This window comes from Paraburkholderia sp. JHI2823 (assembly GCF_038900695.1).
In the GTDB taxonomy this organism is placed as follows: Bacteria; Pseudomonadota; Gammaproteobacteria; order Burkholderiales; family Burkholderiaceae; genus Paraburkholderia; species Paraburkholderia mimosarum.
The window spans coordinates 57,672-113,046 of sequence record NZ_JAYMRY010000008.1 but is presented as its reverse complement, the minus strand read 5'-3'; the positions used below and the strand labels follow the sequence as shown (position 1 = coordinate 113,046).

The following is a 55,375-nucleotide window of genomic DNA, read 5'->3' as shown; positions in this document are numbered from 1 at the left end:
TTCCCGCCCCGGACCGCCGGGCGGTTAAACCCATATTGTGCCTGAAAACGGACCACTTCCCTAAATTGGGGGCGATCCGCGAAATAAACAGGCCTAACCCGCCGGCGGGTGGTCGAAGATCCGACCATTACCCCGGCCATTCACCTGCTGATGACCTGCGATCAACCCTTCAGCGTCTGCTCCAGCACGTGCAGCTCGTGGTTGAGCTGGGCGTCCTTGGTGCGCTCGTCCGCGATCTTGCGCACGGCGTGCAGCACCGTGGTGTGGTCGCGGCCGCCGAACAGCTCGCCGATTTCCGGCAGGCTCTTCTGCGTCAGCTCCTTGGCCAGATACATGGCGATCTGGCGCGGTCGCGCGATATTGGCCGGGCGCTTCTTCGAATACATGTCGGCGACCTTGATGCTGTAGAAGTCGGCCACCGTCTTCTGGATGTTCTCGACCGAAATCTGGCGGTTCTGCACCGTCAGCAGGTCCTTGAGCGCTTCCTTGGTGAGCTCGATCGAGATCTCGCGGCCATGGAACTTCGAATAAGCGAGGATCTTGCGCAGCGCGCCTTCGAGCTCGCGCACGTTCGAGCGCAGATGCTTGGCGACGAAGAACGCCACATCCTCGTTCAGGCTCACGCCTTCCGACTGCGCCTTGCGCATCAGGATGGCCACGCGCATTTCCAGTTCGGGCGGCTCGATCGCCACGGTCAGGCCCGAGTCGAAGCGCGAGATCAGGCGGTCGTCGATACCCGAGATTTCCTTCGGATAGGTATCGCTCGTGATGATCACCTGCGCCTTGTTGGCGACCAGCGCCTCGAACGCGTAGAAGAACTCTTCCTGCGTGCGCGACTTGCCCGAGAAGAACTGGATATCGTCGATCAGCAGCAGGTCGAGCGAGTGGTAGTAGCGCTTGAAGTCGTCGAACGCCTTGCGCTGGTACGCCTTCACCACGTCGGACACGTACTGCTCCGCGTGGATGTAGCGGATGCGCGCACCCGGCTTGTCGAGCAGGAGCTGGTTGCCGATCGCGTGAATCAGGTGGGTCTTGCCGAGGCCCACGCCGCCATACAGAAACAGCGGGTTGTACGAGATGCCCGGATTGTCCGCCACCTGGATGGCCGCCGCGCGCGCAAGCTGATTCGCCTTGCCGGTCACGAAGTTGTCGAACGTGAGCACCGGGTTGAGCTTCGAGCGCTCGTAGGTCGGATCGGCTTCGCTGCTCGATGCAGCGGCGGCCGCGCCCTGGCCCGGGCGCCAGGTGCGGCGGCCGGCGGCGGCTTCGTTGGCGTCGAGACTCGGCAGATCGAGATCGGCGGCATCGTCGGCGGTGGCGTGCGCCGCGACTGAGGCCGCCTGCACCATGCCGGCCAGACCCGTGCCGGCGGTCACGGCAGCCGGCTGGTGAGCGGCCGCGGCCACGGCCGGCGCGGCGGCCAGCGGCGCGCGCGGAGCGGCGGCGGGCGCCACATGAGGCGCGCGCATGCCCGCCTTCGGGTCGAGGACGAACTGCACGTCGACGGGGGTCTGCCAGAAGTCACGCGCCAGATCGGTGATCCGGCCCGAAAACTGGCTTTTGACCCAGTCGAGCTTGAAGCGGTTGGGAGCGGCTATCTGCAGCGTGTTCGCCGCAGCATCGAAGGCAACCGGGGCCAACGGTTTAATCCACGTCACGTACTGCTGGGGCGTTAGCTCACGCTCCAGCAGTGCGGAACAGTGTTGCCAGAAATCGTTCATCGAGTTGCTGTGGTCGTTTTGTTTGCATGCGTTGCCGCCGCTTCGCTCTTGCCGCACAAGCGCGACGAGGCCCTGACGAGGCGACAGCAATAGCTCCGGAAGCCCGTGCGGCAAAGGTCTTGCGGCAAGCAGGCTGGCCGGAGCGGCATGCAGGATTCTTAGGATAGGCGAGATTCTAACGCCGAAATCCCCTCGCCAGGAAGTTATCCACAGGGACGGATCAACGCACGGCCGTTCGGCTCGTGCAGCGGCCAGCCAGTGCCCAACCGGTGGTCAGCTCGTGGCCAATGGGTGCCTCAATCTGACTGTCGTACACGGTTCGATACCCTAACCTATTGACGGCCAACGAAAAACCGGCTTAAATAGCGGGTTCCGCGAAAACCAATCCCTAGTACCACCGGCCATTGCTTTTTTCCGCGATGCTCGCCGCGGTCAAAACTCAACAGTGAGAGCAACATGAAACGTACTTTCCAACCTTCCGTTACCCGTCGCAAGCGTACCCACGGTTTCCGCGTGCGCATGAAGACCGCCGGTGGCCGCAAAGTGATCAACGCACGCCGTGCGAAGGGTCGCAAGCGCCTCGCCGTCTAAGTCGGGCAGCATCGCTATCAGCGAAATCACGGGTAGCGGTCCGGTCGCGGACACAGTGAACAGGGCAAACCTGGCATTCGATCAAGGCATCATGCCGTCGCGAACGCAAGCCGCTTTTCCGAAAGCCGCAAGGCTACTGAAAACGGATGAGTTCTCATCCGTTTTTCGTTTGCGCCCCTGGCGCCGCACCGAGCACTTCGTCGTGTACGGGCGGCCCACGGGCAACGAGGCGCGGCTCGGGCTCGTAATCGGCAAGAAGTTCGCGCCGCGCGCGGTCACGCGCAATCTGGTGCGCCGTATCGCGCGCGAGGCGTTTCGCGTGCGTCGCGCGCAGTTCGAAGGCTTCGACCTGCTGTTGCGCCTGCATACGAAATTCGACCGCAAGGCACTGCCCTGCGCGTCTTCGCCGGGGCTCAAAGCGTTGTGCCGCGGCGAGATCGAGACCTTGCTGGAAAAGGCCGCGCGCGAAGTCACGCGGCGTGCGGCCGCGTTGCCTGCCACGCCTGCGACATCCGCGCGCACCCCTTGCACGACGCAGGTCGCGGCACCACTTGCAGAACCGGCAGAACCAGCAGAACCGGCCCGTGACCAGGCCGGTAACGATTTGCCGCCGGCCCACGGCAATTCCCGCTCGTCATGAGCGGGGCGCGCGAGTCCGGCATTTCCGAAGTAGACCCCGCGCAAGCGGCACGTGGTTCGTCATCGAGCGCGGCGCAGTCGGGCCGCAACGCCATGCAAACGGTACTGATCGCACTGCTGCGTTTCTACAAGCTTGCCGTGAGTCCCCTCCTCGGCAACCGCTGCCGTTTTTATCCTTCCTGTTCGGATTACGCGCGCGAGGCAATCCAGTATCATGGCGCCGCGCGCGGGACTTACCTCGCCGCACGGCGGCTGTGCCGCTGCCATCCGTTTTCGGCGGGCGGCGTCGATCTCGTCCCACCCGCCTCTCCGAAAAAGCGCTGACGCGCCATTGCATCGACACTGAGACAACGCATGGATATCAAACGCACCGTCCTATGGGTCATTTTCTTCATGTCAGCGGTCATGCTGTACGACAACTGGCAGCGCGACCACGGACGCCAGTCGATGTTCTTCCCGAACGCGACGCAAACGCAGACGCAAACCGCCACCAGCGGCCCCGCGCCCGCTAGCGCCGCCAACGGCGCGTCCGACCTGCCGGCGGCCACGCCCGCAGGCCAGGCGCCGACGAACACCGCCCAGCCCGCCGCCGCCGCGGCGCAACTCGTGCATTTCCGCACCGACGTCTACGACGGCGTGATCGACACGCGCGGCGGCACGCTCGTGAAGCTTTCGCTCGTGAAGGAAAGCGCCGACGGCAAGGGCCCCGACCAGTACATCACGCTGTTCGACCACACGAACGACCACACGTACCTCGCGCGTACGGGTCTGCTCGGCGGCGACTTCCCGAATCACAACGACGTGTTCACCGCGCTCGAAGGTCCGCGCGAGCTGACCGGCGACGCCAACTCCTTCCAGGTCGCGCTGCAGTCGCCCGAGAAAGGCGGCGTGAAGGTCACCAAGACCTACACGTTCACGCGCGGCAGCTACGTGATCGGCGTCGACTGGAAGGTGCAGAACGTCAGCGGCGCGCCGGTCTCGCCCACGCTCTACATGGAAATCGTGCGCGACAGCGAGCCGGTAGAAACGCCGCGCTTCTCGCACACCTTCATCGGCCCGGCCGTGTATTCGAACGAGCATCATTTCCAGAAGATCACGTTCGGTGACATCGACAAGAACAAGGCCGACTTCGTGACCCAGTCCGACAACGGCTGGATCGCGATGGTGCAGCACTACTTCGCCACCGCGTGGATCCCGCAGCAAGGCGCGAAACGCAGCATCTACGTCGAGAAGTTCGACAACTCACTGTACCGCGTGGGCATGAAGCAGCCGCTCGGCACGATCGCGCCGGGGGCGACGCAAACCGTGCAGGCGCGCCTCTTCGCCGGTCCGCAGGAAGAGCGCATGCTCGAAGGCATTGCGCCGGGTCTGGAGCTCGTGAAGGACTACGGCTGGGTGACGATCATCGCCAAGCCGCTCTTCTGGCTGCTCGAGAAGATCCACGGCTACGTGGGCAACTGGGGCTGGTCGATCGTGCTGCTCACGCTGCTCATCAAGGCCGTGTTCTTCCCGCTTTCCGCCGCCAGCTACAAGTCGATGGCGCGCATGAAGGAAATCACGCCGCGCATGCAGGCGCTGCGCGAGCGCTTCAAGAGCGACCCGCAAAAAATGAACGCGGCGCTCATGGAGCTCTACAAGACCGAGAAGGTGAATCCGTTCGGCGGCTGTCTGCCGGTGGTCATCCAGATTCCGGTGTTCATCTCGCTGTACTGGGTGCTGCTCTCGTCGGTGGAAATGCGCGGCGCGCCGTGGATTCTCTGGATCCACGACCTCTCGCAGCAGGACCCGTTCTTCATCCTGCCGGTGCTGATGGCCGTCTCGATGTTCGTGCAGACGAAGCTGAACCCGACGCCGCCGGACCCCGTTCAGGCGAAGATGATGATGTTCATGCCGATCGCGTTCTCGGTCATGTTCTTCTTCTTCCCGGCCGGTCTCGTGCTGTATTACGTCGTGAACAACGTGCTCTCGATCGCGCAGCAGTACTACATCACGCGCATGATGGGCAAAGGCAAGACGACGAAGGCAGCCTGATCGGGATGGCGGCGCGAAGCCGCTACCTGAACCTCGAAAAAAAAGCCGTCCGGTAAGAACCGGACGGCTTTTTGCCTTGCTGGAGCACCGTTTCCGTGATCGCGCAAAGCGCGGCGTTCGTGCGGGCGGGTCAGTCCTTGTCCGCGTCGCCGTAGAATTGGGCAACCAGCTCCTGCACGAGATAGCGGTGATGAGCGCTGAGCAACTCGATCTTCGAGGCCAGCTCGAGCGTTTCCTCGGAAAGCGGGTATTTGTCGTCGGGCTTGCGGGGTCGCGGCACTCCCGAGCCCGCGCTGCCCGGCGGACCGTAATGGAGCCAGTGAAGGTCGACGTCGAACCAATTCGCGAGCGTTTCCAGTTTGTCGTGCGTCGGAATCGTGCGGCCGCTCAGCCACTTGTGAGCGGTTTGCGGCGACACCGGATGCTCGCCGTGATGGCGCAGGTTGAACCGGTTGGCCAGATCGGTGCTGCCACGCAGTTTTTCGGGCGCGCGCTTCATCGCGAACTTCAGACGTTCGGAAAAAGCGGTTTTTTCTTCGGATGTCGGCATGGACCAGATTGTGCAGCCCGAAATCGACGAAGAAGACAACTGGTTAGGCTATATTTAGCGTAATTAAGAGAATAATCGCCTGCATCCGAGCGGACTATGACTTCGATCGGGTCCCCGGTTGACGCCTTTGTCCATAAGACGTTTGGCCACAGCGATTACTCTTTTTGTCGCAAATTGGAAGGATGAAACCAAGATCAATCTTAGCTAATTTGAGATAAATTGCGAATGTTCTTAGCGGGCTCCCCGGCCCTAGAACGTCAGGCCTGCTACGTTACAATGCCGCGTTCCGAGACCGCCTTCGCGGTCGCCGCGAACGCTTACTTCTGCCCTGCTCTACGGTCCACGCCCACCATGCTCGCCACCGATTCCGATCCCATCGTCGCCATCGCCACTGCGCCAGGTCGCGGCGGGATCGGCGTCGTGCGTGTCTCGGCAGGCCGTGCTGGCGCGGCGGCCATCGAAGCGCTGATGCAGGCCATCACCGGCCAGACGCTCGTCGCGCGCCATGCGAGCTATGTGCCCTTCCTCGACGGCGCCGGTACGGTGCTCGACCGCGGCATCGCGTTGTCCTTCCCGGCTCCGCACTCGTACACCGGCGAGCACGTGCTCGAGCTGCAAGGCCACGGCGGCCCGATCGTGCTGCAGCTCGTGCTGCAGCGTTGCATCGATGCGGGCCGAGCGTTCGGCCTGCGCCTCGCCGAACCGGGCGAGTTCACGCGGCGCGCGTTCCTCAACGACAAGCTCGACCTCGCCCAGGCCGAGGCCGTAGCCGACCTGATCGAGGCGAGCACCGAAGCGGCGGCGCGCTCGGCCGGCCGTTCGCTGGACGGCGCGTTTTCGCGCGACATCCACGCACTCGTCGACGACGTCGTCACGCTGCGCATGCTCGTGGAAGCCACGCTCGATTTCCCCGAGGAAGAGATCGACTTCCTCGAAGCCGCTGACGCACGAGGAAAGCTCGCGCGCATTCGCGAGCAGCTCGACCATGTGCTCTCCGAGGCGCGCCAGGGCGCGCTGCTGCGCGAAGGACTCTCGGTCGTCCTCGCGGGGCAGCCCAACGTGGGCAAGTCGTCGTTGCTCAATGCACTGGCAGGCGCGGAGCTCGCGATCGTGACGCCCGTGGCCGGCACGACGCGCGACAAGATCTCCCAGACCATCCAGATCGAAGGCATTCCGCTGCATGTGATCGACACGGCGGGTCTGCGCGATACCGAAGACGAAGTCGAGAAGATCGGCATCGAGCGCACGTGGAACGAGATCGGCCGCGCCGATGTAGTGCTGCATCTGCTCGATGCGCGCACGGGCATGAACGGCGAAGACGATGTGATCGCCGCGCGCTTTCCGGCCGGCGTGCCGGTCGTGCGCGTGCTCAACAAGACCGACCTGACCGGCGTGGCGCCCGAAGTGACGAAGCGTGTCGCCGCGGACGGCAGCGAGGTCTGCGAGCTGCGTCTGTCCGCGAAACAGGGCGACGGTGTGGGGCTGTTGCGCGCCGAGCTGCTGCGCATCGCGGGCTGGCAGGCGGACGCGCAGAGCGTCTATCTCGCACGCGAGCGGCATCTCATCGCGCTGCGCGCCGCGCGCGAGCATCTCGAGCAGGCGGCGGCGCACGCCGACCAGGATTCGCAATCGCTCGATCTGTTCGCCGAGGAGTTGCGCCTCGCCCAGGAGTCGCTGAATTCGATCACGGGCGAATTCACTTCCGACGACCTGCTGGGCGTGATTTTCAGCCGGTTTTGTATCGGGAAGTAACCCGCGGTCCGCACCGCGCAGCCATTCTTCTGCCGCCTGGAACAATGCTTTCGAGGGATGAGGGTTAACCCTTGGCCTCGATCCTCCTAGACTTTGGGTCATCGGATGCAGACACGTTGTCGCACCGAATCAAAAGCCCAAGGAGGTAGTGACCATGAAGACCCTGATCCAGACCGTAGCCGTTGCCGTTGCACTCGTCGTGCCCGTCGCATCGTTCGCGCAATCGAATGCGCCCGTCACCCGCGCCCAGGTGCGCGCCGAGCTCGTGCAGCTCGAAAAGGCAGGCTGGCGTCCGGGCGCAGGTTCCGATCCGCACTACCCCGACGATCTTCTCGCAGCAGAAGCCAAGGTGGCGGCCGCCAACGGCGCAACGAGCGGCTACGGTGGCGTAGCGGCGGGCAACTCGGATGCCGGCCGCCCGGCGGTGTCCAAGGCCGACTGGAACGCGATGTATAACCATCCGTAACACGGCGGCATCACAGAAATGCTTGCCGGAATCCCCGGCAGGCGCCTGGCATACCTAAGCGTATACCTCCGCCGTCGTTGACTCGACGGCTTCGCTCGGGCCTTTTGGCCCGAGCGCTTTTTCCGGTGGTCGTCAACGTAGGTGGCGACGCTCCACAGAGCAGCACCTGCCAGGCCGCACCTTCGCACACTACGGGCTATCTGCATCACCATTTAGTTCGTAGTGCGATTCATTTACCGGTCGTGCGGGATGACGATCGCTTCGGCCCAGTTCAGCCTTCTTTGCGAGTTCCCACGGCCGTTCCCCGATCAAGGGATGAGCAAAGGCCACACACACCGCTGTAATTTGCGGACACACATCGTAGCGTTTTCAAACCGTTGCCGCGTCGCCGCTCGCCGACAATCTCGGGCATAGGAGAACGACGATGAAAACACTCTTCTGCGCGATTGCGTTGGTTGCCATGTCGGCCGGCCTCACGGGCTGCATCGTGGCGCCTCCGTACGCCTACGCTCCGGCGCCTGCGTACGGCTACGCGCCGGGCTACTACGCCGCTCCGTCGGTGGCTATCGGGGTGGGCGTGGGCGGCGGTTACTACGGACACGGCTGGCGACATTAAGGGGACCATAACGAGCCCCTCGAGGGATTCGCGCTCGACCTATCCGATGTGATAGCTGCGCACGCGATGCGGCCACACTAAAGTGGCGGGACATGCTTCGCAAAGCCGTTGCACCAACGCACGGGGCGACCATGAAATTCATCGGCGACGAAATCCTGCACCTCACGCGCCATTCCGCCCTGATTATCCGTTGGCACGTGGTGCTGCACGCCGCCCATCTTCCCGATTTACCTCGCCATGTCACCCGAGCATGGATTAGCCCGCGCGAGCGGGCTTTTTTCTGGCGGCTTCAAGACGCGCGTCCTCTTGAAAACATCTCGCGTCCCCTGCATGTAAGGCCCACTTTTCTGGAGATTCGGATCGTGGGCAGACGACCTACCTTCATCGACGACCTGGCTCGCGGCGTCCCGTTCGACGGCGCGGGACAGCGTCCAGGCATCGGCGACGACGCGCTCCTCGACGCCTATTCCCGCACCGTGATCGGCGCACTGGAGCGTGTGCAGCCGGCCGTGGCACACATTGCCGTGGAGCGTCGCGCGTCGGGCCAGGCCGCGGCGCGTGGCGGCAGCGGCTCTGGCTTTCTGTTCACGCCCGACGGCTATCTCCTGACCAACAGCCACGTCGTGCACGGCGCGAGCATGCTGCGCGTGACGCTCGCGGACGGCTCGACCCAAATGGCCGATCTGGTCGGAGACGATCCGAGCACGGATCTCGCCGTGCTGCGCATCGGCGCCGCCGAGGCGCTGCCGCACGCGCAGCTGGGCGACTCGGCGGGCCTGCGCGTCGGTCAGATCGCGATTGCCGTAGGCAGTCCACTCGGCCTCGCGCAGACGGTGACGACCGGCGTGGTGTCGGCGCTCGGACGATCGCTGCGCTCGGAGTCCGGACGCATGATCTACGACGTCATCCAGACCGATGCCGCGCTCAATCCGGGCAACTCCGGCGGGCCGCTCATCAATTCGGCGGGCCAGGTGATCGGCGTGAACACGGCGATCATTCCCGGCGCGCAGGCCATCTGCTTCGCCACCGCCATCGACACCGCGAAGTGGGTCATCACGCAACTGTTCGCGCACGGCCGGGTGCGGCGGGCCTATATCGGCATAGCCGGAACCACGGTCCCGATCGCGCGCAAGGTGCAGCGCTATTTCGAGCTGGGCGCGGCAACCGGCGTGCGGGTGATGGAGATCGTGAAGGGCAGTCCTGCCGCGCGCGGCGGCCTGCGGGTGGACGATACGATCGTGACGGTCGACGGCTTGCCGGTGGATGGCATCGACGCGCTCCAGCGTCTCTTCGACGTTTCACGTATTGATCGCGCAGTGGAAATAGGGGTGATCCGGTTGACCCGGAGACTCGACCTGCAAGTGACGCCCGTCGAGCAGACGGGCTAGGCGGACAAGGCTGACGCGACCGACCTGGGCCTTGCTGCGCAGAATCGCATGCGATTCTGCACACCGCTGGTCAGCCCCGTGCGTCACGTCGTTGTGTCGATTACCAGCCGCTTCCCGGCTGCGCATAAACCGGCTGCGGACCGTAGCCGGGCTGCGCATACCCGTCGTCGTACTGCGGCGGCGCGGGGTGTACCGGCGCGCAGGCCACGTAGCGGCCGGAATATGGGTCGTAGCACGCCCCGCTGGCCGGCGCGGCGGCATACACAGGCGCGGGCTGCACATAGGCCGGCGGTGCCGGGTAAGCGACCGCCGGGCCGCTATTCAGTATGGCGCCCACCGCGGCGCCGATCAGCGCGCCTCCAACCAGCGCGCCCACCACGTCACCGCCATGATCGTGCGCGCTCGCGGGACCGGCCGCCACGGCACAGCCCGCCAGCACCAAAACGGCCGCCATCTTTCGCATGTCGTTCTCCCTGAGAACCTTCGAAAACATGCGAGCGATTCTCCGCCCGACTGCCGGAAACAGGTGCTGCAAGTGGTAACGACGAATTACGCTGGGATACGCGGCGCGGATCGGCGCGCTCAGTGAGCGCAAGGCCGTTAGCGTGCGTGTCTGCGCCCGGTGTGCGCGGCGTGCTGCCGCGCCGCCCGGCAGGCGGGTAGAGAAGAGTGAGCGCGATGGAGAACACCATCAGCACGAAAAACGACATCGAGGAGAACTCGAAAACCACGAGTTCATTCCTTGCCTCTCGACGCGGTCCTTCGCGCGATGTGCGGGCCGCTCAGTGATGCAGGAAGCTGCGCAGCGGATGACGCCAGTCCATATGGTGTCCGTCTCCCGCTTCTACGCGCTGTCTGTGCTCCTCGAGGATTTCGTCCGAGAACAGGAAGACGACAATAACGAGGGGGATGACCAGAAACGCGCCCAGTATTACGTGTTCGATCACGATAACCTCCTGGTTGTCAAGCGGTTTGCACTTGCATTGTAGCCGGGACGCGACAGTTTGTGCATTGTGCGTGCACGGAAGCTCGAAAGCAATGTTCGCCAACCATCACTGCGCGATGCGACGCCTCGTTCTGGACGCGCGCAATAGCAGTGCCCGGCATCCGGACATGGGATCTTCGACGCCGGCAAGGCGGATGTGAATAGCCGGTTAACAAGTCGGCAGTAGAGCAGGGATAAGTCCTGGAAAGCCGGGGGACAACAAGTGAAGCATGCGAGTGGTCACGCGGGCTCGTCAGCGGCCCGCCCGCGCGAAGCGTGCTGAGCGCAGGTTTATGTTGCCGACTTTCTCCACGCGGCGGCAAAGAGTCCTGCGGCAACGAGCAGCGTGCCGCCCGTGCGATTCACCGCGCGTTGCACACGCGGGCTACGTACGAACTTGCGTGCCGCCGCGGCCAGCATCGCATAGCCGAATGCGTTGAGTGTCGCGAGCACGAGAAAGGTGGCTTCGAATACGACGATCTGCGGCAGCACGGCCATGTGAGGATCGATGAACTGCGGTACGAACGCGACGAAGAAAATGATGCTCTTCGGGTTCAGCGCAGTGACCGCGTACGCGTGCGCGAAGATGCGGCCGGTCCGCGTCTCGGAGGTGTCCGGCGTGTCGGCTTCGCCAACGGGTGCGCGCCAGAGTTTGAAACCGAGATAGACCAGATACGCCGCACCCATCCATTTGAGCACCGAGAACAGCCCGGCGGAGGCCGCCAGGACCACGCCGAGGCCGAGCATCGACGCGGTCATCGCCGTGAAATCGCCGAGCGCGACCCCGGCCGTGGTCGCGAGCGCATAGCGGCGGCCGTGGCCAAGCGCATACGACACGACGAGCAGCACGGTCGGGCCAGGAATGGCAACGAGAATCGCAGATGCGATCGCAAATGGCAGCCAGTGAGCGAAAGTCATGGTTCCTCCTGTGGGAAGCCCGATTTATCCATGAACCTCAACGGTGCGCAAGCGAGTCGCGGTGGTGGATCTTGCGCTGATGCGACGGATCGGCTGGCATCGTTTTTATTCTGCGACCACTCCATGCATTCGACGCAGTTCCCGCGGGGCGCCTACGACTTTAGGTGCGCTGCGACATTCGCTGCCCGAGCCTCACTTGAACCGCTTGAATCGCCACAAGCCCCATTGCCCAATCCCGGCTATAACCGTCCCGGCCTTATTCATCAAGGCACCCGGCGATTTAATCAAGCTTCCCACTGGTCCGGAAACACGGCAGCACGAGTCGCGGCAGTACTACAAAGATGGGGTGCCGCACGGCGGGAGAAAATCGCTGTTGCGAGTGCACACAAGTCGGGCTTGCAGTCTTTCGCCGCTTTTCTATTTTTAAAATCGCGACTCCGCCATGAGCGTTAAACACATAGCTAAAGCGGGCAAATCCGCAGGAGACAATCATGAAGACGCTATCCGGTATGGTCGTCGTGGCGGCTAGCCTCGCTTGCGCCGTTGCGGTTCAAGCTCAGGAAGTCGTAGTCAAGCCGCAGCAGACGGTGCAGTTCAAGCCCGGATCCTACGGATGCCTCTCGAAGGACAAGCTCGACGCCGTCGCGCTTCACGAACAGGCCGGCGAGCGCCAGCAGATGCAGGAATACTTCAGCGGATTCCAGTGTCTGTCCACACCCGACAATCAGTCCTTCCGTGTGGTCCAGGTGGTGGGCCATGACGTCGAATTCGTCAACGCGGCGAACGCCGACGAGCAAGGTCTCTGGACCACGGACCGATCCATCAAGCAGTAGCGCGATCTCCACCACAACCGGACGTCGGCCCCCACGGGTGCGTCTCCGGCTCATTTCCGATCCGCCGCGCAACGGCCCCCGAGGCGCTGGGGCCGTTGCCGCCTTGCTGGGCGCAGGAGCAGCGCGCGCGCTGAGATGAGCGGCAAGGCCTTGCGCCGCTGTCAAACCAACGTCACTTTCCCGTCAGACCATCCGCATTGCGCCCCGCGCACGCCGTCATCACGGCGCGGCACGTCAGCGCGCCCGTCGAACGGGCACGTTGCTTGCTCAAAACTTCGCTATCATGTGCGGCTTTCGCGCGCCCGGAATCCGGTATGGCACTCAAATCGACCATCTACAAGGCAGAACTGCAGATCGCGGACATGGACCGGCACTATTACGCCGACCATGGGCTCACGATCGCGCGCCATCCGTCCGAGACCGACGACCGCATGATGGTCCGCATTGCCGCATTCGCGCTGTTCGCGGGCGAGCGGCTCGAGTTCTGCAAGGGCCTTTCCGACACGGACGAGCCCGATCTCTGGCGCAAGGACTATACGGGCGCGATCGAAACATGGATCGAAGTCGGGCAACCCGACGAGCGCCGCATCGCCAAGGCGAGCGGCCGCGCCGGCGAGGTCATCGTGATCCCCTATGGCGGGCGCACCTCCGACATCTGGTGGCAAGGCGTGCGCAGCAAGGTCGAGCGCCTGCGCAACGTCACGGTCTGGTCGCTGGGCGAGGGCGTTGCCGAATCGCTCGGCGGACTGGCCGAGCGCACCATGCGCCTGCAGTGCACGGTTCAGGACGGCGCAGCGTGGATCGGGAACACGAGCGCGGAGCCGGTTGCCGTCGAATGGAGCGTGTTCAAGGCGCCCGAAAACGTCTAGCGGCCAGTCCGGCGCTCGCAGCGCATGCGCGGCCATTCGAGCCGCCCGCAGTCACGCGCGCGGCGGACCCTTCAGCTCCACCATATTGCCTTCCGGGTCGAACAGATACAGCGACGGCCCCAGTCCCTCCGCCCCATAGCGCTCGACGACGTTGCCGGGACGCGCCCCATGCTGCGTCAGATGCGCGCTGAGTCCTTGCGCATCGAATGGTTCGACGCGCAGACAGAGATGATCCATGTTGCCGCCGGCGCCCGCGGGCGGAGCGCCCGCGCCCCGGTCCAGCGGGCCGCCGATCATCACCAGATCGATCAGCGAACGGCCCGCGCGCAACTGCACGAGCCCCAGGTCGTGCTGCTCGCGCTCCGGCTCGCAGCCGAGCACTTCACAGTAAAAGCGCGCCATCGCAGCCATATCGGCTGCCCGGATAACGACATGATCGATCTCGCGAATCTGAATGCGCATGGGGTCCTCCAGGTCGTCCAGGATCCCCCATGATGAACCCGCGCACGCCTGGCTGCGCAGAACGCGCCAACGAGATGGAACGCGGCGGAACAGAAGAATCGGGCGAAAAATTCCCGCAAGGAGGGGCGCGAAGCGTTTGCAGGAACGCCGGACGAAAAAAAGCCCGCTGCTGTGAGCGGGCTTAATCCATATCAGGAGGAGACATGGAGGAGACAGGAACCACTATACACAGCCGCCTGACGCGACGCAACAACTTTTTAAGGGAAAACCCGGAAAGTTGCCATTTTGCCGCACGGGAACGCGCAAAGCGCCACCAGGGATTCACCGAATGATTAGAAAGGGTCATATGAATGGGCGAGCCGCGCCGAATTGGCCGCTCGCATCGACCGCAATGGCAGCGCAAGATCCGGCGCGACGCCGTCCGTGCGCGACGTTAGAGTGAACACATACAGACAGGCACTTCGAGGAGCCGTGACATGAGCGCCGTCCATGACCTGAAACCCGTGATGAACCGCGCAACGCCAGACGCAGCGTGGATGAGCGAAGCCGACCGGTGGCAAGCCGTCACCACGCGCGACGCCCGCGCCGACGGCGCATTCTTCTACGGCGTGCGCACGACCGGTGTGTTTTGCCGTCCGTCGTGCGTGTCGCGGCTGCCGCGGCGCGAGAACGTCGAATTCTTCGCCGATGTCGACGCCGCGCGCGCCGCCGGCTATCGCGAATGCAAGCGCTGCCGCCCGGGCGGCCTGCCGCGCGAGCTGGAGATCGTACGACGCGCCTGCGCGGCGCTCGACGCCGATCCGCCGCAGCGTCTCACGCTCGCGCAACTGGGCGACGCCGTGCACCTCAGCCCGTTTCATCTCCAGCGGCTCTTCAAGCGCGTGCTGGGTGTGTCGCCGCGCCAGTACCAGGCGGCGCGACGCGGGGCCGTGCTGCGCGACGCGCTGGGCGAGGGCGCCGACGTCACCCGCGCCAGTGCCGACGCCGGCTACGGATCGTCGTCGCGCCTCTATGACAGCGTGCCGGGCGAACTGGGCATGGCGCCTTCCGCGTATCGACGCAAGGGCGCGGGGCTGACGATCCGCTACGCCGTGACGCCCACGCCGATCGGCCACGTGCTGATCGCGGCGACGGACAAGGGCATCTGCCGCATCGCGTTCGGCGACGACGCCGCGACGCTCACTGCCGCGCTCACCGAGGATTTCGCAAACGCGCAATGCATCGAGGATAAGCCGGCGGTCGCGCCGTTCGCCGCACAGATCGATGCCTATCTGCATGGTCGCCGTGAGCGCTTCGATCTCCCGCTCGATATTGCCGCCACGGCATTCCAGCAGCGCGTCTGGGAAGCGCTCCAGCGCATTCCCTACGGCGAAACGCGCAGCTACACGCAGATCGCCGAAACGCTCGGCACGCCGCGCGCGGTGCGGGCCGTGGCGAGCGCGTGCGCGTCGAACCCCGTGGCGCTGGCGATTCCGTGCCATCGCGTGGTGCAAAAGGGTGGGTCGCTCGCCGGCTACCGATGGGGGCTCGAGCGCAAGGCGGCGCTCATCGACGCCGAGGCACGCGCGGGCGGCAGGCTCCGCGCTGGCGCGACGCCGGTGAAAGAGGGCGCATCGCGCGACCAGCAGGATGCGAAGGGCACAATGCGCCCGGTAGACGCGCGAGACGTGAAGGACGCCCATTCGACGGCGAAGCGAGCCAACCCGCCGGGGACTGCCCGTTGAACGCCATTGCCCCGCAATCCGAAGCACGAACCGGGTTGCAGACGCAGAGCGCCACGCTCGAACTACCGTTTCGCGCGCCCTACGACTGGCCGCGCGTGCTGCGCTTCTTCAGCGGCCGGGCAACCCCGGGCGTCGAGGCCGTTGAAGAGAACGCGTGGCTGCGCGCGATTGACTTCAACGGGGCGAGCGGCACCCTCGCCGTGCGCCGTCATGCGCGCAAGCATTGCCTCGTCGTGCAGATCGACGGCCCCGTGAGCGCGCACGCAGCGTCGCTTGCCGCGCCGCTCTCGCGCATGTTCGACCTGCAAGCCGATCCCGCCACGATCGGCGCGCACTTGCGCACCGACCCGTGGCTCGCGCCGCTCGTCGCCGCCGCGCCCGGGCTGCGCGTGCCCGGCGCGTGGTCGGGCTTCGAGCTCGTCGTGCGCGCGATCGTCGGCCAGCAGGTCAGCGTGAAGGCCGCGACGACCATCGTCGGGCGCCTGGTCGAGCGCGTGGGCAAGCGCATCGACGGCCACGCGCACGCGCGCACCGCATGGCGCTTTCCCACGCCCGCCGCGCTCGCCGCCGCCGACCTCGCGGGCATCGGCATGCCCGGCAAGCGCGTCGCCGCATTGCAGGGCTTTGCGCAGGCGGTGGCGAGCGGTGCGGTGATCGTCGAGCGCGCCTGGCCACACACGAAACAACCCAAGCCGCACGCCAAGCGTCAAAGCGGACAAATCGACGAGATCGCGCCAGCGCCCGCCGACCTGGACGCGATGCGCGCCGCGCTGCTCGCGTTGCCGGGCATCGGCCCGTGGACTGTCGAATATGTCGCGATGCGCGCCTGGCGCGACGCGAACGCGTGGCCTGCCACGGACCTCGTGCTCATGCAGGCCGTCACGGCGCGCGACCCGGCGCTCGCGCGCGCGACGCAACAGCGCGCGCGCACCGACACCTGGCGCCCCTGGCGCGCCTACGCGGCCATGCATCTGTGGAACGAAATCGCCGATCGCGCCACAGCGGCGCGCGGCGGGTAGGGCAGCGCGCGCGAAGAGGGCGTGACGAGCGGCCATCGCCGCTGCTCCAAGCGATCGCGCGCCGGGGTGAAATGCGGCCCGAGCCAGGCCAGAACCCGGCCCAAGCAGGTCTTTCGGCGAGATGTTAAAGTCCCCGCTACCGAAAAGAATCCCGACCGGCGAGCGTTTGCAGCCCAACGCCGCCGGCCCGAGCCCGACTTGCCTCAATGTCAGACACGACCTCTACACGCACGAACGACGTTCTCGCGCAGCGCCTTTCCGTGCTGGGCGACGGGCCACATCGCGGCGCGCTCACGCGCGGTCTGCGCGGCATCGAGAAGGAGAGCCTGCGCGTCACGCGCGACGGCCGTCTCGCCATGACGCCGCACGCGGCGGCGCTCGGTTCGGCGCTCACGCATCCGTCGCTCACGACCGACTATTCGGAAGCGCTGATCGAGATCATCACGCCCGCCGAGCCCGATGCGTCGATCACGCTCGACAAGCTCGACCAACTGCATCGCTACGTCCATGCGGTCCTCGCGCGCGACGGCGAGCTGCTCTGGAACGAATCGATGCCGGGCATCCTGCCCGACACCGACGACGGCATTCCCATCGCGCGCTACGGCAGCTCGAACATCGGCCGCCTCAAGTACGTCTACCGCATGGGGCTCGCGCTGCGCTACGGGCGCACCATGCAGTGCATTGCCGGCATCCACTACAACTACTCGCTGAGCGAAGACGTGTGGCGCACGCTACATGCGCATCATCAGTCCACGGCCTCGCTCACCGAGTACCAGTCGGAGCGCTACCTCGCGCTCATTCGCAATTTCCGCCGCACGAGCTGGCTGCTGATGTACCTGTTCGGCGCCTCGCCCGCGCTCGACGCGCGCTTCCTGCGCGGCCGCGAGCACAAGCTCGAAGCGTTCGACGCCGACACGCTCTATCTGCCGTACGCGACGAGCCTGCGCATGAGCGATCTCGGCTACTCGAACACGACGGGCCAATCCGCACTGCGCGCCGACTATGACACGCTGGCCGGCTATCTCGACGCGCTTGCGCAGGCCGTGAGCCAGCCTTATCCGCCGTATGAGGCAATCGGCACGCATCGCGACGGCGAGTGGGTGCAGATCAACACCAACGTGCTGCAGATCGAGAACGAGTTCTACTCGACGATTCGCCCCAAGCGCGTCACGCATCCAGGCGAGCGGCCGCTGCATGCGCTCGCGGCGCGCGGCGTGCAGTACGTCGAGGTGCGCTGCATGGACATCGACCCGTTCGAGCCCACGGGCATCTCGCTCGAAACGGCGCGTTTTCTCGACGCGTATCTGCTAGCGTGCGCGCTCGACGACAGCCCTTTCCTTCCCGCCGACGCCTACGCCGAATCGAACGAGAACTTCGCGCTGGTGACGAAAGAAGGGCGCCGCCCCGGCCTCATGCTCAAGCGCGAGGGCAAGGAGGTGCCGATGCAGGCGTGGGCCGAAGCGCTGTTCGAGAAGATCGGCCAGGCGGCGGCCGTGCTCGACGCGGCGCACGGCGGCGACGCGCATGCGCGCTCGCTCGCGACCCAACGCGCGAAGCTTGCCGATCCCTCGCTCACCTCGTCGGCGCGCGTGCTGCAAACCATGCGCGATAGCAAGCAGTCCTTCCTGCAATTCGCACTCGCCCAAAGCGAGCGCCACGCGGCGCATTTCCTCGCGCGTCCGCTCGACGCCGTGACCACGGCCGGCTTCGAAGCGCTTGCGCGGGAATCGCTCGCGGAGCAAGCGCAACTCGAACGCGACGAAGTCGGCTCGTTCGACGCGTTCGTGGCCGCGTACCGCGCCTATACGCTCAATCGCTTCAGCGTCTGAGCCGCGCATCATCCCAACCGGCTTGTCACGGGCACTGCATTTGCTTGCAACATCAGCATGCCAATGCGGTCCAAAGGACAGGCGCTGCGTTGCCCGACGACGACGCACGGCGAACGAAGCTGTAAACACATAAAAAACGCCCGGGCCGCGCGCCACGCAGCCCTTTCCGGGAGGAACCCACGCGATGAAACGAACTCTTGCGATCCTGCTGTGCGCGACGGCTGCGGCCTGCGCGTCGCGCGGGCAGGTCAATCCCGACGTCATGCAGATCGCGACCGCGCCGCTCACCTGCTCGAACAAGGCTGAATGCGATCTCTGGTGGCAACGCGCCCAGGACTGGGTACGCACTCATTCGAAGTACGAAGTACAGACCGTGACCGATACGCTCATTCAGACTTCGGGCCCGGGCGGCGGCCGGCGGCTGCTCGCCTATGAAATCACGAAGGCCTCCAACAGCGACGGCACAGCCACGATCGGCTTCGCGGCGCACTGTGACAGCTCGCTCGGCTGCAAACCGAACCCGTGGTCTGCCGGAGCGGGTTTCAAGCAGTACGTGCGCTCGGGCGTGGATGCGCCCATCCCCGGCGACACCAGCACGGGCACAGGTGGCGACGCGGCTGGCGTAAGCGGCGCGGCCGTCGCGGAGCCGGCCTCCAGCGCGCATTGATCACTGCCGGCCTGCTGCGGCGTGCGATGTTTGGGCCTGCTGGAAGCCTGAAGGCTCATAGGGCCAGGATCATCCTCGCGCGCATCGCTGCGGTTCGCGGGACCGTCAATGACCCATCGCCGGTCCTGCGCCTTTTCTCGGCTTCGTCACCCACACCAGCGCGGCGAGCACGATGAACACCGCGGCGGAAATGCGGAAGAAGTCGTTGGTGGCCATCATGTAGCCCTGTGTCGTCACGACATCGTTGAGCCTCGCGGTCAGGCTCTCACCGGCGTAGCCGAGACTCGCGAGGGCGTCCTTGTAGGCCATCGTGTTCGGGGAATACGGATTCACCGACTCGGAAAGCACCGCGTGGTGAAAGATCGCTGAGTCTTCCCAGAAAGTCGTGCTCACGGCGGTGCCGATCGCGCCCGAAAGCGTGCGCAGAAAGTTCGACAGGCCGGAGGCGCTGGCCAGACGCTCGTCGGGAACGCTCGATAGCGTGATGGTCGTCATCGGCACGAAGAAGCAGGCCACGCCGATGCCCTGCACGAGACGTGGCAGGATCACGTGATTGAACGGCACGTCGAGCGTGAACGTGGAGTTCCAGATTGAAACCAGCGCAAACACGATGAAGGCAAAGCTCGCGACCATGCGCAGATCGAGCCTGTGCATGTTGCGCCCGATGAGCGGCGAAAGCACGAGCGCGAGCAGCCCGACTGGCGCGGTCGCGAGGCCCGCGAGCCCGGCGGTGTAGCCCATGACGGTCTGCAGCCAGAGCGGGAAGATCACGACCGAGCCGAAGAACGCCATGAAGCCGAACGAGATGATCATCGCGCCGAGCGCGAAATTGCGGTCCTTGAAGAGCGAGAGGTCCACCACGGGCTCTTTTTCGGTCGCCTCCCAAACGAGCATGAACGCGAGCGACACGACCGCGACGATGGCGAGCGTGGCGATGAACGTCGAGTTGAACCAGTCGCGGTCCTTGCCGAGGTCGAGCATCATCTGCAGGCATGACACGCCGATCACGAGCAACGCGAGACCCACGGCGTCGATGCGCTGCTTCGTCGTTTTCGTCTCGCGTCCGCGCAGCAGCAGGTACGCGCAGATGCCCGAGAAGAGACCGATCGGCACGTTGATGTAGAAGATCCACGGCCAGGTGTAGTTGTCGGTGATCCAGCCGCCCATCACCGGCCCGAAGATCGGCGCGACGATCACCGTCATCGCCCACAGTCCGAGCGCGAGCCCGCGTTTGGCGGGCGGGTACGAGCGCATGAGGATGGTCTGCGAAAGCGGCACCATCGGCCCGGAAACGAGGCCTTGCACGAGGCGAAACGCGATGAGCGTCTCGAAGTTCGAAGCGAAGCCGCAGGCCGCCGATGCGATCGTGAAAAGCAGCACCGAGAGCGTGAAGAGGCGCACTTCGCCCACCCGGCGCGCGAGCCATCCGGTGAGCGGCACCGCGATCGCCGACGCGACCGAGTACGACGAGATGACCCACGTGCCCTCGCTGTTCGCAACGCCCAGGTTGCCGGAAATCGTCGGCACGGCCACGTTCGCGATGGAGGTATCCAGCACCTCCATGAAGGTGCCGAGCGCGAGGCCGACGGTGAGAAGCGCGAGCATGCCGCCGGAAAACGGCGCAGGTTCGGCCCGTGCGGGCACCGTGGAGGAAACGTCCATGATCCGTGTCCTTTCCTTGTTCGTGCAGTCCGTGGTGGCTGAAGGAGCGTCCCTCGGGCGTCACCGGCGGCCTGCCGTTACATGTCCGTGCACTTTCTGCCCAGACAGTTATCCATTCGAAGAGCGGCACAATGATGCGGCGCCGCGCGTGTACTTCGGTTCGCCCTCGTCCTCAGTCGACGTCGCCATGCGGGGGCGGCTGCATCGACATTCCCACCCCTTCGGCTGGCCCGCAGAGGGGCGTGGTCGTGCCGTCATTGGCGATGAAGCGCTGCAACAGACCGATGAGCGTCGCGACCTCCTCCGGCGCGAAGCCTCGCAACTGCTCGGTCATCACCGCGGCGACCAGCGCGGGGAGTTGCTGCGCTGCTTCGCGCCCCTGCCCGGTCAGCGCGAGTTCCACCACGCGCCGGTCCGACTGGCTGCGCTGGCGCACGAGAAAGCCCTTCTTCGCGAGCCGGTCGAGCATGCGCGTCATGGAGCCGGTGTCGTAGGAGAGCATCCGCGACATCTCGTTGGGCGTCTTCGCGCGCTCGAACCACAGCAGGAGGATCACGCCGATCTGCGAGGAAGTCAGCCCGAGCGGCGAGACGGCTCGATCGATCCGCCCGGCCAGCACGTTACGCGCCGTCGAGAGGAAATAGCCGAGACTGGGTTCGATGCTTGGCCCGGCCGAAACGAAAGGACCGTCGCTCATGGCAGTTCGCTTGGCTGCATTAGAAAATCGGACGCATTATAGCGGCTGTTTCCTGCTCAGGCAGATAAATGGCAAGGGAGCTGGCACAAACGTCCGCTGCTGCATTGCGCAAGAAAACAACAGATCCATGGATGCGGTGCGAAGTATGTGGCGATTTGATTGCATAGTCAATATTATGACAGGCAAGCACTCGCGCGCTTCCCGTTTCACTGCGCCTCACCTTCGCCGGTTTCACCGCATCCACCATGTCTCATCTAATCAACGCGCTTGGCGGCATTGGCCGCACCGTCACTGATACCGCCCGTCTTGCATTCGCGAAGACCGGCGCGTCGTCGCGCTGGCGCAAGCTCGCGTTGTATGCCGCCATGTTCGCCCTGCCGGGCGGTTCGCTGGCCCTGGTGGCGGTGGTTTGGGCGCAGCGCCGGCGTGCAGGCAACGAGCCGGGGCCGACGGAAGCGATCATCCCGGCTACGCCCACGGTCGCACCGGCCTCGTCCGTATGCGGTGGCGGACAGCCCGCCTGCCGCGCGCCGAGGCGCCGCCGTAACGACGCGTAACCTGCGCGCGCCACACCGTAACACTCGTCAACCCTTCCACCGCGTAAGCTTTCGGATTCCGCCTGGTACGCAATGCCTGCGCTACCATTGCCGCAACGCGACAACACCATGCGCCCCGGCTGACCGGGCGCCGGTTGCATCGACAGGAATCCTTGCATGCCTTGCCGTTTCGTCCGCCCCGTCGCGTCCTTCGGGGCGCGCCGCGCGCCCACCCCACTTTCCACGCTTGCGCTGCTGTGCGCCGCCGCCGCGCTGAGCTTCCAGTTGACCGGCTGCGCCGTCGGCCCCGACTATCACCGGCCGGCCGCCGCCGTCCCGGCTTCGTACAAGGAAGCGCCCGAAGGCTGGAAAGTCGCGCAGCCGGCCGATACCGCCGATCGTGGTGCCTGGTGGCTCATCTACGATGACGCGCAGCTCGACGCGCTGATGGATCAGCTCAACACCAGCAACCAGACGGTCGCCCAATACGCCGCCGCCTATCGCCAGGCGCGAGCGCTCGTGGGCGAGGCCCGGGCGGCGTACTTCCCGGTGATCAGCGGTTCGTTCTCGGGCACGCGCTCGTACACGCCCACGCGCACGTCGAAGTCGAGCGGCGGTCTGTCGAGCGGCAACATCACGAACAGCGTCAATCTCGGACTCGACGCCACCTGGGAGCCCGACCTTTGGGGCAAAGTGAGCCGCACCGTCGGTTCGCAGGAAGCCAGCCAGCAGAGCGCCGCCGCCGATCTCGCGAATGCGCGCCTGTCCGCCCAGGCGACGCTCGCGCAGACCTACTTCACGCTGCGCTCGCTCGACGCGCAACAAAAGCTGCTCGACGACACGGTCGTCGCTTACCAGAAGTCGCTGCAGCTCACGCGGAATCAGTATGCACAGGGCGTGGCGGGCCGCGCCGACGTCATCCAGGCGCAAACCCAGCTGCAGTCCGCCCAGGCTGCCGCGATCGAGAACGGCGTCGCGCGCGCCCAGGACGAGCACGCGATCGCCGTGCTGGTCGGCCAGCCGGCCTCCACGTTCTCGATCCCGCCTTCGCCACTGACGGCCACGCCGCCCGCGGTACCGGTCACGATGCCTTCGGCGCTGCTCGAGCGTCGGCCCGACATCGCCTCGGCGGAGCGCAAGGCGGCGTCTGCCAACGAGCAGATCGGCGTCGCCATTGCGGCGTTCTTCCCGACGCTCACGCTTTCCGCGAGCGGCGGCTTCGAAAGCTCGGTGATGTCGCAGTTGCTGCAGATGCCTTCGCGTTTCTGGACGCTCGGGCCATCACTCGCCGGCACGCTCTTCGACGCCGGCCTGCGCAAGGCGCAGACCGAAGCGGCGCGCGCCGCCTACGACCAGCAGGTCGCCGCCTACCGGCAAACCGTGCTGGCCGCGTTCCAGGACGTCGAGGACAACCTCGCCTCGCAGCGCATTCTCGGGCAGGAGATCGTCGTGCAGCAGCAGGCCGTGGACTCGGCCCAGCACGCGCTCGCGATCGTGACCAACGAGTACAAGGCCGGCACCACCGATTTCCAGAACGTGCTTTCCGCTCAGGCCACGGCCTTCACGGCGCAGCAGAAGCTCGTGAGCATCGGCGGGCAGCGCATGGTGTCGTCGGTTGGGCTCGTTAAGGCGCTGGGCGGCGGCTGGGACGCCTCGCAGATGGATCGCGAAACCGGCAGCGTGGCCGCGCCGGCCGCCATTTCGGCAGCTTCCGCGCCAACGGCTGCGATCACGACTACGGCTACGGCGGGTGCCCAACCGCAGTGACGCGGCAGCGCCTGAGCACCCGCTCGAACCAGCGCGCTTACACCATGGGCGTCAGCGCACGAACGTCAGCGCGACGGTTCCCGGCGAAACCGGCCGGCCCAGCAGGTTCAAGAGGCCCGCGAGGTTGTCGCGCTGATCCGGTGCCGCACTCGCGGTGCCTTGAAACGACACCGACGCACGCGAGAACGTGCCGTGCCCCGTGAGCGTCAGCGGTCCTTTTAACGTCGAGAGATCGAGCGTCGAAGCGGCCCCCTGCGCCTGCAGCACCACCTGATACGAGCCGAGCGGCTTCACGAGCGAAACGCGCGAACTCATGTCCGCGAGCGACACGGTCAGGCGTCCGAACGCGTCCGTGCCGAACATGCGCCACGGGCTCCACTCGAGCCGCACGTTGCCGCCCAGATCGAGCGTGTTGAAGGGCGCGCCGAGGCCCGCGAGCAGCGAGGCCGGCACGGCAATGGCGCCCGCGCTCAAGTTCGCGCCGCGCGGCGATGCCTCGACGGTCACGGCCTCGGGCATGGCCTCGGTCTGCAGCATCTCCATGCGCACGCGCGCGACGAATAGCGGCCAGAACGCCGTGCGCCAGACGATGCGCCCCGGCAACAGCGTCGCGCCGCTCGCGTCACGGCCCGCGGCGAGCATCAGCGTCGCGGACCCGTGCCAGAGCGAGCCTTCGGGATCGACGAGATTCACGTGCCCCTGGGTCGCCCGCGCGAACTGCGGCGCAATCCAGGCGGCAGGCAAGCGCGCAAGCAGCACCACGCCGCTCGACAGCACGCCCACCAGCAGCCAGGGCAACGCGGCGCGCAGGCGCCGCATCCAGTAGTTCATCTAATGCTCTCTTTCGCTTCGATCAGTGCGCGCTTCTCAGTGCGTGTTCGCCGGTTGCAGCGAGGCCGTGAGATCGACCTGGCCATCGGCCTTGAGCGCGGTGATGTGCGCCTCGACCACCTGGACCTTGAACTGCTTGCGCACGTCGTCGAGCCACGCGGCCCATGCGGGAAACGACGCATTCTTCATCTGGATCTGCACCGTCGTGCCGATCAGCTGAACCTGCGCGCCCGCGAGCGCGTGATCGGCGAGCGAGGCCGTGATCGCGTCCTTGAGCGCCTGGCCGCCCGGCGCCACGCTCGCCGCCGCACCCGCAAGCGAGCGCGCCTCGTCGGCCTCGGCGGTCATCTGCGCGAGTTCGCGCTGCATGCCGGGCAGGCTCTGACGCAGGCGCGCGCGGCCGTCGGCGGCGGGCTGCCACAGCACCGACCAGCCGATCGCCAGCGCAAGCACCGCGCCGCCCCACGTCAGCAGCGTCTTTTCGCGCGTCGTGCGCGCTTCCCAGAAGTTGGTCCAGGCCTCGGCCCATGCGCCGCTCACTGCCGTTGTCTTCACGATGCGCTCCTGATGGTCCATTTGCCCGTGCTGGCGTCCATCGTTCCCGCGAGGCCGTTCTGCGCGAGGCGCCTGGCGAGATCGGCATCGACGTTGACGCCGGGCTTGAAGGTCACGTCCAGACGCCGGTCGTGATAGTCGAGCGCCGCGATGCCGTTCGCGGGCACCGGGCCGAGCGAGCGCGCGAGACGGTCGGAGAGCGCCAGGAAGTCGTCGGGCGAGGGCTCGCCGGCGGCGAGCCGCAATTGCTGCAACTGGCGCGACATCTGGCCGGCGGGGTCGAGCACGACGGTCGTCTTCGGAAATGCGTTCAGGAGCAGCTCGGTCATCTGCGCGCTGATGGCGTCGCGCTGGCGCGCCATCATGAGCCACTGGATATTCGCGCCGACGACGGCCACGGCAAGCGACGCCACCACGAGCGCGATGGGCACGCGCAAACGGCGCAGTGTCGCGCGGTCGAGCCGCCACGGCTCCGATGCGAACTCGAACTGGCACAGATCGAAGCGGCAGACGAGCGCGCGGCGCGCGAGCGCCTCGAACGAAAGCGGTTGCGCACCGGGCAGCGCGGCCGACAACGCAGCGCGTGCGGCCGCGCTCGCGGGCTCGCCCGGCACGTTGGTGAGCACATAGCCCGTGACGGGCGCCCCGCCGGCAAGCGCCGCGACGGTCGCGGCGACACTCGCGGCGGGCACCGCGAAGCCCTCGGCGAGCGCCCCGCGCACGATCGCGAGTTCGAGCGCCGTCTGCGTCGTGGCGGCCGCCAGTTCGGGCGCAGCGCCGGGCAGCAGCGGGGGCGCCGTCGAGACGACGTGGCCGAGCACGCAGGCGCTCACGGGTTCGAGCGCGGGCGGGGTGGTGGCGCTCGACACATCGGCGGCATCGGCCGCTGTGCCCCGATCTGTCGATACCGACGATACGGTCGGCTGCACAGGCTCAGCCAACTCGGGCGCGGGCTCCGTTTGCGCGACCGGCAGGCAGCGCGCCACCGGCACGGCGCGCAGATTCCGATGCCCCGCGGCGGTGAAGCCTTCGAGGAGAAAGCGGAACCAGCCGCGATCGATGGCCGCCACGACCTGACGGCCGTCGGCGAGGCGCCTCGGATCGAGCGCGAGATGGCAGGTCTGCGGATCCTGGATCAGATGATCCTCGACCACGTTCGGCAACGCCTGGCGCAGCCGCGGCCCCTTGAGCGGCGGCACGGTGGCGGCGAGCGTGAGCAGGTCGCGCGCGGCAATCAGCAGGATGGTGGCCGAGGCCTTGGGCAGCAGCCCAAGCGCCGAGCGGCCCGCGCGCTGCGTGTTGCCGGCCTTGTCGAGCAGCACGAACGGCAACTCCGGCAGTTGCCATTCCTGCGAATGGACGGCCGGGTCGCGGGACGGCATGAGAACGATCAGCGTGCTCAAACGCACCTCTTTTCGATGTTGGTCGGGGACGGATTCATGGTTCGTCGCGAACGCGCACGACGCGCGTCGTATGGGTGAGCGGGTCGCGCCACACGAGCGTCGTGCGGTCCACCTCGGCGCGCTCGTGCAGCACGCGCCCATGCACGAGAAAATAGCTCGTGTTGACGTCGATCTGTGTCGTGTCGACCGAAACCTCCTTCACGCCGGCACCCTGGAGCGCGAGCTGGACGTCGGCCACATTGCGGAAAAACACGTTCTGGCGGTGCGCGACGAGCGCCTGCGCGTTCGAGAGACTCAAGCCCGTGACGACGGAGGCGATCACCTCGGCGCTCGCCGTGTTCATGTTCACGGGCGTCACGGTGGGCAGGACGGTCACGAAGGGACGCAGCCGCGCCACGACGTCGGGCGTGAAGCCGGGGACGTCGAGCAGCGAATCGACGCTCGTCATCAGGAGCGGCGCGACGCCGCTGTTGCTCTCGGCATCCGCGAGGCCCGGGTTGTCGGTGTAGTTGCCGCCGCCCGCCGAACCGCCGCCCGCCGCGAGCGGCGGGGTTTGCGAGCCGCTGTTCATCGCAGTCGGTTGCGCCTGGAAGCGCGTCGCCGAATACGCGAGGCCCGAGCGCAGATACAGCGCGGTGTTCTTCGCGAGCTGCGAGTTGAGGCCGAGGATCTGCAAGAGGCGCGCGAACGCCTCGATCTGCGCGAGGTTCACTTGCAGCGAGCCCGGCGCGCTGGTCGCCACGAGATCGCGCAGGTTGAAGCGCGCCTGGGCATCTTCGATCGAGCCCGAGATCCAGGTATCCGCGCCCTGTTCCGCGTGCGCCTCGCCGATCTGGCCGAGGAAGTCGGACAGCCGCGTTTTTGCGAGCGGCACGCCCCACGTGCCGCCCAGATAGGTGATGCCCGCCGTCGTATCCGCTTCGGAGCGCAGCACGAGGCGCGTCCAGTCGAGCGAGGCGCGCGCGATCCATTGCCCCTGCGCGAGCAGCCGCTGATTCTCGATGCGTCGCAACTGCACTTGCTGACGCCACAACATGCCCGAGACGAGAATCGCCGAGAGCGCCACGACGAGCAGTGCGCTGATGATCGCCGCGCCGCGCCGTGCGCGCGTGGAACGCATGGATCGCATGGATCTCGTGGTTCGGACGAAGGAAGTTCGTTGTGCGCGCAACGTCATTCCCCCACCAGGAACACGCGGATCACCGGCTGCTCGAGCGAGCGCGAACTTACGCTGACCTGCACGCCCGTTACCGCGCGCGGCAGCGGTGCGTTGCCGAGTTGCGGCACCTTGAGACTGTCGTTGTCGCCGTTCACCTGCGAGCGCACGTCCTCCATGTTCGAAGTCCAGCCCGTCTTCGGCACGAAAAGGCGCGCGCTGATGAGGTCCACGCCGCGCATCATCGGCAGCGCGCTCCAGTTGTCGCCCTCGCCGCCGCGCGAGGCACGCCGCAGTTCCCCGAAATTGGCGAGCGGCGGCGATCCATAGCGGACCACCTGGCCGCCCGACACGCGGTATCGCACCACCTGCAGGCGCGGCGCGGCGCCCGGCGGCACGGCGAACGCGCGCACGATCTGGAGCGCGCCGCCATCGAGCGAAATGGCGATGCCGCCCGCTTCGTCGTCGGAGACGGCTTCGCGCAAGTCGATGCGCATCTGGTCGAACATTTGCGCGAACACGCGCTCCTCGGCCATCGAACGCGTGATGGTCTCGCGCCCGCGCACGATTTCGTCGAGTCCGCGCCACGAGAGAATCGCCACGACGGCCATGATGGCGATCGCCACGAGCAACTCGATCAGCGTGAAGCCGCGCGCCGGCGAGACGACGCCGTCACAACGAGCGGTTCGTCTCATTGGCGAGCACCGTGACGAGTTGCGCGAGATTGCCGGAGCGCCCGGGCGTCGTCACCGACACCTCGACGCTGCGAAAGACGGGGTTGGGCGTGTTCCCGACACGCTGCGTGCAGGTGAGCCGCAAGTTGCCCTGCGAGCAGTCGAAGCTGCGCTCGCCCACCTCGGGCCACGCATGCGCGAGGCGCAATTGCGCAAGCACGTTGTCCGCGCTCCAGCCGGCGAGCAGGCGGTCGTGCAGGTCGGCCTCGCTCGCGGCGAGGCTGCCCACGGCGCGCAGCGAAGCGGCCAGCGCAATCGCGATGATTGCGAGCGCAACCAGCACTTCGATCATGGTGAAACCGCGCGTACCGACCGAACTCACGCTGCAATTACGCTTGACCGCGCGCGTTTGCTCACCCATCGAGAGCCGCATCTCAGCGCACCTCGAAGCGGCCGGTGCCGGTGCCGACGATCGTCGCGCGGCCGGCTGGCGAGAAAAGCGTCACCTGCACCGGCACATCGACGGCCTCGGTGCCGAAAATCAGCCGGTTGGCGTTCGTGTCGTCGTCGCCGCCCGGGTAGGTGATCGCCACGCCGGTCACGCCACCTTCCCACTGGCGCGGTCCGAGCAGATCGTCGCGCAGCGGGCGCCAGCCGTCCTCGGTGCGAACATCGAAACGAAACCCGCCCGCCTGCGGCTGCCATGCGATGGGGCGCGCGCGCACCTGTGCCTCGTCGCCCGCCGATTCGAACAGGAGCGCGAGCCGCTGCGCCTCTTCGTTCAAATCGGTGCGCGGATTGCGCGTGAGCGTGAGCGAGGCGAGCGAGATGAGCAACCCCGCGATCAGCAGCACCACGAGCATTTCGAGCAACGTGAAGCCCGCCACGGGCGAGCGGCCGCCCACGCGCGAAGCGCGTGGCAATCGGCGGTCCCGGCAAGGGGAAGGGCGGGGTGCTTGCATGAATGTCGCGCGGTTGGACGACTTACTGCCAGGAACCGATGTCGGCGTCGTTGCCTTCGCCGCCGGGCTTGCCGTCGGCGCCGTAGCTGAACACGTCGACCTCGCCGTGCACGCCCGGATTCAGGTACTGGTACGGGTTGCCCCACGGGTCATTGGGCAGGCGCTCCAGATAGCCGCCTTCCTTCCAGTTGTTCGGCACCGGTTCCGTGGTCGGCTTTTGCACGAGCGCCTGGAGCCCCTGGTCCTGGGTCGGGTAGCGGCCGTTGTCGAGGCGGTAGAGCTTCATTGCCTGCATGATCGTGCCGATGTCCTGGTGTGCGGCGACGCGGCGGGCTTCATCGGGACGGCTCATGATCTTCGGCACGATCAGCGCGGCCAGGATGCCGAGGATCGCGATCACGACCATGATTTCGATGAGCGTGAAGCCGCGTTGGCGGCGCGCGCGGATCAGTTGAATTTCGCCACGGCGTTTGGCCCACATGGACATGAGTGACTTCCTCCCTCGCTAGATTGGGTTGCGAAGCACGCCTGTGCCCCGCGCTTTCGTTGCGCCTGCGATGCCGCCCGCCGTTCTCTCCGGCCGGCCCTTGCACGCATGACGGTTCATTGTAATGTCACGCGATGACGCCTTTCCGACGCCTTGCAGGCATGGCAAACGCGCACATCAAAAAATACATAAACCTTCGTACAATGGGCGCATGAGCCCACTGCAAATCCGCCTCCTTTCCCTCGCCGCCTTCGCGGTGTTCTGCGCTACGGCCACGTGGTGGGCAGTCACGCTCGCCACGAACCGCGCGGCGCCGGTGCAGGCGGCCGCTGCGCGAGCGCCGGTGTCGGTCGACCAGGCCGGCACGCTGTTCGGCGGCAAGCTCGAGCGCAACCCCGTGCAGGACGTTCACCTCTTCGGCATCCTCGCGCTCGCGCAGGGCGCCGCGGCCATCGTGAGCGTGGGCGGCGAACCGCCGAAGGCCATCTCGCTCGGCGGCCCGATCGACCAGAACTCCAAACTCTTCGAAGTGCGCGCCCGCTCGATCGTCATCGACCGTCACGGCGTGCACTCGGAAATCTTCCTGCCGCCCAACGCCGCCGGTCCCACCATCTACGTGCGCTGAGTCTCACCCGCGCCGCGCCTCGTGCGCGCGAGCCTCATTGCACGACTTATTGCACGAGGTTGTTCAGCTCGATGATCGGCAGCATCACCGCGAGCACGATCACGAGCACCACCCCGCCCATCGCCAGGATCAGGAGCGGCTCCAGCAGGCTCGTGAGAAACATCGTGCGCCGCTCGAGTTCGCGCGCTTCGCCTTCGGCGGCGCGGTCCAGCATGGTCGTCACGTCGCCCGTCGCCTCGCCCGAGCGGATCAGGTGCACGAGCACGGGCGGAAACGTCTTCGTGTTGCCGAGCGCGCGCGAAAGCGACGTGCCTTCGCGCACGCGCACGATGGCGTCGTCGATGTTCGTGCGCATGGCCTTGTTCGAGAGCGTTTCGCCGGCCGCCTGCAGCGCGCGCAGGATCGGCACGCCGGCCGCGCTCAGGATGCCGAGCGTGCTCGCGAAGCGCACGGTGTTGTAGCCGCGCACGAGCTTGCCCGCGAGCGGAGCCGTGAGCAGCCAGCGGTCGAACGAGAGGCGCGGGCCGGGCCGGCGCAGGATGCCGCGCACGATCCACGAAACCAGTGCCACGACGATCAGCACCGCCCACCACCACTGACGCACGAATGCCGAGAGCGCCATCATCACGATGGTGAGCAGAGGCAACTGCTGCTTCGTGCTGGCGAACACGTTCACGACCTGCGGCACCACGTAGCTGAGCAGGAACGTGACGATGCCGAACGCGATGATCGTCACGATCGTCGGGTACGTGAAGGCGAGCACGATCTTCTGCTTGAGCGCATTGCGCTGCTCGATGTAGTCGGCCAGACGCGAAAGCACGATGCCGAGCTTGCCGGTGTGTTCGCCCGCGGCCACGAGCGCGCGATAGATATCGGGAAAGTCGCGCGGATGCTGCTCGAGCGCGCTGGCGAGCGAATGGCCGCCCAGCACCTCGGCGCGAATCGCCGCCATCAGTTCGCGGATGTAGTCGCGCTCGGCCTGCTCGGTCAGCACGGCAAGCGCCTCGCCGAGCGGCAGGCCCGCCACCAGCAAACTCGCGAGCTGGCGCGTGAGGATGGCCTGCTCCCGCTGCGAAAGCTTGCGCCCGAGCGCGAGACGCTGCTGGCGCGCGCCGCGCGTGCGGCTCGCAGCCGGTTCGACCACGAGCGGCGTGAGGCCCTGGCCGCGCAGCAGTGCGCGCGCGCCGCGCGCGCTGTCCGCGTCGAGGACACCCTTTTGCGCCTTGCCCGTGGGGTCGATGGCTTCGAAGCGAAATGCCGGCATGGTGCTGATTGCCCTCGCTTTTATTGACGGTCCATCTGGCGGTTCATCATGCGCCGCCCGTCACTCGCAGCACTTCTTCGAGCGAAGTCGTGCCCGCGTCGAGCCAGCGTTCGCCGTCCTCGCGCAGCGTGCGCATGCCCTGCGCGCGGGCGGCCTGGAAAATCTCCGCATCGGCGGCATTGCGGTGAATGAGCGCGCGGATCGGCTCGTCGATGAGCAGCAGCTCGTACACGCCGCGCCGCCCGGCGTAGCCCGAATGGCTGCAACGGTCGCAGCCCACCGGATGCCAGCGCTTCCTGCCGTCGTCTTCCACGCGTTCTTCCTTGCAGAACGGGCAGAGCTGGCGCACGAGGCGCTGCGCGAGCACACCGAGCAGGGACGAAGCGAGCAGATACGGCTCGACGCCCATATCGGTGAGACGCGTGACGGCCGACGCAGCGTCGTTGGTGTGCAGCGTGGCGAGCACGAGATGGCCAGTGAGCGAGGCCTGCACGGCGATCTGCGCGGTTTCGAGGTCGCGGATTTCACCGATCATGATGATGTCCGGGTCCTGACGCAGGATAGAACGCAAGGCACGCGCAAACGTCATGCCGATACGCTCGTTCACCTGGGTCTGGCCAATGCCCGAGAGGTCGTACTCGATCGGGTCTTCCACGGTCATGATGTTGGTCGTGGCGGTTTCGAGCCGCGACATCGACGCGTAGAGCGTGGTCGTCTTGCCCGAACCCGTGGGCCCCGTGACCAGCACGATGCCGTGCGGCTTCGCGATCAGCTGATCGAACTTGCGCAGCGTGTCGCCGGCCATGCCCAGCGCCTCGAGGTTCAGCCGCTGCGCGTCCTTTTCGAGCAGACGCAGCACCGCGCGCTCGCCGTGCCCCGTGGGCAGCGTGGAGACGCGCACGTCCACGGGCCGCCCGCCCACGCGCAGCGTGATGCGGCCGTCCTGGGGCAGGCGTTTCTCGGCGATGTCGAGCTGCGCCATGATCTTGATACGCGAAATGAGCGCGCCGTGCAGCGCCTTTTTCGGACGCACGACGTCGCGCAGCGTGCCGTCCACGCGAAAACGCACCACGGATGCGTTCTCGAACGGCTCGATGTGGATGTCCGACGCCTGCTCGCGCGCGGCCTGCGTGAGCAGCGCATTGATCATGCGGATGATCGGCGCGTCGTCTTCCGACTCCAGCAGGTCCTCCACCTCGGGAATGTCCTGCATGAGGCGCGAAAGATCGACTTCGCCTTCCACTTCGCCGACCACCTGCGCGGCGCTGCCGTCCTGGCGCGCGTACGCCTGGTTGATGGCCTGCGCGAGTTCGTCGGCGTTCACGCGCACGAGCGCGAACGCGCCGAAGTTGCGGGCGACCTCGGCGATGGCGGCCTGCGACGTGCGCTCGCTGATCCACACTTCGAGGCCTTCCGCGTGCTGCTGGGCGACGAGAATCTGGCCGCTGCGCGCGAAGCCGTACGGCAGGAGGCGGGCGGCGAGCGGCGAGGGCGGCTCGCGCTCGGTGCCGCTCCCGCCGCCGTGCGCGTGAGGCGTGCTCACGGCTGCACCCTCGTGGTCGTGGCCGGCTGCTCCACGGGCGCCGTTTGGACAGGTTCGGCAGGCTGCTGAACAGGCGCCGGCTGCACTTGCGTGGCGCCGGCCGGAGCCGGAGTCGTCGCGGGCGGCACGCCGAGCGCCTGCTGACGCCGCATCTGGTCGAGATCGAACAGGTTCAGCACCGAGCCGCCCTGGCTCGGGCCGACCGGCATTGGCGGCACGACCGGGTCGTCCTTATCCTTGATCAGGTTGTTGTCGGACCGGTAAGCGCCCGTCACGCCCTGGATGTAGTCGTAGCGGTTCGCCGTCACGGCTTGCGCGGTGTCGCGATCGTTGATGATCACCGGACGCAGAAACACCATCAGGTTCGTCTTCGCGCGCGTCTTGTTTTCGGAACGGAACAGCTGGCCGATCCACGGGATGTCGCCGAGCAGCGGCACCTTGCTGTTGCTGGTCTGGTAGTTGTCCTGCATCAGGCCGCCGAGAACGATGATCTCGCCGTTGTCGGCCAGCACCGTCGACTGGATCGAACGCTTGGTGAACTCCGGGCCGGCCGGATTGGTCACCGAGTTCGTCGTGCCGTTCACGATCGCCGAGTCTTCCGTGTAGAGCTGCAGCTTCAGGATGCCGCCGTCGGTGATCTGCGGCTTGATGTGCAGCGTCAGACCCACGTCCACACGATCGAAAGTGTTGAACGCCGTGCTCGTCGTGCCGCTCGTGAGATTGGAATACGACCCCGTCTGGATCGGCACGTTCGTACCGACGACGATTTTCGCCTCCTGGTTGTCGAGCGTGATGAGGTTAGGCGTGGACAGCACATTGGCGTCTGCTGATTGCGAGAGCGCTTGCAGTAGCGCGCCGAGACCCCGGACTCCGAAGATGTTCTTGATCCAGCCGACGTTGAGGCCCTGCTGGAGATTGGACGCCCCGAGCGCGCTCGCGAGGCCGCCGGAAGCGGCATCGGCTGCCGCGGCCGCCGTCAGGTTGATGATGCTGTTGCCGCTGCCGGTGGCGAGATTGGTATTCGCGTAAAGATTACCGTTTGCGACCTGCCACTGAATGCCGAGGTTGGCGTTCGTGTTCGAATTCAGCTCGACGATCAGCGCTTCGATGTAGACCTGTGCGCGGCGCGCATCGAGCTGGTTGATCACGCTACGCAGATTGCGGTACACCGCGTCCGGCGCCGTGACGATCAGCGAGTTCGTGGCCGCGTCCGCCTGGATCATGCCGCCCGGCTGGTTCTCCTCACCCTTGTCCTTTTCGCTGCCAAAGTACTGCGCTTCGTTGCTGCCGCCGCCGCCGTATGCGCCGCCGCCCGACATCGAACTGCCCAGCGACGAACTGCCCATCGACGAACTGCCGCCCAGCGAGTTCGGCAACGGCGGCGTGCCGGATGTGCCCGTCGACAGGCCGCCGCCGCTGCTGGTCTGGTTGAAGCCGCCCGCATTGCCCGGCGACGAAGACGACGGCGTCTCGTTGCCGCCTTTGCCCAGCATGCCGCGCAGGGTCTTGGCGAGCTGCGTCGCGTCGGCGTTGCGCAGCGGCACGACGTGGATATTGCCCGGCATGCTGGTGGGCGCATCGAGCTGCTTCGAGAGCTGCACCGCGGAGGCGAGGCGCTGCGTGTTCGACGCGCGCAGCATCAGCGAGTTCGTGCGCGGGTCGGCGATGACCGAAACCTTCAGCGACGGGTCCGAGGCGCCGATCGCGCCCGGATCGAGCATCTTCGCGATTTGCGGCGCGATGTCGAGCGCGTTGGCGTTGTGCAGCGGCACCACCTGCACCTGCTGGCCCGCAGCCGAGTCCACACCCGCGATGATCGAGGCGATACGGCGTACGTTGTCCGCGTAATCGGTCACGATGAGCGTGTTGTTGGACGGGTAGGCGGCAATGGTGTTGTTCGGCGAGATGAGCGGACGCAACACGGGCAGCAGGTTGTTGGCCGACTCGTGCCTGAGCGTAAAGACCTGGGTAACCACCTGATCGCCGCGCGCGGTGGGCGCGTTGCCGACGTACGTAGGCACGCCCTGGAGCTTGGCGTCCGCCTCCGGCACGACCTTGAGCACGCCGTGATCCTGCACGAGCGCGAAGCCTTGCATGCGCAGCGCCGACTGCAGCGTCTTGAGCGCCTGGTCCTCCGGGACCGGGTTCTCGGAGACGAGATTGAGCTGCCCCTTCACGCGGGGATCGACGATGATCGTTTTGCCGGTGGCGGCGCCGATCGCCTTCGCCACCTGATCGATGTCGGCGTTGACGAAATTGAGCGTGACCTGCGCATACGCGAGTTGCGCCGTAATGAGCCCGCTCACGAGCAGCGCCGTCGCGACGCGACGCAAAGCCATACGATTTCTTCTCATGGGTGTCATATCGGAGCCGGCGGCAGACGCGCGGCTATTCGTCCTCGACGTACGGCTAGTGGGCCGGCTCGCCTGTGCTTGAGTGACCGATGCGCTCGCCGGTTCCCTTCAACCGGGACGCCCCTTGATCAACAAAAAAATGAACAGTAGCAGCTTTTCATGTCCAATTTGTCACAAAAGATGGGCCCACGGGGAATTCCTCTAGTCGCCAGGGCGCAACCGCACCCAACCCCAAGCCATTTGTAAGCGTCGCGGCATCCCTCGCGCCAGGTATCGCTCGGTCCTCGCGCTTCTCGTTCCCGTTTGCGTTCGCCTCGCTTGTCCGTCCGGTTAGCTTGACGCGTCAAGAGCGACCGGTATCATACGAGCGGCCCCCTTAATGACGAACCTGCCTTTCACCGGGCTTTTATGTGGGAATTCCCGCATTTGCCGGCAGATTTCGTGCCTGCCAGCGATAGATTGCGTCATCCTTCAGACTACTGGCCGGCACGTCGTCCATGCAGTGAGCGACTGTCACCGGTTCGAATCAACCCGTTGCCGTTTGCATTTATTGAAGCTTCCGCGCGAGTCGCCATGCATCCCGTCTGCTCCGCTTCGTTTGCCGCTGCCGTGGTGCTCGCCCTCGCGAGCGCCAGCACGCTCGCACACGCGGACTGTTTCGACGAAGCCGCGCGATACCAGAAAGTCAATCCACTGATCCTGCGCGCCATCGCCTGGCAGGAATCGCACAACCGTCCCGACGCGCTGCACAGGAATGCGAACGGTTCGACCGACTACGGGGTCATGCAGATCAATTCCGTACATCTGCCCTTGCTCTCGCAATACGGTATTTCGTCGAGCACGCTCATGGAGCCGTGCAAGAACGTCTATATCGCCGCGTGGCATCTGCGCCAGAAGATGAACAAGTACGGCAACACGTGGGCCGCCGTCGGCGCCTACCACTCCGAAACCCCGACGCTGCGCGACCAGTACGCGCAGCAGATCGCCGATATCCTGCGCAAGTGGCATCTCATGCAGTAGCGCGCTGAGTGGGCGGGCTCGCGCCGCGCGGCGCGCTTGCATGGTGCAAAATGCTGGCTGGCGCTGCGAACTTGCGGGGATTTCGATCCTTTCACGCGGCGCATCTTCCGATTCCACTTTCTGCACCACACTGCGATGAACCAGCCGCCACTGCCCGTCACCGTGCTCTCCGGTTTTCTGGGCGCGGGCAAGACCACGCTGCTCAACCATATCCTCTCGAACCGCGCGGGCCTGCGCGTGGCGGTGATCGTCAACGACCTCGCTTCGGTCAACATCGACGCCGCGCTCGTGCGCGACGCCCCGGCGCTCTCGCACGTGGAAGACCGCGTGGTCGAGATGTCGAACGGCTGCATTTGCTGCACGCTGCGCGACGACCTGCTCACCGAGGTAGAGCGCCTCGCCGACCCAGCACGCGCCGGGCAGCGCTTCGACGCCATCGTGATCGAATCGACCGGCATTGCCGAGCCCATGCCGATCGCCGAAAGCTTCACGTTCGCGAGCGACGACGGCATCGCGCTCGACGCACTGGCGCGCCTCGACACGATGGTCACGGTGGTCGACGCATTCAACTTCCTGCGCGACTACGCGAGCGCCGATCAACTCGCGGAACGCGGCCTCGCGGCCAGCGAGGACGACGACCGCGCGATCGTGGAGTTGCTCGTCGACCAGGTGGAGTTCTGCGACGTGCTCGTGGTGAACAAGGCCGACCTCGTGAGCGAGGACGAACTCGCGCGCCTGCAGCATATTCTCGCGTGCATCAATCCGCGCGCGGTGCAGATCGTGAGCCGCTTCGGCGAGGTTCCGCTCGAGGAGGTGATCAATACCGGGCGCTTCGATTTCGATGCGGCTTCGAGCGCACCGGGCTGGCTCGCGTCACTGCACGATCACTGCGACGACCCGGTGCATTGCCACGATCCGGAGCACACGCATACGCGGCGCGGCAAAGCCGATGAATACGGCATCAGCCACTTCGTTTATCGCGCACGCCGCCCGTTTCATCCCGAACGTTTCTGGGCGCTGCTCAACGAGGAGTGGAAGGGCGTCCTGCGCTCGAAGGGCTTTTTCTGGCTGGCCACGCGCAACGAGGTGACGGGCACGCTCTCGCAAGCAGGGGGCGTATGCCGTCATGGTCCCGCGGGCACATGGTGGGCGGCGCTGCCACGCGAGGAATGGCCGCAGGATCCGGAGCTGGAAAAAGAAATTGCCGCGGACTGGCTGGGCGACCTTGACGACCCCAGCATCGGCGACCGCCGCCAGGAACTCGTGATGATCGGCGTGGATCTCGATCGCGACGCATGGCGCGCGAAGCTCGACGCGTGTCTCCTCACCGACGCGGAATACGCAGCCGGCCCCGACGCCTGGCAAACGTGGGCCGACCCGTTTCCGTCGTGGGAACTGGATGACGACGATCACGACCACGACCACGACCACGATCATCGCGACCGCGGCGACGGGCACGGTGAGATCGTCCATCGTCCCGACTGATCGTTACGACGCCAGGACGAGGCGCCCGATGGCGCGGCATCTGCGCGGCGCCGTCTCCTTTGGCGCCGCGCGAACGCAGGAATCGCGGGCGAAAAAAAACCCGCCAGGGGCGGGTGTCAACTTAAAGCGGCAATCGTTTAGCGCTTGTTGACGGCGTCCTTGAACGCCTTGCCAGCCGTGAACTTGACGGTCTTGGCAGCGGGAATCTTGATGGTCTCGCCGGTCTTCGGGTTACGGCCCGTACGGGCTGCGCGCTTGCCCGAACCGAAGCTGCCGAAGCCGATCAGCTGCACTGCGTCACCCTTCGACACAGCCTTCTTGACCACTTCGAGGAGCGTGTCCAGCGTTTCGCCGGTTTGTGCCTTGCTAGCGCCCGTCTGTGCTGCGACGGCGTCGATCAGTTCCTGTTTATTCATTGAGAAGTTCCTTTCTGTGTTTAGGTTGACACGAACAGCGCGAACGCGCCGATTATACGGACGCGTGCCGCGCCGTCGAGCAGCGACGGACCCGGAGCACCCCGGCGATTTCGCGTTGCGGCGGCTAGCGTGTGTCCCGTGCCGCAACGGCCGTGCTGCCGCTTCCCTGGGCGGCGCTTGCTATGATAGCGCAGCGCAAACCCAATAACGACAAGGGTTTCGAAGATTTCGCGACGCACATGCGGGTTTTTCGGGGCGTGCAGATGATTTAGGGCTGTCGACCTCGCAAATTTCCCCGAACGCGACCCTTTCGCCGTCGCGCGCGTTGCGCGGTGCCAACGCAGCATCCGCTCGAACAGCCGCCTGGCAAGCGTTTGCGGCGACACCATCAAGCGGCGTGCAGACATATTCCACGCTCGTTCCCGCTTTCATCTTTCGCTTCGCCTTCCTCATGACCGCCACCCTGACACCCGCCACACTCGCCTTTCGGGAAGACGGCACGCCTTTTTCGCCGACTTACGGCGACGTTTATCACAGCACTGCCGGCGCATTCGCACAGGCCCACGCCGTCTTTCTCCATGGCAATGCGCTGCCACAGCGCTGGCAAGGGCGGCGGATCTTCACCGTGGTCGAAACCGGCTTCGGCATGGGCGTGAACTTCCTCGCCACCTGGTCGGCGTGGCGTGACGATCCGGCGCGCTGCGAACGGCTGCACTTCGTTTCAGTGGAAAAGCATCCATTCGCGCGCAACGACTTGCGCACCGCGCTCGATGCGCTCGTTGCGCACGCACGCGAAGCGCCGCTGGCGCGAGAACTCATCGATGCCTGGCCAATGCTGGTACCCGGCACGCACCGGCTGGAATTCGAGGGCGGGCGCGTCACGCTCACGCTTCTTTTCGGCGACGCGCTCGAGGTATTTCCCAAAATGTGGATGCGCGCCGATGCGATCTACCTCGACGGCTTCGCCCCGGCAAAGAACCCGGAGCTTTGGTCGCCCGCCATCTTCAAGGCGCTCGCGCGCATTGCCGGCGAGGGCGCGACCTTCGCAACCTGGAGCAGTTCCGGCGAGGTGAAGCGCGAGTTGCTGCAAAACGGCTTCGAATACCGCAAGGTCGAGGGTTTCGGCGGCAAGCGGGCGATGCTGGTCGGACGCTTCGCGCCGCGCTGGCGCGTGCGCCGCTACGAGCCGCCGCTGCCGCTCGCGCTGCGCGAGCGGCACGCGATCGTGGTGGGAGCGGGCCTGGCCGGCTGCGCGCTCGTCGAGCGGCTTGCCGCGCGCGGCTGGCGCGTGACGCTCATCGAACGCAACGCCGCGCCGGCGCTCGAGGCGTCCGGCAATCCGGCGGGCGTGTTTCATCCGCTGATTTCCCGCGACGACAGCAGCGCCTCGCGCATCACGCGCGCCGGGTTTCTCTATGCACTGCGGCGCTGGGCCGCACTCGAAGCGGCCGGCCATGCGCCGAGGCGCACCCGTGCCGGCTTGCTCCACCTCGCCACCGACGACGAATCACGTGCTGTCGCCGCAGCGCTCGATTCGTTCGGTTATCCCGACGAATTCGCGAGCGCCGTCACGCGCGAACAGGCCGGGATGCTGGCCGGCGTCGCGCTCAATCAAGGTGGCTGGTTCTATCCGCATGGCGGTGCGATCGATCCGGCATCGCTGTGCCGCGCGCAATGCGCCTTCGCTTCAGCGTTGCCCGGCGCGCAGGTCGACTTGCGCTTCGGCGTGCGTATGGGACACATAGCGCGCGCCAGCGGGCCCGCGTCCGACGAATGGCAGGTGTTCGACGACGCGGGCAAGCTCGTCGCGCAGGCGGGCGCGGTGATCTTCGCCAACGCCCAGGACGCGTCGCGCGCCGCCGCGCTCGCGCACGCGCCCACGCGCATCGTGCGTGGGCAGCTCACGCTCGTCGATCCGAGCCCGCTCGCGAACCTGCGCGTGCCGGTGATCGGCGAGGGCTACGCGGTCCCGCTCGACGGCGGCGTGACGCTCGCGGGCGCCACCTACGAAGTCGACGACGCCGACGACGCGCTGCGTCCAACGGGTCACGCCGAGAACCTCTCGCGCGTCGCGCACATGCTTCCTGAGCTTGCCGCCGCCCAGGGCGACTTCGCCGGCCGGGTGGCGTTCCGCTGCGTCACCAGCGACCGCATGCCGATGCTCGGCCCGCTCGCCGACGAAGAGGCCGCCCGACGCGACGCGCAGCGTCTCGCCGGCGCCTGGCCGCTCGACCTGCCGCGGGCAGCCGGTCTCTACGGGGCGTACGCGTTCGGTTCGCGCGGTCTCGTCTGGGCGGGGCTAGGCGCCGAACTCATCGCCTCGCAGATGGAAGGCGAGCCGTGGCCACTCGAGCGGGATCTCGCCGACCAGCTCGATCCGGCGCGCTTCCTCCAGCGCGCCTTGCGCCAGCGCGGCCTCTGAGCGCGCCGCGCCCATACACGGCGCCCCGGTTATCCCCGCGAATCTGTGGATAACCGGGCGAATTGCCGGCGAATCGAGTGTGGACGCGATGTGGACGTAAACGGGGTAACTCAGCACGCCGCGAGCCAGGCCCAAAAGTTACTCTCCGAAGCACGCGCGGTCCGCACATCCTTTGCGTGCGGTTGTGCGAGCGCCAAGCCTCTGATCCTTCTCGGTAAACCCCGGTTATCCACAGGAAACCCAGGCCCTTGTTAACTTCTACTACGTATACATACGGTAAACCGTAAACACCAAAGCTATGGCCATCGCCGGCGGCAAGTAAAAACAAACCCGTGCGTCATAAAAACTGACGAAATCCTCCACCTGATAGGTCATTTTTTCCGCATACGTCGCGAAATAGCGCCCAATAGGGTCGCTATTACCGTCTTTGTTCGCGAATTTGGAGCGAAGCGGGCATTTCGCGGGGAGCTATGGCACAATCGCCGTTCTTTCCGCGTCAAGGGCCGCAGCAGACGGCCGACGCACCTACGGAACGGTTGCCCCTCATCCTGAATCTGAGTGCTCAGGGAAGGCGGCGGCGTTCGTTCATCCAACTCGGGCGCAGCCACACCACGCGAGGCGCCCGTACCGGCTGTTCGCCGCAGCACCACGATGTGCCGGCGCAACGGTTCGCCGCACTCGCGTTTGCCGCAATCGCCGCAGCAAGCGCGTGTTCACGGCGGCTCGCCGCATCGGACCACGCAAGCAGGCACAGGCAGGGCGGTCGCACGCAAGACGCGCGGCGTCGATCGGGGAGTGGCGCTGCCATTCGGGCGTCGCTCGCCTCGCGCGGCACGCGGCTTGCCCGTTCGCCAGCCGTATGTCGATCCACCGTCGGACAGCCGGATTCGATCCCACGCAAGTTGTCGTTGCCAAGGAGAAGCCACCACGATGAAGTCGGCGTTTTCGTTTTTTCCCGCCTGGCCGTTGCAACTCGACGGAATTTTCTGGGCCGGGCTCGCCCTGCTCGCCGCCGGTTTGTGCGGCGAGCTTTGCTATCGGGCGTGGCGTTTGCCGCGGATTTCCGGCTATGGCGTGATCGGGCTGATTGCCGGATCGGCCGGGTTCGGCGTGATCGATGCCGACGTCGGCACGTCCGCGCGGCCGCTGCTCGATGTCGCGCTCGGCCTGCTGCTGTTCGAGCTGGGCAGCCGGCTCGATCTGCGCTGGATTCGCCGCAATCCGTGGCTGATCCTTTCGAGTCTCGCCGAGGCGTCGCTCACGTTCGTGCTCGTGCTCGTCGTGCTGCTGTTCCTTTCCGTCCCGACGATGATCGCGCTCGTCGTGGCCGCCATCGCCATGGCGACGTCGCCCGCGATGGTGATCCAGCTCAAAACCGAGTTGCGCGCGGAAGGCCAGGTCACGCAGCGTTTGCTCACGCTCACGGCGCTCAACAGCATGTACGCCGTGATCGTGGAAAAGCTCGCTTCGAGCTGGCTGCACCAGGAAATCTACGGCAACGTCTTCGCGACGATTCTTCAGCCGCTTTATCTGCTGGTCGGCTCGCTCGTCGTCGCGTTCGTGCTCGCCCGCGCGTGCACGCTTTTTTACCGGCGCCTGAGCCCGCAGGACGAGCACTCGTTCGTCGCGCTTTTCGGCCTCGTGCTGCTCGCGATCGCCATTGCGCATCTGCTCAAGCTTTCGACGATCCTGAGCCTGCTCGCGGCGGGCATCATCGTGAAGAATCTCGAGCCGCGTCCGCAATTGTGGCCGCAGCACTTTGGCACGGCCGGGTGGCTCCTCACCGTGATTCTCTTCGTGCTCACGCTCACCGCTTTCCAGTGGCACGACATTCTGGTGGGTGGCGTGGCCGCGGCGGGGCTGATCGTCGCACGGCTCGTGGCCAAACTCGTCGGTGTGCTGATGTTTGCGAGACCGAGCGGGCTGCACTGGAAGCAGGGCGTGGCGCTCGGTGTCGCGCTGACGCCGATGTCCGCGCTCGCGCTGCTGCTCGTCGACGACACCTACGAGCTTTATCCGACCTTCGATCCGCGCCTGCGCGCGATCATCCTTTGCGCGATCGTCGTGCTGCAGCTCCTCGGGCCGTGGCTCGTGTATCGCGCGCTTGCGCTCGTTGGCGAGCGCGGCGAAAAGTGAAATTCGTGCCGCGCGCGGCGGGCAAACCGTCGTGTGCGGCGCCTTGCAATACTCGCGCCGCGCCCAGCCCGGATACCCGGCTTTGCGCGGTGCGGCTGAAGAGGGCACGCCATGTCACTGGAAACATTTGTCGATTCGAAGCCGTTCACGTTCGGCATCGAACTCGAAATGCAGATCGTCAACACGCACGACTACGATCTGACGAAGGCGGGTAGCGACCTCATGCGCCTGCTCAAAGATCAGGAGATTCCGGGCAACATCACGCCCGAAATCACCGAAAGCATGATCGAGCTTTCCACCGGCATCTGTACGAATCACGAGCAGGCCGTGGCCGATCTGCGCAGGATTCGCGACGTGCTCGTCGCCGCGGCCGATCATCTCAACGTCGGCCTGTGCGGCGGAGGGACGCACGCGTTCCAGCAGTGGAGCGACCGCCGCATCGTGGATACGCCGCGCTTTCAGTATCTTTCCGAGCTTTACGGCTACCTCGCGAAGCAGTTCACCGTGTTCGGCCAGCACGTGCATATCGGCTGTCCGGATGCCGACAGTGCGCTTTTCCTGCTGCACTCGCTTTCGCGGTTCATTCCGCATTTCATCGCGCTCTCGGCTTCGTCGCCCTATGTGCAGGGCGTGGACACCGGATTTCATTCGGCACGCCTGAATTCCGTGTTCGCGTTTCCGCTTTCGGGCCGCGCGCCGTTCGTGCTGAGCTGGGAAGAATTCAAGGAGTACTTCTCGAAAATGGTGCATACGGGCGTTGTCAACAGCATGAAAGACTTCTACTGGGACATCCGCCCGAAACCCGGCTTCGGCACGATCGAGGTGCGCGTGATGGACACGCCGCTTTCAGTCGAGCGCGCCGCCGCGATCGCCTGCTACATCCAGACGCTCGCACGCCATCTTCTGACCGACCGTCCGATCGTGCCGCTCGAAGACGATTATCTGGTGTACACGTTCAACCGCTTCCAGGCGTGCCGCTTCGGGCTCGCCGGCACGTGCGTGAATCCGCAAACGGGCGAGCGCCGCACGATTTCCGAGGACATCCTCGAAACGCTGGAGCGGATCGCGCCGCATGGGGAGGCGCTCGGCTCGATGCGCGCGCTCACCGAAGTCGGCACGATCGCGCGCGCACAAACCAACGACGCGAGCTGGCTGCGCAGCGTAGTCGCCGACGAGAAGTCATTGCACGAGGCGGTGCGCCAGCAGTGCCTGCGCTGGCGCGCCTGACGGGAAAGGCCGGCGCGCAGGGACACACAGGAGGACTGAGCGAATTCGCGTGGAGCGCGCGCGGGTTCTGCGCCCGGAATGCGGGATGGGAAGGGCGGCTTTCCGGTTGCCCTTCGCGTTTGCGGGGCCGCAAGCGCAACGGGAACGAGAGTCGATCGAGACACAGGGGCGGCCAAAACGGGTCCCGCAGGTCCGGCAAGTGACATTTTTGAGGCTACCAAAATTTTTTTGTTGGTTTCGAGGTACCTGGGGGTTCTTATTTTTTTGACCTGGATCTCGACATGGGCCATATTCAATGACGAAGCGAGCCGCGAGGCCCGCTTCGCTGCGGGCGGCGTCCGATTTCCCTGAAAACTCAATGGACTGCGTAATGATTGGCAGGCGACAATGGGGCAGATTCCAGTTGCGTTCGGGACAGAAATCCGCGATAACCCTGCAAGGATCCCGGGCCGGAGTTTCGCGTTCCCAGGAACCTGTGCACCAGGCAATGGCGTGCTTATCAACGGGTTATCCACAAATCACGTTGGATAACTTAGCTGTGCGATTCGCTACTCTCGCATAGAATGGCGGTTTGCTGTCGTGGCGGCGGGACGGAAGGACGTTTTCGCCGCCTGCGGCAAGAAGCGCGACTTTGCAACGCACACCATGGCGCAGGCGAAGCGGAAAAATTTTGAGATGGTGCGGCGCTCGGGGAACCGGACGCCGGCGTTCCCACAGGCCGCCGGTCAAAGCGGCGGCTGACGATGCAGCGCAAGCTGCCAATAACCAGCGAAAGACTATGAGCGAAGGCGTATACGGAGAGCAGGCAGCCGGGCGGGTGACCCATAGCCTGCTGCGACTTAGCACGGCAATGCGGAGCCAGGCGTGGGACTGGGCCGAAGGGGCAGGACTCACGCCTACCCAGGGCGAAATTCTCGTGCTGCTGATGCAGCGCAAGGGGCCGATGCGCCTCGGCGAGATCGCACGTGAAACGGCCCTCACGGCCGCCACCACCAGCGATGCGGTGAGCACGCTGGAAACGAAGGGGCTCGTCGAAAAGCGTCGCGCGCTCGACGACGGCCGCGCGCTCGCGGTGCGTCTGACCACGCGTGGCCGCACGGCGGCAAAGAAGGCATCGCAGTGGCCGGACTTCCTTTCGAAGGCGGTCGGCACGCTGAAGGCCGAAGAGCAGTCCACGCTCTACCGCACGTTGCTCAAGACGGTCTATCTGCTCGAATCGCAGGAGACCAGCCCGCAGCACCGCATGTGCCTCACCTGCTCGCATTTCGAGCCGAGCAAGAACCCGAAGAAGACGGCGCATCACTGCCGGCTTCTCAACATCGACATGACCGACGCAGACCTGCGTCTCGATTGCTCGGTGTACGAGCAGGCCGACGTGCTGACCCAGAAAAAGAACTGGAAGATCTTCGCGGTTTAAGGTCAGGCCGAAGCTGCGCCGCCGCCGTCGGGGCGGCTGGCGCGTGCCGACGCCTGCTCGCGCGTCGCGCACGTAACGAACGGTAGTGCAACACATCGCAATGTCGGTCACGCGCGGCGTTGCAAGCATGATGCGTCTATGTGGCAATTTGCATAGTTCTCGCAAGTAGTTGTCACAATGATTCGTCCCAGCTTTTTGTCACGATCGTCAGCGCGAATGTTCGCGCAATCCATGCAGGCGCCGTGACATCCATGCCACCGAGAGCCGACCCGGGGATTTGCCGATGAATCGCGAAGTATTGGCAGTGCGCCATGTCTATTTCGAGGACCTCGGCAGCTTCGAGCGCGTGCTCGGCGACCGCGGACGTCCCGTGCGCTACGTGGACGTCGGCTTCGCGCGCATCGGCGCGCTCAATCCGTTGTCGGCGTCGCTCATGGTCGTGCTTGGTGGCCCGATCAATGCATGCGACGACGCGCGCTACCCCACGCTCGTTCCCCTTGCCGCGATGATCGAAAAGCGCGTCGCGGCGGGTCTCCCCACGCTTGGTATTTGTCTTGGCGCCCAGTTGATTGCGCGTGTGCTCGGCGCGCGCGTCTACGCAGCGCCGCAGCCCGAAATCGGCTGGACGCCGCTCGCACTCACCGACGCCGGCCGTGCCTCGCCGCTGCGACACCTCGACGGCGCGTCGACCTCCCTCCTCCATTGGCACGGCGATACGTTCGATCTGCCGCAAGGCGCGACGCGCCTCGCTTCCACGCCGCTGTGCGAGAACCAGGCGTTTGCGTACGGCGACCACGTGCTCGGCCTGCAATGCCATCCCGAGGTGCGGGCCGATCGCTTCGAGCCCTGGCTGATCGGCTATGCCGGCGAAATCGGCGCTGCGGGCGTCGACGTCAATGCGTTGCGCGACGATACGGCGCGCAACGGGCCGCGACTCGAAGTGCAGGCGAGCCGCATGTTCGGCGAATGGCTGGACGCCGTCGATGCACGGATGGCCGCGCGGCAACCCTGACCCGCGCGCCTTGGCCTCGCGCAAGCGCGAAGGGCTGTCTAACGCGTGAAAACGGCGCGTGAAAACGGCGCGTGAAAACGGCGCGTGATATTCTCGGACGCTCCTCCCATCAGTCCGTGGATCCGCCATGAGCAAGCTTTTCACTCCGCTCGAACTGCGTGGCGTGACGCTCGCCAATCGCATCGTCGTCTCGCCGATGTGCCAGTACTCCGCCGATCGCGGCGAAGCGACCGACTGGCACATGATCCATCTCGGCCACCTCGCGCTGTCGGGCGCCGCGATGCTCTGCATCGAAGCGACGGCCGTGGAGCCGGATGGCCGCATCACGCCGGGCGATCTGGGCTTGTGGGACGACGTGACGGAAGCCGCGCTCGAGCCTGTCATCGCCGCGATCCGACGTCATTCGCCGATCCGTATCGCCATGCAGGTCGCGCACGCCGGACGCAAGGCGTCGAGCCACGTACCGTGGGAAGGCGGTCAGCTGATTTCGGTCGCCGACGGCGGATGGCTTCCTCATGCGCCCTCGGCGCTTCCGCACAAGGACGACGAGCCGCCGCCGCTCGCGCTCGATGTAGCGGGTCTGAACCGCGTGCGCAATGCGTTCGTGGCCACGGCGCGCCGGGCTGCGCGTCTTGGCATCGACGCGCTCGAAGTGCACGCGGCGCATGGCTATTTGCTCCACCAGTTCCTCTCGCCTGTCGCCAACCAGCGCAGCGACGAATACGGCGGCTCGCGTGAGAACCGCATGCGCTTTCCGCTCGAAGTGTTCGACGCCGTGCGCGCCGAATTCCCCGCAGATCGTCCGGTCGGCGTGCGCGTTTCCGCAACGGATTGGGTCGACGGCGGGTGGACGCCCGAGGACACCGTCGTGTTCGCGCAGGCGCTCAAGGCACGAGGCGCCGACTGGATCGACGTGTCATCGGGCGGCGTGTCGCCGTTGCAGAAGATTCCGCTCGAGCCGGGCTACCAGGTGCCGTTCGCACGCAAGGTCAAGGCCGAAACGGGCATGACGACCATTGCGGTGGGCCTCATCACCGATGCGTTGCAGGCCAACCAGATCGTCGAAGACGGCGAAGCCGACATGATTGCGATGGCGCGCGCGATGCTCTACGATCCGCGCTGGCCGTGGCATGCGGCCGCGCAACTCGGCGCGAGCGTGAGCGCGCCGCCGCAGTACTGGCGATCGCAACCACGCGATCTCAAGAAGCTGTTCGGCGAGACGACGCTCGGTCAACGCTGATTTTCGCTGATACGCGCGGCGCATTTGGGTTGAACGAAAGCGGCGCGAGCGTGTACGATGCCGTCTGTGGCGCGCCGGGCGTCGCATGAGCGCGGCGCCAAATCGGCGCCGCGTTTGCGTAGGGGGCGCAAGAAGACCGGTCCCACGCCGCTTGCCACGACCGGGACCGTCTCCCCAGGACTTCACAAGGATTCATTCAATGAGTGAACGCAGGATCGTCGTGCGCCAGTCGGGCGTGCACGGCAAGGGCGTGTTTGCGGCGGTCCCCATTGCGACCGGCGAACGACTGATCGAATACAAGGGCGAGCGCATCTCGTGGAAGGAAGCATTGCGGCGCCATCCGCACAATCCTGACGAGCCGAATCACACGTTCTATTTCGCGCTCGACGACGGCGACGTGATCGACGGCAAGGTGAAGGGCAACAGCGCGCGCTGGATCAACCATTCGTGCGCGCCGAACTGCGAAGCCGAGGAGATCGACGGGCACGTCTATATTCACGCACTGCGCGATATCGCCGAAGGCGAGGAGCTCTTCTACGACTATGGCCTCGTGATCGACGCGAAGCAGACGAAGAAGCTCAAACGCGAATACGAATGCCGCTGCGGCGCCCGCAAATGTCGCGGCACGATGCTCGCGCCACCCGACGAGAAGTCGGCGAAGGACGCCAAGGTCTCGAAGGCCAAAGGCAAAAAGAAGAAGTAAGTGCTCCCAGGCGCTTCGCCTGCACGTAGCAGACGTTTCGCACACGCTTTCTATCGCACATAGCACAAGGGCCGCATGAGCGGCCCTTGTCGTTTTCACGCGCTTGCCGATTCAGAGATCGATGCTCGCCTGGTGCGTCGGCTTCTTGTCACTGTGCGGCGGTTCCGATCCAGCCAGATGAAGGGGTGCTGCTTCGGCTGCGGCTTCCCTGGCCTCGGTCCTGTCTTTGACGTCCTTGCCGCCATACCCGGGCTGCTTCGCGAGCGGCACGCGCACGATGAAGCGCGCGCCGCCTTCCGGCGCGTCTTCGTAATGCACGCTGCCCCGATGCAGCGCCATGATGTCGTGCACGATCGCAAGGCCCAGCCCTGCGCCGCTGTCCACACCGCTTTCGCTTTGTCCGTCGCCGCGGAAGAATCGCTTGAAGAGATCGGCCTGCTGTGAAGCCGGCACACCGCCGCCATTGTCCTCCACGATGATCTCCGCCATCGGTATGCCGTCGGCGGAAACTTGAGTAACGGTCACGGTGATGCGTCCGCCCTCCAGTCGCGCAGGCGGCAGATACTTGAGCGCGTTGTCGAGCAGGTTCGCGATGACTTCATGGAGCAGCACGGGGTTGCCGCGCACCATCAGCGGCGTGTCGTTCTCAGGGGCGTCGAGGCGCTGGAAGCCAAGATCCACGTGGCTCGCGAGCGCGCGCGGCACCCATTCGGCGCCCGTCTCGAACGCGAGCGCGGCCATGTCGATATCGGTGAAACGCGCGGCCTGTTCGCCCGGCTCGGCGCGCGCGAGCGAAAGCAGCTGATTCGACAGACGCACCGCGCGATCGGCGGCCGCACGCAATTCGCGCACGGCGTCGTTGATCTTTTGCGGCTCGCGCGCATTCGCGGCCTGCTCTGCGTGCAGTTTCACCGCCGTGAGCGGCGTGCGCAGCTGGTGAGCGGCGTCGGCGATGAATTTGCGCTGCGCTTCGAGCGCGGTCTTCAGGCGGCCGAGCAGCGCATTGAGCGCACCCGTGAGCGGACGGATTTCGATGGGTACGTAGGTCTCGTCCACAGGCTCGAGCGAGGTGTGCGTCTGCCTGTTGAGCGAGTCGGCGAGCGCCGTGAGCGGATTGAGCTGCTGGTTGACCACGCGCCACACGATGATCCAGCCAGCGAGCAGCAGGAGCAGCAGCGGCATCATGATCGCCACGAGAAATTCGGCCGCGATGCGAAAACGATGATTCACGGGCTGGCCGACTTCGACCACGATCGGGTTCCCATTCAACTGCGCCACGCGGACTTGCGCGACACGGACGGCCACGCCCCGATAGACCGTTTCGAATACGTACGCATAGTGCATGCGGCGCACGTTGGTGCCCCGGAGCGGCAAGTCGCGGTCACCGGCGATCTCGGTCTCGCCGTTGCTGATGCGATAGACGAGATCTTCTTCGGGGTCGGAGAACATCGCCTGCGCGAGTGGCGGGACGGTTTGCGGCGCATCGGCGCCGGCGATCTGGATTTGCCGCGAAATCGCCGTGGCGAGATCGGCGAGCGAGCGGTCGACTACGTGCTGCGTGTATTGCCACGCGAGCCAATAAGCGATGAGCCCGCTCATGAGCGCGAGCAGCGAAAGCGGGGCGGCGAGGCGCCGCAGCAGCGTACGCCGCAGACTCGTCGCGGCAGTGGAGGACATGATGGCTTCGGGGCGAATGTTCAATCGTAGGTGCGGCGGCGCGCGCCGCACGGGATCGATCCATTGTACGCGGGCCGCGGGAGCGGCGGCGCAAGGCATCGAGCGCAATGGGGGCCGATGATGCGAAAACGGCGGCGGAGGGCTCCGCCGCCGTTTCTGGCGCTGGCTTCAGGAACGAGGCCGAATGAGGCCGAACGAGGCGGATCAGGCCGCCTGGCGGATTTCCTGGAGCAGATAACCGAAGCCGCGTACCGTGACGATCTCGACGCGGCAGTTCTCGAGCTTCTTGCGCACGCGGTGCACGTAGACTTCGATCGCAGTGTCGCCGAGGTCGCCGCCGAAGTGCGTGAGGTGATCCTGCAGTTGCGCCTTGCTCACCACGCGGCCATGACGCAGCAGCAGCATTTCGAGCACCGCAAACTCGCGCGGCGAGAGTTCGAGCGGCTTGTCGTCGTTGAAGATCCGGCGATCGACGCCCGACAGGCGCACGCCGCCGAGCGACACTTCCGGACGCGGCACGTCGCCGTGCGGGCCGCTGCGGCGCATCACGGCGCGAATGCGCGCCTCGAGTTCGGCCGGCTCGAACGGCTTGAGCATATAGTCGTCGGCGCCCGAGTTCAGGCCTTGGACACGGTCGTTCAATTCGTCGCGCGCCGTGAGCACGATGACGGGCGTGTGCCGGTTGCTCTGACGAAAGCGCGATAGCAGCGTCATGCCGTCGATGCCGGGGAGCCCGAGATCGAGAATCACGAGCTCATGGCGATTTTGCGCAAGGGCTTGTTCGGCGAAGATGCCGTCGTGGACCATGTCGACGGTGAAGCCGGCTTGTTCGAGGCTGGACTGAATACCGCGTGCGATGGGGCGGTCGTCTTCGATCAGAAGGAGTCGCATGGATTTCGCTCAAGTACAATAGGTTTTAGCGTTCAGGCACGCAGTTCGCGCAGCGTCGCACGCTGGCCTCGAGGTACAGCCGGCACAGCGACCAGGCGGCGCCCAGTGCGACGGTTGTACGATCACGATCCACATGTCCGATATTTCGATCACCGAACTCGAAGCCGCAATCAACTTCTGGCGCAACCGCTCGCCTTCGAGCGGCGATGAACTCGCGTTGTGCCAGGAGGCAAGTGCGCTCTCGAAGCCGTATGCGCTGCTGATTGTACAGCGTCAGAACGTCATATCACTGGAACGTTTGGAACCGATTGCCCGCGCTGCCTGGGAGTCTTACGTATCCATCAAGAATAGCCTTCAAAGCTGACGGCTTGAAGTTCCCGCACCCTGCATTAGCCTTTCATGCGCGCGCCGTGCGCGGGGTCTTTCTCGTGCCCCTGCACACGGCGTACTCACGCCTGGTACCGCCGCTGCCTATGCGTTGAGCGGACCCGGCGCGATCGAATCGATGAAACGGGCGAGCGCGACGTCGCGCGAGGTGAGGCCGTCGGCCTCGTGAGTGGAAAGCGTGATCTCGACGCGGTTGTACACGTTGAACCACTCGGGATGGTGGTTCATTTCCTGCGCCTTGATCGCCACGCGCGTCATGAAGCCGAACGCCTCGTTGAAGTCCGCGAAGCGGAACTGGCGCTGGATCGCATCGCGACCGGCGACGGCCTGCCAGCCACGCAGGTCGGCGAGTTGCGATGCGCGTTCTTCGGATGTGAGTCGGTTGATCATCGTTGCACCTGTCTTGAACTGGGGGCCGGGCATGCGCCGTTAGCCCATTGGCCATTTTTTCACGGATGGGACACGCGTGCGAGCGGCGCTTTTCCGCCGTTTGGCGTATCAGCAAGCGCGGCGCAGATATCTCGCGGGATACGGCTTCAGCTGCGAGATGTGCGCGTTTTATGCGAAAATCGAGCGAAAATCAACTCATCCGTGCGGATTTCGTTCATGCTCGAACTCGACCACTTCGATCTGGCGCTTCTGGACGTGTTGCAACGCTTTGGCCGCGCCACACATCAGCAGCTTGGCGAGCAGGTGCCGCTGTCGCCTTCGCAGATCGGCAGACGGCTGCAACGCCTCGAGGCATCGGGCGTGATAGACGGCTATCGCGTGGTGCTGCGGCCCGAAAAGCTCGGGCTCGGCGTGACCGCGTTCACGAGCCTCAAGCTCAAGCATCATGGGGATTCGATCATCGAGCAGTTCCAGCAGCAGATCGACGTGCTGCCGGAAGTGCTCGAATGCCATGCCGTGGTGGGCGACGCCGATTACCTGCTGCGCATCGTCGCGCCTGACCTCAACGCGCTCTCGACCTTCGTCATGAAGAAGCTGATGCGCGTGCCCGGCGTGGACAGCGTGCGCTCGAACATCGTGCTCACGACGTTCAAGCGCAATGGGCCGCTGCCGCTTGGCCACCTGGAGCCGGGCACATCCGCGGCGTGAGGAGCGGGGCGAATCGGGCCGAGACGGGCCCGCAAGCGCCCGCAGACGAGATGTCAGGCCGCGTTGGCCGTATTGAGCAGATCCACGTACGCCACCGCGACGAGATCGCTTTCGTCCACACCGAGCTTCGCGAACACCGCGTGCGCTTCGGCCTCGCCGCCTTGTTCGTCGTCCTCGGGGCCGAGCACCACTTCCAGTTCGACGAAGTCGCCCAGGCCGTCCACGCGGTCGAGGTGAATGCGCGTGCGCCCCGCCAGATACACGTGACGCTCCTTCGAGACGATGCCGCGCGTGGTGAGCGCCGTGGCGAGCAGCGAATGCATGGCCTCGGCATTGGTGACGGGACTGCGCGTGTAGTACGAGGCCTTCGGGCCGTCGCGGTCGTCGCGCTGATAGAAGATCAGCTCGGGCGGCGTGCCGTCGTCGAACTGGCGCAGCTTCAGGCGGCCGCGCGGCACGTCGTAAAAGAAGTCCTGCTGGCGAAAGATCAGCGGTGCGTCGGAGGCGAGCTGGGCGGCACGCTCGCGCAAGGCGTCGAATTGACGGGCGCGGGCTTTGATTTCGATGTTGCGGGCCATGCAAGACTCCTGTCGAACGAGGGGAACAAGGGGGCGATGGGAGAGGCAGGGGACGCACCGCGCAGCACGGCGGCGAGCGCGCCGAAACGCGGAGCGAATGCCCAATCTATCAAAACTTGAGTGACAGCGCTGTTACGCGCGCACTTCGCTGGCGCGCGCAAGGCGGCGGGCGCAGCCCGCGTGTTCATGAGCGCGGCTCATATCGCCCATTGCGTTTCGATCACCTTGAGCGCCGCCGCGATCGTTGGCTCGTCGCGGCGCGCGGCGAGCGTGATGAAGGTGAGCTCGGTGGGCACCGTCACGCCTTCGACGATGGTGAGTCCGTGCGCGTGCGCCTCGGCGAGCGCGGTGGAATCGCGCGCGAGCGTGAGGCCCACGCCCGACTTCACGAGATCGAGCATCGAAGGTTCCTGGTCCACTTCCGCGACCTTGACGGGCTTTGCGTGCGCGGCCTCGAATAGTGTGGTGAGCAGCCGGTTGTGCGCCGAGGCGGGCGGCGTCCAGATCCACGGCAGCGCGGCGAGCGCGCGCCAGTCCCGCGCATCCTTTACGCGGTCTTTCCAGCCGGCGGGCGCGAGCACGCGGTACTGAAAGCGCGTGAGCGTGATGGCGTGAAAGCTCTCGGGGTCTGGCGCGGGCTGGCCGATGTAATAGCCCACGTCGAGCTCGCGCGAACGCACCTGGTCGAGCACCCAGCCCGACATGCCGTGGCGCAGCGCGGTTTCGATCTGCGGCCAGGTTTCGACGAGCTGCCGCAGAAAGCCGCCGAGGCGCAGGAACGCCGGATCGAGAATCGTGCCGATGCGCAGACGCCCGCGCACCTCGTGCCGCAGTGCAGCAGCGGCGCGCTGCACGTCGCCGGCCGCGGCGAGCGCGCGTTCGGCGTGGGGCAGCAGCGCCTGCCCGTCGCGCGTGAGCGCAAGGCCGTGCGACGTGCGCGTGAAGAGCGAGACGCCAAGCGTCTCCTGTAAATGCTTGATCTGCAGACTCACGGCCGGCTGCGTGAGATGCAGATGCGTGGCCGCGCGCGTAAGGTTGCCCTCGCGCGCGACCGTGACGAACGCTCGTAGCAAGGTCAGGTCCATCCACTGATATTAAACCGCCTTATATCGCAGTTGAGCATTAATCATTGGATCGCGCCCCGGCCTCCCGATTACGCTAGCCAGATCGAGACTGCACGACAAGAGAGGCAGACATGGGCGAGACACATCAAAGCGAAGCGGGCGTGCGCACGCTCACGCATTTCGTCAACGGCAAGCCGCTGTCCGGCACGAGCGACCGTTATGGCGATGTCTTCAATCCGGCCTACGGCAAGCTGAGCGCCCGCGTGCCGCTCGCCAGCGTGGCCGAGGTCGATGCCGCCGTCGCCGCCGCGCAGGCCGCGTTTCCCGAGTGGGCGGAGACGGCGCCCATCAAGCGCGCGCGCATTCTCTTCAAGTTCAAGGACCTGCTCGACCAGCATCACGACGAACTGGCCGAAATCCTCACGCGCGAGCACGGCAAGGTGTTCTCCGACGCGAAGGGCGAGGTCATGCGCGGCATCGAGGTGGTCGAGTTCGCGTGCGGCATTCCCAATCTGTTGAAGACCGATTTCACCGACCAGATCGGTGGCGGCATCGACAACTGGAATCTGCGCCAGCCGCTTGGCGTCGTGGCCGGCATCACGCCGTTCAACTTCCCGATGATGGTGCCGTGCTGGATGTTCCCGATCGCGCTCGCGTGCGGCAACACCTTCGTGCTCAAGCCTTCGGAGCGCGATCCTTCGGCCTCGTTGCGGCTCGCGGAACTGCTCAGGGAGGCGGGGCTGCCCGACGGCGTGTTCAACGTCGTGCACGGCGACAAGGTGGCCGTGGATGCGCTGCTCGCGCATCCCGATGTCAGCGCGCTGTCGTTCGTCGGCTCGACGCCGATTGCCGAGTACATCTATACGGAAGGCACGAGGCACGGCAAGCGCGTGCAGGCGCTGGGCGGCGCGAAGAATCACCTCGTGGTGATGCCGGACGCCGATCTCGACCAGGCCGTGGACGCGCTGATCGGCGCGGCCTACGGCTCGGCGGGCGAGCGCTGCATGGCGATTTCGGTGGCGGTGG

The 55,375-nt window shown here is 65.8% G+C and carries 55 protein-coding genes (1 of these 55 running past the window's edge); 29 read left to right on the top strand and 26 right to left on the bottom strand.

What is annotated here, in order from left to right; all coding sequences use genetic code 11:
• Nucleotides 1-161 precede the first annotated feature (161 nt).
• Nucleotides 162-1,721: a chromosomal replication initiator protein DnaA gene (dnaA, locus tag VSR34_RS11840; RefSeq protein ID WP_342962555.1), complete on the bottom strand. Its 1,560-nt coding sequence runs from the start codon at nt 1,719-1,721 to the stop codon at nt 162-164.
• A 456-nt stretch (nt 1,722-2,177) separates the two neighbouring features.
• On the opposite strand from dnaA, the gene rpmH reads away from it, so the two are divergent.
• From rpmH to yidC, 4 genes are all read left to right on the top strand, one after another.
• A complete protein-coding gene (gene rpmH / locus VSR34_RS11835; RefSeq protein WP_026120950.1) occupies nt 2,178-2,312 on the top strand; it encodes a 50S ribosomal protein L34 in 135 nt (44 codons plus the stop codon).
• Between the two features lie 91 nt (nt 2,313-2,403).
• Nucleotides 2,404-2,952, top strand: coding sequence for a ribonuclease P protein component (gene rnpA, locus VSR34_RS11830; protein ID WP_081715989.1), 549 nt, complete (start codon nt 2,404-2,406; stop codon nt 2,950-2,952).
• 92 nt (nt 2,953-3,044) lie between these two features.
• A complete protein-coding gene (yidD, locus tag VSR34_RS11825) occupies nt 3,045-3,275 on the top strand; it encodes a membrane protein insertion efficiency factor YidD (protein ID WP_028211944.1) in 231 nt (76 codons plus the stop codon).
• Nucleotides 3,276-3,305: 30 nt separating this feature from the next.
• A complete protein-coding gene (gene yidC / locus VSR34_RS11820) occupies nt 3,306-4,982 on the top strand; it encodes a membrane protein insertase YidC (protein ID WP_342962554.1) in 1,677 nt (558 codons plus the stop codon).
• A gap of 130 nt (nt 4,983-5,112) precedes the next feature.
• On the opposite strand, the gene VSR34_RS11815 is transcribed toward yidC, so the two are convergent.
• On the bottom strand, nt 5,113-5,532 hold the full coding sequence (locus VSR34_RS11815) for a transcriptional regulator (RefSeq protein WP_342962553.1): 420 nt from the start codon (nt 5,530-5,532) through the stop codon (nt 5,113-5,115).
• 351 nt (nt 5,533-5,883) lie between these two features.
• Between VSR34_RS11815 and mnmE the strand changes: the two genes are divergently transcribed.
• The 4 genes from mnmE to VSR34_RS11795 all read left to right on the top strand — a co-directional run bounded on the left by mnmE (nt 5,884) and on the right by VSR34_RS11795 (nt 9,754).
• Entirely contained in the window at nt 5,884-7,284 is a 1,401-nt protein-coding gene (gene mnmE, locus VSR34_RS11810; RefSeq protein WP_342962605.1) for a tRNA uridine-5-carboxymethylaminomethyl(34) synthesis GTPase MnmE, read from the top strand.
• 154 nt (nt 7,285-7,438) lie between these two features.
• Nucleotides 7,439-7,750, top strand: coding sequence for a DUF4148 domain-containing protein (locus VSR34_RS11805; protein ID WP_028211948.1), 312 nt, complete (start codon nt 7,439-7,441; stop codon nt 7,748-7,750).
• A 424-nt stretch (nt 7,751-8,174) separates the two neighbouring features.
• Complete coding sequence (locus tag VSR34_RS11800; RefSeq protein ID WP_028211949.1) at nt 8,175-8,366, top strand: hypothetical protein; 192 nt, start codon at nt 8,175-8,177, stop codon at nt 8,364-8,366.
• Nucleotides 8,367-8,749: 383 nt separating this feature from the next.
• On the top strand, nt 8,750-9,754 hold the full coding sequence (locus tag VSR34_RS11795) for a trypsin-like peptidase domain-containing protein (protein ID WP_342962604.1): 1,005 nt from the start codon (nt 8,750-8,752) through the stop codon (nt 9,752-9,754).
• Nucleotides 9,755-9,854: 100 nt separating this feature from the next.
• On the opposite strand, the gene VSR34_RS11790 is transcribed toward VSR34_RS11795, so the two are convergent.
• From VSR34_RS11790 to VSR34_RS11780, 3 genes are all read right to left on the bottom strand, one after another.
• Nucleotides 9,855-10,217, bottom strand: coding sequence for an ecotin precursor (locus tag VSR34_RS11790; protein WP_342962552.1), 363 nt, complete (start codon nt 10,215-10,217; stop codon nt 9,855-9,857).
• A 319-nt stretch (nt 10,218-10,536) separates the two neighbouring features.
• Complete coding sequence (locus VSR34_RS11785; protein ID WP_167334410.1) at nt 10,537-10,701, bottom strand: hypothetical protein; 165 nt, start codon at nt 10,699-10,701, stop codon at nt 10,537-10,539.
• 329 nt (nt 10,702-11,030) lie between these two features.
• Nucleotides 11,031-11,657 (bottom strand): LysE family translocator, encoded by a 627-nt coding sequence (locus VSR34_RS11780; RefSeq protein ID WP_342962551.1) that lies wholly within the window; start codon nt 11,655-11,657, stop codon nt 11,031-11,033.
• 491 nt (nt 11,658-12,148) lie between these two features.
• Here VSR34_RS11780 and VSR34_RS11775 point away from each other — a divergent pair, with 491 nt between their 5' ends.
• Nucleotides 12,149-12,490, top strand: coding sequence for a hypothetical protein (locus tag VSR34_RS11775; protein WP_342962550.1), 342 nt, complete (start codon nt 12,149-12,151; stop codon nt 12,488-12,490).
• A gap of 314 nt (nt 12,491-12,804) precedes the next feature.
• Nucleotides 12,805-13,359 carry a YaeQ family protein gene (locus VSR34_RS11770; RefSeq protein WP_028211955.1) on the top strand — a complete coding sequence of 185 codons (555 nt, stop codon included), beginning with the start codon at nt 12,805-12,807 and terminating at the stop codon, nt 13,357-13,359.
• A gap of 51 nt (nt 13,360-13,410) precedes the next feature.
• Here VSR34_RS11770 and VSR34_RS11765 read toward each other — a convergent pair whose 3' ends face one another.
• The gene (locus tag VSR34_RS11765; protein WP_342962549.1) at nt 13,411-13,821 is read right to left on the bottom strand and encodes a VOC family protein; all 411 of its coding nucleotides are present in this window, start codon (nt 13,819-13,821) and stop codon (nt 13,411-13,413) included.
• 506 nt (nt 13,822-14,327) lie between these two features.
• Here VSR34_RS11765 and ada point away from each other — a divergent pair.
• The 4 genes from ada to VSR34_RS11745 all read left to right on the top strand — a co-directional run bounded on the left by ada (nt 14,328) and on the right by VSR34_RS11745 (nt 19,060).
• Nucleotides 14,328-15,545 carry a bifunctional DNA-binding transcriptional regulator/O6-methylguanine-DNA methyltransferase Ada gene (gene ada, locus VSR34_RS11760; protein ID WP_342962603.1) on the top strand — a complete coding sequence of 406 codons (1,218 nt, stop codon included), beginning with the start codon at nt 14,328-14,330 and terminating at the stop codon, nt 15,543-15,545.
• A 35-nt stretch (nt 15,546-15,580) separates the two neighbouring features.
• Nucleotides 15,581-16,564 (top strand): AlkA N-terminal domain-containing protein, encoded by a 984-nt coding sequence (locus tag VSR34_RS11755; RefSeq protein WP_342962602.1) that lies wholly within the window; start codon nt 15,581-15,583, stop codon nt 16,562-16,564.
• Between the two features lie 206 nt (nt 16,565-16,770).
• On the top strand, nt 16,771-18,393 hold the full coding sequence (gshA, locus tag VSR34_RS11750) for a glutamate--cysteine ligase (RefSeq protein WP_342962548.1): 1,623 nt from the start codon (nt 16,771-16,773) through the stop codon (nt 18,391-18,393).
• A 184-nt stretch (nt 18,394-18,577) separates the two neighbouring features.
• Nucleotides 18,578-19,060: a hypothetical protein gene (locus VSR34_RS11745; RefSeq protein ID WP_342962547.1), complete on the top strand. Its 483-nt coding sequence runs from the start codon at nt 18,578-18,580 to the stop codon at nt 19,058-19,060.
• A gap of 105 nt (nt 19,061-19,165) precedes the next feature.
• Here the strand turns inward: VSR34_RS11745 and VSR34_RS11740 are convergent, their stop codons facing one another.
• Nucleotides 19,166-20,722 (bottom strand): DHA2 family efflux MFS transporter permease subunit, encoded by a 1,557-nt coding sequence (locus VSR34_RS11740; protein ID WP_342962546.1) that lies wholly within the window; start codon nt 20,720-20,722, stop codon nt 19,166-19,168.
• Nucleotides 20,723-20,894: 172 nt separating this feature from the next.
• Nucleotides 20,895-21,419, bottom strand: a complete 525-nt coding sequence (locus tag VSR34_RS11735) for a MarR family transcriptional regulator (protein ID WP_342962545.1) — start codon at nt 21,417-21,419, stop codon at nt 20,895-20,897.
• A gap of 245 nt (nt 21,420-21,664) precedes the next feature.
• Between VSR34_RS11735 and VSR34_RS11730 the strand changes: the two genes are divergently transcribed.
• Both VSR34_RS11730 and VSR34_RS11725 read left to right on the top strand, forming a co-directional pair.
• Nucleotides 21,665-21,976, top strand: a complete 312-nt coding sequence (locus VSR34_RS11730; RefSeq protein ID WP_342962544.1) for a hypothetical protein — start codon at nt 21,665-21,667, stop codon at nt 21,974-21,976.
• A 156-nt stretch (nt 21,977-22,132) separates the two neighbouring features.
• Complete coding sequence (locus VSR34_RS11725; RefSeq protein ID WP_342962543.1) at nt 22,133-23,722, top strand: efflux transporter outer membrane subunit; 1,590 nt, start codon at nt 22,133-22,135, stop codon at nt 23,720-23,722.
• Nucleotides 23,723-23,773: 51 nt separating this feature from the next.
• Here the strand turns inward: VSR34_RS11725 and VSR34_RS11720 are convergent, their stop codons facing one another.
• The 8 genes from VSR34_RS11720 to gspG are packed head-to-tail and all read right to left on the bottom strand — an operon-like array spanning nt 23,774 to nt 29,790.
• The gene (locus VSR34_RS11720) at nt 23,774-24,553 is read right to left on the bottom strand and encodes a type II secretion system protein N (protein ID WP_028211961.1); all 780 of its coding nucleotides are present in this window, start codon (nt 24,551-24,553) and stop codon (nt 23,774-23,776) included.
• Between the two features lie 36 nt (nt 24,554-24,589).
• Entirely contained in the window at nt 24,590-25,129 is a 540-nt protein-coding gene (locus VSR34_RS11715; RefSeq protein WP_042288704.1) for a type II secretion system protein M, read from the bottom strand.
• Nucleotides 25,105-26,511, bottom strand: a complete 1,407-nt coding sequence (gspL, locus tag VSR34_RS11710; RefSeq protein WP_342962542.1) for a type II secretion system protein GspL — start codon at nt 26,509-26,511, stop codon at nt 25,105-25,107. The genes VSR34_RS11715 and gspL overlap by 25 nt, the downstream gene beginning before the upstream one ends.
• A gap of 34 nt (nt 26,512-26,545) precedes the next feature.
• Nucleotides 26,546-27,640, bottom strand: coding sequence for a type II secretion system minor pseudopilin GspK (gene gspK / locus VSR34_RS11705; RefSeq protein WP_342962541.1), 1,095 nt, complete (start codon nt 27,638-27,640; stop codon nt 26,546-26,548).
• 44 nt (nt 27,641-27,684) lie between these two features.
• Nucleotides 27,685-28,362 (bottom strand): prepilin-type N-terminal cleavage/methylation domain-containing protein, encoded by a 678-nt coding sequence (locus tag VSR34_RS11700; protein WP_028211965.1) that lies wholly within the window; start codon nt 28,360-28,362, stop codon nt 27,685-27,687.
• On the bottom strand, nt 28,340-28,762 hold the full coding sequence (gspI, locus tag VSR34_RS11695; RefSeq protein WP_342962601.1) for a type II secretion system minor pseudopilin GspI: 423 nt from the start codon (nt 28,760-28,762) through the stop codon (nt 28,340-28,342). Before gspI ends, VSR34_RS11700 begins: the two co-directional genes overlap by 23 nt.
• A 13-nt stretch (nt 28,763-28,775) precedes the next feature.
• Nucleotides 28,776-29,303, bottom strand: a complete 528-nt coding sequence (locus VSR34_RS11690) for a GspH/FimT family pseudopilin (protein ID WP_028211967.1) — start codon at nt 29,301-29,303, stop codon at nt 28,776-28,778.
• A 22-nt stretch (nt 29,304-29,325) separates the two neighbouring features.
• The gene (gspG, locus tag VSR34_RS11685; protein ID WP_036018958.1) at nt 29,326-29,790 is read right to left on the bottom strand and encodes a type II secretion system major pseudopilin GspG; all 465 of its coding nucleotides are present in this window, start codon (nt 29,788-29,790) and stop codon (nt 29,326-29,328) included.
• Nucleotides 29,791-30,001: 211 nt separating this feature from the next.
• Here gspG and VSR34_RS11680 point away from each other — a divergent pair, with 211 nt between their 5' ends.
• Nucleotides 30,002-30,415, top strand: a complete 414-nt coding sequence (locus tag VSR34_RS11680) for a hypothetical protein (protein ID WP_028211969.1) — start codon at nt 30,002-30,004, stop codon at nt 30,413-30,415.
• A gap of 46 nt (nt 30,416-30,461) precedes the next feature.
• Here VSR34_RS11680 and gspF read toward each other — a convergent pair whose 3' ends face one another.
• Genes gspF through gspD form a run of 3 tightly spaced genes read right to left on the bottom strand, consistent with a single transcriptional unit; the run spans nt 30,462 to nt 35,561 of the window.
• A complete protein-coding gene (gene gspF / locus VSR34_RS11675) occupies nt 30,462-31,679 on the bottom strand; it encodes a type II secretion system inner membrane protein GspF (protein ID WP_028211970.1) in 1,218 nt (405 codons plus the stop codon).
• 46 nt (nt 31,680-31,725) lie between these two features.
• Nucleotides 31,726-33,222: a type II secretion system ATPase GspE gene (gspE, locus tag VSR34_RS11670; RefSeq protein WP_028211971.1), complete on the bottom strand. Its 1,497-nt coding sequence runs from the start codon at nt 33,220-33,222 to the stop codon at nt 31,726-31,728.
• Entirely contained in the window at nt 33,219-35,561 is a 2,343-nt protein-coding gene (gspD, locus tag VSR34_RS11665) for a type II secretion system secretin GspD (protein ID WP_342962540.1), read from the bottom strand. Before gspD ends, gspE begins: the two co-directional genes overlap by 4 nt.
• Nucleotides 35,562-36,149: 588 nt before the next feature.
• Between gspD and VSR34_RS11660 the strand changes: the two genes are divergently transcribed.
• On the top strand, nt 36,150-36,596 hold the full coding sequence (locus tag VSR34_RS11660; RefSeq protein ID WP_042288700.1) for a lytic transglycosylase domain-containing protein: 447 nt from the start codon (nt 36,150-36,152) through the stop codon (nt 36,594-36,596).
• Nucleotides 36,597-36,731: 135 nt separating this feature from the next.
• On the top strand, nt 36,732-38,081 hold the full coding sequence (locus tag VSR34_RS11655; protein WP_342962539.1) for a GTP-binding protein: 1,350 nt from the start codon (nt 36,732-36,734) through the stop codon (nt 38,079-38,081).
• A gap of 137 nt (nt 38,082-38,218) precedes the next feature.
• On the opposite strand, the gene VSR34_RS11650 is transcribed toward VSR34_RS11655, so the two are convergent.
• Nucleotides 38,219-38,497 carry an HU family DNA-binding protein gene (locus VSR34_RS11650; protein WP_027815965.1) on the bottom strand — a complete coding sequence of 93 codons (279 nt, stop codon included), beginning with the start codon at nt 38,495-38,497 and terminating at the stop codon, nt 38,219-38,221.
• 20 nt (nt 38,498-38,517) lie between these two features.
• Nucleotides 38,518-38,904: a hypothetical protein gene (locus tag VSR34_RS11645; protein WP_154671184.1), complete on the bottom strand. Its 387-nt coding sequence runs from the start codon at nt 38,902-38,904 to the stop codon at nt 38,518-38,520.
• A gap of 44 nt (nt 38,905-38,948) precedes the next feature.
• On the opposite strand from VSR34_RS11645, the gene mnmC reads away from it, so the two are divergent.
• From mnmC to VSR34_RS11610, 7 genes are all read left to right on the top strand, one after another.
• Nucleotides 38,949-40,919, top strand: a complete 1,971-nt coding sequence (mnmC, locus tag VSR34_RS11640) for a bifunctional tRNA (5-methylaminomethyl-2-thiouridine)(34)-methyltransferase MnmD/FAD-dependent 5-carboxymethylaminomethyl-2-thiouridine(34) oxidoreductase MnmC (protein ID WP_028213261.1) — start codon at nt 38,949-38,951, stop codon at nt 40,917-40,919.
• A gap of 930 nt (nt 40,920-41,849) precedes the next feature.
• Nucleotides 41,850-43,055 (top strand): cation:proton antiporter, encoded by a 1,206-nt coding sequence (locus VSR34_RS11635; RefSeq protein ID WP_028213260.1) that lies wholly within the window; start codon nt 41,850-41,852, stop codon nt 43,053-43,055.
• 111 nt (nt 43,056-43,166) lie between these two features.
• Nucleotides 43,167-44,282 carry a YbdK family carboxylate-amine ligase gene (locus VSR34_RS11630; protein ID WP_028213259.1) on the top strand — a complete coding sequence of 372 codons (1,116 nt, stop codon included), beginning with the start codon at nt 43,167-43,169 and terminating at the stop codon, nt 44,280-44,282.
• Between the two features lie 778 nt (nt 44,283-45,060).
• A complete protein-coding gene (locus VSR34_RS11625; protein ID WP_342962538.1) occupies nt 45,061-45,699 on the top strand; it encodes a MarR family winged helix-turn-helix transcriptional regulator in 639 nt (212 codons plus the stop codon).
• Between the two features lie 283 nt (nt 45,700-45,982).
• A complete protein-coding gene (locus tag VSR34_RS11620; protein WP_342962537.1) occupies nt 45,983-46,711 on the top strand; it encodes a glutamine amidotransferase in 729 nt (242 codons plus the stop codon).
• 127 nt (nt 46,712-46,838) lie between these two features.
• Nucleotides 46,839-47,951, top strand: coding sequence for an NADH:flavin oxidoreductase/NADH oxidase (locus VSR34_RS11615; protein ID WP_342962536.1), 1,113 nt, complete (start codon nt 46,839-46,841; stop codon nt 47,949-47,951).
• A 199-nt stretch (nt 47,952-48,150) separates the two neighbouring features.
• On the top strand, nt 48,151-48,654 hold the full coding sequence (locus VSR34_RS11610; protein WP_028213254.1) for an SET domain-containing protein-lysine N-methyltransferase: 504 nt from the start codon (nt 48,151-48,153) through the stop codon (nt 48,652-48,654).
• A gap of 111 nt (nt 48,655-48,765) precedes the next feature.
• Here the strand turns inward: VSR34_RS11610 and VSR34_RS11605 are convergent, their stop codons facing one another.
• Together VSR34_RS11605 and VSR34_RS11600 are read right to left on the bottom strand one after the other, a co-directional pair.
• Entirely contained in the window at nt 48,766-50,331 is a 1,566-nt protein-coding gene (locus tag VSR34_RS11605) for a sensor histidine kinase N-terminal domain-containing protein (protein WP_342962535.1), read from the bottom strand.
• A gap of 204 nt (nt 50,332-50,535) precedes the next feature.
• A complete protein-coding gene (locus VSR34_RS11600; protein WP_027793094.1) occupies nt 50,536-51,222 on the bottom strand; it encodes a response regulator transcription factor in 687 nt (228 codons plus the stop codon).
• Between the two features lie 133 nt (nt 51,223-51,355).
• On the opposite strand from VSR34_RS11600, the gene VSR34_RS11595 reads away from it, so the two are divergent.
• Nucleotides 51,356-51,586 carry a DUF3717 domain-containing protein gene (locus VSR34_RS11595; RefSeq protein WP_028213252.1) on the top strand — a complete coding sequence of 77 codons (231 nt, stop codon included), beginning with the start codon at nt 51,356-51,358 and terminating at the stop codon, nt 51,584-51,586.
• Nucleotides 51,587-51,693: 107 nt separating this feature from the next.
• Here the strand turns inward: VSR34_RS11595 and VSR34_RS11590 are convergent, their stop codons facing one another.
• Nucleotides 51,694-52,032 (bottom strand): 4a-hydroxytetrahydrobiopterin dehydratase, encoded by a 339-nt coding sequence (locus VSR34_RS11590; RefSeq protein ID WP_255217792.1) that lies wholly within the window; start codon nt 52,030-52,032, stop codon nt 51,694-51,696.
• 183 nt (nt 52,033-52,215) lie between these two features.
• Here VSR34_RS11590 and VSR34_RS11585 point away from each other — a divergent pair, with 183 nt between their 5' ends.
• Nucleotides 52,216-52,707: an Lrp/AsnC family transcriptional regulator gene (locus tag VSR34_RS11585; RefSeq protein ID WP_342962534.1), complete on the top strand. Its 492-nt coding sequence runs from the start codon at nt 52,216-52,218 to the stop codon at nt 52,705-52,707.
• Between the two features lie 53 nt (nt 52,708-52,760).
• Here VSR34_RS11585 and VSR34_RS11580 read toward each other — a convergent pair whose 3' ends face one another.
• Both VSR34_RS11580 and VSR34_RS11575 read right to left on the bottom strand, forming a co-directional pair.
• Entirely contained in the window at nt 52,761-53,285 is a 525-nt protein-coding gene (locus VSR34_RS11580) for a class IV adenylate cyclase (RefSeq protein ID WP_028213249.1), read from the bottom strand.
• A gap of 197 nt (nt 53,286-53,482) precedes the next feature.
• Nucleotides 53,483-54,370, bottom strand: coding sequence for a LysR family transcriptional regulator (locus tag VSR34_RS11575; protein WP_028213248.1), 888 nt, complete (start codon nt 54,368-54,370; stop codon nt 53,483-53,485).
• Between the two features lie 110 nt (nt 54,371-54,480).
• Between VSR34_RS11575 and VSR34_RS11570 the strand changes: the two genes are divergently transcribed.
• A protein-coding gene (locus tag VSR34_RS11570; RefSeq protein WP_342962533.1) for a CoA-acylating methylmalonate-semialdehyde dehydrogenase crosses the window boundary here: on the top strand, nt 54,481-55,375 show its 5' portion. 629 nt of this gene lie beyond the right edge of the window; 895 of the gene's 1,524 nt are visible here — the first part of the coding sequence; it begins with the start codon at nt 54,481-54,483; its stop codon lies off the right edge, out of view.

Excerpts from the sequence above, each read along its gene's own strand:
- gspG (WP_036018958.1), bottom strand. The coding sequence starts at position 29,790 with ATGTCCATGTGGGCCAAACGCCGTGGCGAAATTCAACTGATCCGCGCG.
- VSR34_RS11740 (WP_342962546.1), bottom strand. The coding sequence starts at position 20,722 with ATGGACGTTTCCTCCACGGTGCCCGCACGGGCCGAACCTGCGCCGTTT.
- VSR34_RS11715 (WP_042288704.1), bottom strand. The coding sequence starts at position 25,129 with ATGGACCATCAGGAGCGCATCGTGAAGACAACGGCAGTGAGCGGCGCA.
- VSR34_RS11780 (WP_342962551.1), bottom strand. The coding sequence starts at position 11,657 with ATGACTTTCGCTCACTGGCTGCCATTTGCGATCGCATCTGCGATTCTC.
- VSR34_RS11625 (WP_342962538.1), top strand. The coding sequence starts at position 45,061 with ATGAGCGAAGGCGTATACGGAGAGCAGGCAGCCGGGCGGGTGACCCAT.
- VSR34_RS11745 (WP_342962547.1), top strand. The coding sequence starts at position 18,578 with ATGAAACGAACTCTTGCGATCCTGCTGTGCGCGACGGCTGCGGCCTGC.
- VSR34_RS11805 (WP_028211948.1), top strand. The coding sequence starts at position 7,439 with ATGAAGACCCTGATCCAGACCGTAGCCGTTGCCGTTGCACTCGTCGTG.
- VSR34_RS11620 (WP_342962537.1), top strand. The coding sequence starts at position 45,983 with ATGAATCGCGAAGTATTGGCAGTGCGCCATGTCTATTTCGAGGACCTC.
- VSR34_RS11660 (WP_042288700.1), top strand. The coding sequence starts at position 36,150 with ATGCATCCCGTCTGCTCCGCTTCGTTTGCCGCTGCCGTGGTGCTCGCC.
- VSR34_RS11815 (WP_342962553.1), bottom strand. The coding sequence starts at position 5,532 with ATGCCGACATCCGAAGAAAAAACCGCTTTTTCCGAACGTCTGAAGTTC.
- VSR34_RS11655 (WP_342962539.1), top strand. The coding sequence starts at position 36,732 with ATGAACCAGCCGCCACTGCCCGTCACCGTGCTCTCCGGTTTTCTGGGC.
- yidD (WP_028211944.1), top strand. The coding sequence starts at position 3,045 with ATGCAAACGGTACTGATCGCACTGCTGCGTTTCTACAAGCTTGCCGTG.
- VSR34_RS11605 (WP_342962535.1), bottom strand. The coding sequence starts at position 50,331 with ATGTCCTCCACTGCCGCGACGAGTCTGCGGCGTACGCTGCTGCGGCGC.
- VSR34_RS11725 (WP_342962543.1), top strand. The coding sequence starts at position 22,133 with ATGCCTTGCCGTTTCGTCCGCCCCGTCGCGTCCTTCGGGGCGCGCCGC.
- VSR34_RS11765 (WP_342962549.1), bottom strand. The coding sequence starts at position 13,821 with ATGCGCATTCAGATTCGCGAGATCGATCATGTCGTTATCCGGGCAGCC.
- VSR34_RS11575 (WP_028213248.1), bottom strand. The coding sequence starts at position 54,370 with ATGGACCTGACCTTGCTACGAGCGTTCGTCACGGTCGCGCGCGAGGGC.
- VSR34_RS11800 (WP_028211949.1), top strand. The coding sequence starts at position 8,175 with ATGAAAACACTCTTCTGCGCGATTGCGTTGGTTGCCATGTCGGCCGGC.
- VSR34_RS11690 (WP_028211967.1), bottom strand. The coding sequence starts at position 29,303 with ATGCAAGCACCCCGCCCTTCCCCTTGCCGGGACCGCCGATTGCCACGC.
- VSR34_RS11735 (WP_342962545.1), bottom strand. The coding sequence starts at position 21,419 with ATGAGCGACGGTCCTTTCGTTTCGGCCGGGCCAAGCATCGAACCCAGT.
- dnaA (WP_342962555.1), bottom strand. The coding sequence starts at position 1,721 with ATGAACGATTTCTGGCAACACTGTTCCGCACTGCTGGAGCGTGAGCTA.
- VSR34_RS11700 (WP_028211965.1), bottom strand. The coding sequence starts at position 28,362 with ATGAGACGAACCGCTCGTTGTGACGGCGTCGTCTCGCCGGCGCGCGGC.
- VSR34_RS11650 (WP_027815965.1), bottom strand. The coding sequence starts at position 38,497 with ATGAATAAACAGGAACTGATCGACGCCGTCGCAGCACAGACGGGCGCT.
- mnmE (WP_342962605.1), top strand. The coding sequence starts at position 5,884 with ATGCTCGCCACCGATTCCGATCCCATCGTCGCCATCGCCACTGCGCCA.
- gshA (WP_342962548.1), top strand. The coding sequence starts at position 16,771 with ATGTCAGACACGACCTCTACACGCACGAACGACGTTCTCGCGCAGCGC.
- VSR34_RS11580 (WP_028213249.1), bottom strand. The coding sequence starts at position 53,285 with ATGGCCCGCAACATCGAAATCAAAGCCCGCGCCCGTCAATTCGACGCC.
- rpmH (WP_026120950.1), top strand. The coding sequence starts at position 2,178 with ATGAAACGTACTTTCCAACCTTCCGTTACCCGTCGCAAGCGTACCCAC.
- gspD (WP_342962540.1), bottom strand. The coding sequence starts at position 35,561 with ATGGCTTTGCGTCGCGTCGCGACGGCGCTGCTCGTGAGCGGGCTCATT.
- VSR34_RS11630 (WP_028213259.1), top strand. The coding sequence starts at position 43,167 with ATGTCACTGGAAACATTTGTCGATTCGAAGCCGTTCACGTTCGGCATC.
- VSR34_RS11585 (WP_342962534.1), top strand. The coding sequence starts at position 52,216 with ATGCTCGAACTCGACCACTTCGATCTGGCGCTTCTGGACGTGTTGCAA.
- yidC (WP_342962554.1), top strand. The coding sequence starts at position 3,306 with ATGGATATCAAACGCACCGTCCTATGGGTCATTTTCTTCATGTCAGCG.
- VSR34_RS11775 (WP_342962550.1), top strand. The coding sequence starts at position 12,149 with ATGAAGACGCTATCCGGTATGGTCGTCGTGGCGGCTAGCCTCGCTTGC.
- VSR34_RS11610 (WP_028213254.1), top strand. The coding sequence starts at position 48,151 with ATGAGTGAACGCAGGATCGTCGTGCGCCAGTCGGGCGTGCACGGCAAG.
- VSR34_RS11680 (WP_028211969.1), top strand. The coding sequence starts at position 30,002 with ATGAGCCCACTGCAAATCCGCCTCCTTTCCCTCGCCGCCTTCGCGGTG.
- VSR34_RS11590 (WP_255217792.1), bottom strand. The coding sequence starts at position 52,032 with ATGCCCGGCCCCCAGTTCAAGACAGGTGCAACGATGATCAACCGACTC.
- VSR34_RS11600 (WP_027793094.1), bottom strand. The coding sequence starts at position 51,222 with ATGCGACTCCTTCTGATCGAAGACGACCGCCCCATCGCACGCGGTATT.
- gspI (WP_342962601.1), bottom strand. The coding sequence starts at position 28,762 with ATGGGTGAGCAAACGCGCGCGGTCAAGCGTAATTGCAGCGTGAGTTCG.
- VSR34_RS11615 (WP_342962536.1), top strand. The coding sequence starts at position 46,839 with ATGAGCAAGCTTTTCACTCCGCTCGAACTGCGTGGCGTGACGCTCGCC.
- VSR34_RS11635 (WP_028213260.1), top strand. The coding sequence starts at position 41,850 with ATGAAGTCGGCGTTTTCGTTTTTTCCCGCCTGGCCGTTGCAACTCGAC.
- gspK (WP_342962541.1), bottom strand. The coding sequence starts at position 27,640 with ATGCGATCCATGCGTTCCACGCGCGCACGGCGCGGCGCGGCGATCATC.
- VSR34_RS11730 (WP_342962544.1), top strand. The coding sequence starts at position 21,665 with ATGTCTCATCTAATCAACGCGCTTGGCGGCATTGGCCGCACCGTCACT.
- VSR34_RS11720 (WP_028211961.1), bottom strand. The coding sequence starts at position 24,553 with ATGAACTACTGGATGCGGCGCCTGCGCGCCGCGTTGCCCTGGCTGCTG.
- rnpA (WP_081715989.1), top strand. The coding sequence starts at position 2,404 with ATGCCGTCGCGAACGCAAGCCGCTTTTCCGAAAGCCGCAAGGCTACTG.
- VSR34_RS11770 (WP_028211955.1), top strand. The coding sequence starts at position 12,805 with ATGGCACTCAAATCGACCATCTACAAGGCAGAACTGCAGATCGCGGAC.
- mnmC (WP_028213261.1), top strand. The coding sequence starts at position 38,949 with ATGACCGCCACCCTGACACCCGCCACACTCGCCTTTCGGGAAGACGGC.
- VSR34_RS11790 (WP_342962552.1), bottom strand. The coding sequence starts at position 10,217 with ATGCGAAAGATGGCGGCCGTTTTGGTGCTGGCGGGCTGTGCCGTGGCG.
- ada (WP_342962603.1), top strand. The coding sequence starts at position 14,328 with ATGAACCGCGCAACGCCAGACGCAGCGTGGATGAGCGAAGCCGACCGG.
- gspF (WP_028211970.1), bottom strand. The coding sequence starts at position 31,679 with ATGCCGGCATTTCGCTTCGAAGCCATCGACCCCACGGGCAAGGCGCAA.
- VSR34_RS11645 (WP_154671184.1), bottom strand. The coding sequence starts at position 38,904 with ATGTCTGCACGCCGCTTGATGGTGTCGCCGCAAACGCTTGCCAGGCGG.
- VSR34_RS11595 (WP_028213252.1), top strand. The coding sequence starts at position 51,356 with ATGTCCGATATTTCGATCACCGAACTCGAAGCCGCAATCAACTTCTGG.